This window comes from Bradyrhizobium sp. McL0616 (assembly GCF_049993385.1).
GTDB lineage: Bacteria > Pseudomonadota > Alphaproteobacteria > Rhizobiales > Xanthobacteraceae > Bradyrhizobium.
Genome location: NZ_CP188255.1, coordinates 1,355,637 through 1,412,008 on the forward strand (window position 1 = coordinate 1,355,637; position 56,372 = coordinate 1,412,008).

The 56,372-nt window shown below is 64.1% G+C and carries 55 protein-coding genes (2 of these 55 cut by a window edge); 35 read left to right on the plus strand and 20 right to left on the minus strand.

Annotated features, from left to right (window positions below):
• From urtC to ACPPVR_RS06585, 15 genes are all read left to right on the plus strand, one after another.
• On the plus strand, positions 1–1,132 hold the 3' portion of the coding sequence (gene urtC, locus ACPPVR_RS06515) for an urea ABC transporter permease subunit UrtC (protein ID WP_426613421.1). It extends 38 nt beyond the left edge of the window; the window shows 1,132 of its 1,170 coding nt (coding positions 39–1,170); the start codon falls outside the window, past its left edge; its stop codon occupies positions 1,130–1,132.
• A 5-nt stretch (positions 1,133–1,137) separates the two neighbouring features.
• A complete protein-coding gene (gene urtD, locus ACPPVR_RS06520) occupies positions 1,138–1,899 on the plus strand; it encodes an urea ABC transporter ATP-binding protein UrtD (RefSeq protein ID WP_426613422.1) in 762 nt (253 codons plus the stop codon).
• A gap of 3 nt (positions 1,900–1,902) precedes the next feature.
• Positions 1,903–2,598: an urea ABC transporter ATP-binding subunit UrtE gene (gene urtE / locus ACPPVR_RS06525; RefSeq protein ID WP_426613423.1), complete on the plus strand. Its 696-nt coding sequence runs from the start codon at positions 1,903–1,905 to the stop codon at positions 2,596–2,598.
• Between the two features lie 36 nt (positions 2,599–2,634).
• Entirely contained in the window at positions 2,635–3,465 is an 831-nt protein-coding gene (locus ACPPVR_RS06530; RefSeq protein ID WP_426613424.1) for an urease accessory protein UreD, read from the plus strand.
• Between the two features lie 39 nt (positions 3,466–3,504).
• Complete coding sequence (locus ACPPVR_RS06535) at positions 3,505–3,807, plus strand: urease subunit gamma (RefSeq protein WP_426613425.1); 303 nt, start codon at positions 3,505–3,507, stop codon at positions 3,805–3,807.
• A 10-nt stretch (positions 3,808–3,817) separates the two neighbouring features.
• Positions 3,818–4,123, plus strand: a complete 306-nt coding sequence (locus tag ACPPVR_RS06540; RefSeq protein WP_426613426.1) for an urease subunit beta — start codon at positions 3,818–3,820, stop codon at positions 4,121–4,123.
• Between the two features lie 93 nt (positions 4,124–4,216).
• Positions 4,217–4,657, plus strand: coding sequence for an endonuclease domain-containing protein (locus tag ACPPVR_RS06545; RefSeq protein ID WP_426613427.1), 441 nt, complete (start codon positions 4,217–4,219; stop codon positions 4,655–4,657).
• 3 nt (positions 4,658–4,660) lie between these two features.
• The gene (locus ACPPVR_RS06550) at positions 4,661–5,200 is read left to right on the plus strand and encodes an HD domain-containing protein (RefSeq protein ID WP_426613428.1); all 540 of its coding nucleotides are present in this window, start codon (positions 4,661–4,663) and stop codon (positions 5,198–5,200) included.
• 37 nt (positions 5,201–5,237) lie between these two features.
• A complete protein-coding gene (gene ureC, locus ACPPVR_RS06555; RefSeq protein ID WP_426613429.1) occupies positions 5,238–6,953 on the plus strand; it encodes an urease subunit alpha in 1,716 nt (571 codons plus the stop codon).
• A 140-nt stretch (positions 6,954–7,093) separates the two neighbouring features.
• Entirely contained in the window at positions 7,094–7,393 is a 300-nt protein-coding gene (locus tag ACPPVR_RS06560) for a putative quinol monooxygenase (protein WP_247507330.1), read from the plus strand.
• 24 nt (positions 7,394–7,417) lie between these two features.
• Positions 7,418–7,717, plus strand: a complete 300-nt coding sequence (locus ACPPVR_RS06565; protein ID WP_426613430.1) for a putative quinol monooxygenase — start codon at positions 7,418–7,420, stop codon at positions 7,715–7,717.
• Between the two features lie 11 nt (positions 7,718–7,728).
• The gene (locus tag ACPPVR_RS06570) at positions 7,729–8,352 is read left to right on the plus strand and encodes an urease accessory protein UreE (protein ID WP_426613431.1); all 624 of its coding nucleotides are present in this window, start codon (positions 7,729–7,731) and stop codon (positions 8,350–8,352) included.
• Positions 8,333–9,061, plus strand: a complete 729-nt coding sequence (locus ACPPVR_RS06575; RefSeq protein WP_426616041.1) for an urease accessory protein UreF — start codon at positions 8,333–8,335, stop codon at positions 9,059–9,061. The genes ACPPVR_RS06570 and ACPPVR_RS06575 overlap by 20 nt, the downstream gene beginning before the upstream one ends.
• 45 nt (positions 9,062–9,106) lie before the next feature.
• Complete coding sequence (ureG, locus tag ACPPVR_RS06580) at positions 9,107–9,730, plus strand: urease accessory protein UreG (RefSeq protein WP_426613432.1); 624 nt, start codon at positions 9,107–9,109, stop codon at positions 9,728–9,730.
• 299 nt (positions 9,731–10,029) lie between these two features.
• Positions 10,030–11,688, plus strand: coding sequence for a CHASE domain-containing protein (locus ACPPVR_RS06585; protein ID WP_426613433.1), 1,659 nt, complete (start codon positions 10,030–10,032; stop codon positions 11,686–11,688).
• Positions 11,689–11,757: 69 nt separating this feature from the next.
• On the opposite strand, the gene ACPPVR_RS06590 is transcribed toward ACPPVR_RS06585, so the two are convergent.
• From ACPPVR_RS06590 to ACPPVR_RS06615, 6 genes are all read right to left on the minus strand, one after another.
• Complete coding sequence (locus tag ACPPVR_RS06590) at positions 11,758–12,117, minus strand: RidA family protein (RefSeq protein WP_426613434.1); 360 nt, start codon at positions 12,115–12,117, stop codon at positions 11,758–11,760.
• A gap of 121 nt (positions 12,118–12,238) precedes the next feature.
• Positions 12,239–12,847 carry a TetR/AcrR family transcriptional regulator gene (locus tag ACPPVR_RS06595; protein ID WP_426613435.1) on the minus strand — a complete coding sequence of 203 codons (609 nt, stop codon included), beginning with the start codon at positions 12,845–12,847 and terminating at the stop codon, positions 12,239–12,241.
• A gap of 104 nt (positions 12,848–12,951) precedes the next feature.
• Positions 12,952–14,094: an OpgC domain-containing protein gene (locus ACPPVR_RS06600; protein WP_426613436.1), complete on the minus strand. Its 1,143-nt coding sequence runs from the start codon at positions 14,092–14,094 to the stop codon at positions 12,952–12,954.
• Between the two features lie 189 nt (positions 14,095–14,283).
• Positions 14,284–14,739: a hypothetical protein gene (locus ACPPVR_RS06605; RefSeq protein ID WP_426613437.1), complete on the minus strand. Its 456-nt coding sequence runs from the start codon at positions 14,737–14,739 to the stop codon at positions 14,284–14,286.
• 67 nt (positions 14,740–14,806) lie between these two features.
• Positions 14,807–15,178 carry a DUF883 family protein gene (locus ACPPVR_RS06610; RefSeq protein WP_426613438.1) on the minus strand — a complete coding sequence of 124 codons (372 nt, stop codon included), beginning with the start codon at positions 15,176–15,178 and terminating at the stop codon, positions 14,807–14,809.
• 76 nt (positions 15,179–15,254) lie between these two features.
• On the minus strand, positions 15,255–16,367 hold the full coding sequence (locus tag ACPPVR_RS06615; RefSeq protein WP_426613439.1) for an AI-2E family transporter: 1,113 nt from the start codon (positions 16,365–16,367) through the stop codon (positions 15,255–15,257).
• Positions 16,368–16,577: 210 nt separating this feature from the next.
• Between ACPPVR_RS06615 and ACPPVR_RS06620 the strand changes: the two genes are divergently transcribed.
• Both ACPPVR_RS06620 and ACPPVR_RS06625 read left to right on the plus strand, forming a co-directional pair.
• Complete coding sequence (locus tag ACPPVR_RS06620; RefSeq protein WP_426613440.1) at positions 16,578–17,348, plus strand: L,D-transpeptidase; 771 nt, start codon at positions 16,578–16,580, stop codon at positions 17,346–17,348.
• A gap of 17 nt (positions 17,349–17,365) precedes the next feature.
• The gene (locus tag ACPPVR_RS06625; protein ID WP_426613441.1) at positions 17,366–18,019 is read left to right on the plus strand and encodes a DUF2865 domain-containing protein; all 654 of its coding nucleotides are present in this window, start codon (positions 17,366–17,368) and stop codon (positions 18,017–18,019) included.
• Positions 18,020–18,076: 57 nt separating this feature from the next.
• Here ACPPVR_RS06625 and ACPPVR_RS06630 read toward each other — a convergent pair whose 3' ends face one another.
• The gene (locus ACPPVR_RS06630) at positions 18,077–20,170 is read right to left on the minus strand and encodes a methyl-accepting chemotaxis protein (protein WP_426613442.1); all 2,094 of its coding nucleotides are present in this window, start codon (positions 20,168–20,170) and stop codon (positions 18,077–18,079) included.
• A 299-nt stretch (positions 20,171–20,469) separates the two neighbouring features.
• A complete protein-coding gene (locus tag ACPPVR_RS06635) occupies positions 20,470–22,563 on the minus strand; it encodes a methyl-accepting chemotaxis protein (protein ID WP_426613443.1) in 2,094 nt (697 codons plus the stop codon).
• Positions 22,564–22,836: 273 nt separating this feature from the next.
• On the opposite strand from ACPPVR_RS06635, the gene ACPPVR_RS06640 reads away from it, so the two are divergent.
• On the plus strand, positions 22,837–22,992 hold the full coding sequence (locus ACPPVR_RS06640; protein ID WP_084292245.1) for a Thivi_2564 family membrane protein: 156 nt from the start codon (positions 22,837–22,839) through the stop codon (positions 22,990–22,992).
• Between the two features lie 101 nt (positions 22,993–23,093).
• Here ACPPVR_RS06640 and ACPPVR_RS06645 read toward each other — a convergent pair whose 3' ends face one another.
• The 3 genes from ACPPVR_RS06645 to cysD all read right to left on the minus strand — a co-directional run bounded on the left by ACPPVR_RS06645 (position 23,094) and on the right by cysD (position 28,324).
• On the minus strand, positions 23,094–25,259 hold the full coding sequence (locus ACPPVR_RS06645; protein WP_426613444.1) for a malate synthase G: 2,166 nt from the start codon (positions 25,257–25,259) through the stop codon (positions 23,094–23,096).
• Positions 25,260–25,592: 333 nt separating this feature from the next.
• Positions 25,593–27,509 (minus strand): adenylyl-sulfate kinase, encoded by a 1,917-nt coding sequence (gene cysC / locus ACPPVR_RS06650; protein WP_426613445.1) that lies wholly within the window; start codon positions 27,507–27,509, stop codon positions 25,593–25,595.
• 20 nt (positions 27,510–27,529) lie between these two features.
• On the minus strand, positions 27,530–28,324 hold the full coding sequence (gene cysD, locus ACPPVR_RS06655; protein ID WP_354228629.1) for a sulfate adenylyltransferase subunit CysD: 795 nt from the start codon (positions 28,322–28,324) through the stop codon (positions 27,530–27,532).
• 236 nt (positions 28,325–28,560) lie between these two features.
• On the opposite strand from cysD, the gene cysG reads away from it, so the two are divergent.
• The 12 genes from cysG to ACPPVR_RS06715 all read left to right on the plus strand — a co-directional run bounded on the left by cysG (position 28,561) and on the right by ACPPVR_RS06715 (position 39,782).
• Positions 28,561–29,985 carry a siroheme synthase CysG gene (cysG, locus tag ACPPVR_RS06660; protein WP_426613446.1) on the plus strand — a complete coding sequence of 475 codons (1,425 nt, stop codon included), beginning with the start codon at positions 28,561–28,563 and terminating at the stop codon, positions 29,983–29,985.
• Positions 29,982–30,290, plus strand: a complete 309-nt coding sequence (locus ACPPVR_RS06665) for a DUF2849 domain-containing protein (protein WP_071916679.1) — start codon at positions 29,982–29,984, stop codon at positions 30,288–30,290. The genes cysG and ACPPVR_RS06665 overlap by 4 nt, the downstream gene beginning before the upstream one ends.
• 30 nt (positions 30,291–30,320) lie before the next feature.
• Positions 30,321–31,976, plus strand: a complete 1,656-nt coding sequence (locus ACPPVR_RS06670) for a nitrite/sulfite reductase (protein WP_426613447.1) — start codon at positions 30,321–30,323, stop codon at positions 31,974–31,976.
• Positions 31,963–32,478 carry a DUF934 domain-containing protein gene (locus tag ACPPVR_RS06675; protein ID WP_426613448.1) on the plus strand — a complete coding sequence of 172 codons (516 nt, stop codon included), beginning with the start codon at positions 31,963–31,965 and terminating at the stop codon, positions 32,476–32,478. Before ACPPVR_RS06670 ends, ACPPVR_RS06675 begins: the two co-directional genes overlap by 14 nt.
• Positions 32,475–33,200, plus strand: a complete 726-nt coding sequence (locus tag ACPPVR_RS06680) for a phosphoadenylyl-sulfate reductase (protein ID WP_426613449.1) — start codon at positions 32,475–32,477, stop codon at positions 33,198–33,200. The genes ACPPVR_RS06675 and ACPPVR_RS06680 overlap by 4 nt, the downstream gene beginning before the upstream one ends.
• Positions 33,201–33,312: 112 nt before the next feature.
• Positions 33,313–34,326, plus strand: coding sequence for a sulfate ABC transporter substrate-binding protein (locus ACPPVR_RS06685; protein WP_426613450.1), 1,014 nt, complete (start codon positions 33,313–33,315; stop codon positions 34,324–34,326).
• A gap of 81 nt (positions 34,327–34,407) precedes the next feature.
• Positions 34,408–35,193 (plus strand): sulfate ABC transporter permease subunit CysT, encoded by a 786-nt coding sequence (gene cysT / locus ACPPVR_RS06690; RefSeq protein WP_426616042.1) that lies wholly within the window; start codon positions 34,408–34,410, stop codon positions 35,191–35,193.
• 10 nt (positions 35,194–35,203) lie between these two features.
• Positions 35,204–36,115 (plus strand): sulfate ABC transporter permease subunit CysW, encoded by a 912-nt coding sequence (gene cysW, locus ACPPVR_RS06695; RefSeq protein WP_426613451.1) that lies wholly within the window; start codon positions 35,204–35,206, stop codon positions 36,113–36,115.
• A complete protein-coding gene (locus ACPPVR_RS06700) occupies positions 36,105–37,142 on the plus strand; it encodes a sulfate/molybdate ABC transporter ATP-binding protein (RefSeq protein WP_426613452.1) in 1,038 nt (345 codons plus the stop codon). Before cysW ends, ACPPVR_RS06700 begins: the two co-directional genes overlap by 11 nt.
• A gap of 89 nt (positions 37,143–37,231) precedes the next feature.
• Entirely contained in the window at positions 37,232–37,735 is a 504-nt protein-coding gene (locus ACPPVR_RS06705) for a CAP domain-containing protein (protein ID WP_426613453.1), read from the plus strand.
• 78 nt (positions 37,736–37,813) lie between these two features.
• Complete coding sequence (locus tag ACPPVR_RS06710; RefSeq protein ID WP_426613454.1) at positions 37,814–38,992, plus strand: DUF3734 domain-containing protein; 1,179 nt, start codon at positions 37,814–37,816, stop codon at positions 38,990–38,992.
• 1 nt (position 38,993) lies between these two features.
• A complete protein-coding gene (locus ACPPVR_RS06715) occupies positions 38,994–39,782 on the plus strand; it encodes a 3-hydroxybutyrate dehydrogenase (RefSeq protein WP_426613455.1) in 789 nt (262 codons plus the stop codon).
• A gap of 126 nt (positions 39,783–39,908) precedes the next feature.
• Here the strand turns inward: ACPPVR_RS06715 and ACPPVR_RS06720 are convergent, their stop codons facing one another.
• The 3 genes from ACPPVR_RS06720 to ACPPVR_RS06730 form a co-directional block, all read right to left on the minus strand.
• Positions 39,909–40,733, minus strand: a complete 825-nt coding sequence (locus ACPPVR_RS06720) for a sulfite exporter TauE/SafE family protein (RefSeq protein WP_426613456.1) — start codon at positions 40,731–40,733, stop codon at positions 39,909–39,911.
• 186 nt (positions 40,734–40,919) lie between these two features.
• Complete coding sequence (locus ACPPVR_RS06725) at positions 40,920–42,287, minus strand: polysaccharide biosynthesis C-terminal domain-containing protein (RefSeq protein WP_426613457.1); 1,368 nt, start codon at positions 42,285–42,287, stop codon at positions 40,920–40,922.
• 292 nt (positions 42,288–42,579) lie between these two features.
• Positions 42,580–43,419, minus strand: a complete 840-nt coding sequence (locus ACPPVR_RS06730) for a protein-disulfide reductase DsbD domain-containing protein (RefSeq protein WP_426613458.1) — start codon at positions 43,417–43,419, stop codon at positions 42,580–42,582.
• A 142-nt stretch (positions 43,420–43,561) separates the two neighbouring features.
• Here ACPPVR_RS06730 and ACPPVR_RS06735 point away from each other — a divergent pair, with 142 nt between their 5' ends.
• Positions 43,562–44,206, plus strand: coding sequence for a YqgE/AlgH family protein (locus ACPPVR_RS06735; protein WP_426613459.1), 645 nt, complete (start codon positions 43,562–43,564; stop codon positions 44,204–44,206).
• Between the two features lie 131 nt (positions 44,207–44,337).
• On the opposite strand, the gene ACPPVR_RS06740 is transcribed toward ACPPVR_RS06735, so the two are convergent.
• Positions 44,338–45,225 (minus strand): TauD/TfdA dioxygenase family protein, encoded by an 888-nt coding sequence (locus ACPPVR_RS06740; protein ID WP_426613460.1) that lies wholly within the window; start codon positions 45,223–45,225, stop codon positions 44,338–44,340.
• A gap of 97 nt (positions 45,226–45,322) precedes the next feature.
• The gene (locus ACPPVR_RS06745) at positions 45,323–46,102 is read right to left on the minus strand and encodes an SDR family NAD(P)-dependent oxidoreductase (RefSeq protein WP_426613461.1); all 780 of its coding nucleotides are present in this window, start codon (positions 46,100–46,102) and stop codon (positions 45,323–45,325) included.
• Positions 46,103–46,202: 100 nt separating this feature from the next.
• Here ACPPVR_RS06745 and ACPPVR_RS06750 point away from each other — a divergent pair, with 100 nt between their 5' ends.
• Complete coding sequence (locus ACPPVR_RS06750) at positions 46,203–46,940, plus strand: SDR family NAD(P)-dependent oxidoreductase (protein WP_426613462.1); 738 nt, start codon at positions 46,203–46,205, stop codon at positions 46,938–46,940.
• 60 nt (positions 46,941–47,000) lie between these two features.
• Entirely contained in the window at positions 47,001–47,375 is a 375-nt protein-coding gene (locus ACPPVR_RS06755) for a CsbD family protein (RefSeq protein WP_426613463.1), read from the plus strand.
• A gap of 152 nt (positions 47,376–47,527) precedes the next feature.
• Here the strand turns inward: ACPPVR_RS06755 and ACPPVR_RS06760 are convergent, their stop codons facing one another.
• Together ACPPVR_RS06760 and ACPPVR_RS06765 are read right to left on the minus strand one after the other, a co-directional pair.
• On the minus strand, positions 47,528–49,228 hold the full coding sequence (locus tag ACPPVR_RS06760; RefSeq protein WP_426613464.1) for a DUF459 domain-containing protein: 1,701 nt from the start codon (positions 49,226–49,228) through the stop codon (positions 47,528–47,530).
• Positions 49,229–49,422: 194 nt separating this feature from the next.
• A complete protein-coding gene (locus ACPPVR_RS06765; RefSeq protein ID WP_426613465.1) occupies positions 49,423–50,799 on the minus strand; it encodes a lytic murein transglycosylase in 1,377 nt (458 codons plus the stop codon).
• A 204-nt stretch (positions 50,800–51,003) separates the two neighbouring features.
• Between ACPPVR_RS06765 and galU the strand changes: the two genes are divergently transcribed.
• A complete protein-coding gene (galU, locus tag ACPPVR_RS06770) occupies positions 51,004–51,879 on the plus strand; it encodes a UTP--glucose-1-phosphate uridylyltransferase GalU (RefSeq protein ID WP_426613466.1) in 876 nt (291 codons plus the stop codon).
• Between the two features lie 27 nt (positions 51,880–51,906).
• Here galU and ACPPVR_RS06775 read toward each other — a convergent pair whose 3' ends face one another.
• The gene (locus tag ACPPVR_RS06775) at positions 51,907–53,403 is read right to left on the minus strand and encodes a diguanylate cyclase (protein ID WP_426613467.1); all 1,497 of its coding nucleotides are present in this window, start codon (positions 53,401–53,403) and stop codon (positions 51,907–51,909) included.
• Between the two features lie 146 nt (positions 53,404–53,549).
• Here ACPPVR_RS06775 and ACPPVR_RS06780 point away from each other — a divergent pair, with 146 nt between their 5' ends.
• Positions 53,550–53,831, plus strand: a complete 282-nt coding sequence (locus tag ACPPVR_RS06780; RefSeq protein ID WP_426613468.1) for a DUF7662 domain-containing protein — start codon at positions 53,550–53,552, stop codon at positions 53,829–53,831.
• Here the strand turns inward: ACPPVR_RS06780 and ACPPVR_RS06785 are convergent.
• Positions 53,828–56,372: the 3' portion of an EAL domain-containing protein gene (locus tag ACPPVR_RS06785; protein WP_426613469.1), read on the minus strand. The gene runs 332 nt beyond the window's last position; 2,545 of the gene's 2,877 nt are visible here — the last part of the coding sequence; its start codon lies beyond the right edge, outside the window; its stop codon occupies positions 53,828–53,830. The genes ACPPVR_RS06780 and ACPPVR_RS06785 overlap by 4 nt on opposite strands.

The window sequence follows — 56,372 nt, forward strand, 5'->3', positions numbered from 1 at the left end:
CGCGACGATCTTCCTCGCCGTCGTCGCGGCCTGCGGGATTTTGATTCCGCTCTCCAACCTGCTGCTGCCGGCAGGTTCGTTCCTGCAAGTGCCGACCTATCTGGTCGCGCTTTGGGGCAAATATGTCTGCTACGCCATCCTGGCGCTCTCGATCGACCTGATCTGGGGCTATTGCGGCATTCTCTCGCTCGGCCATGGCGCGTTCTTCGCGCTCGGCGGCTACGCGATGGGAATGTATCTGATGCGGCAGATCGGCACCCGCGGTGTCTACGGCAATCCGGTCCTGCCCGACTTCATGGTGTTCCTGAATTATTCGAAGCTGCCGTGGTCCTGGTACGGCTTCGACATGTTCTGGTTCGCCGCGCTGATGGTGCTGTTCGTGCCCGGCCTGCTCGCGTTCTGCTTCGGCTGGCTCGCCTTCCGCTCCCGCGTCACCGGCGTCTATTTGTCGATCATCACGCAGGCGATGACTTATGCGCTGCTGCTCGCCTTCTTCCGCAACGATTTCGGCTTCGGCGGCAACAACGGCCTGACCGATTTCAAGGACATTCTCGGCTTCAATGTGCAGGCGGAGGGGACTCGCGCCGCGCTGTTCGCGCTGAGCTGCCTGGCACTGATCGCCGGCTTCCTGATCTGCCGAGCCATTGTCTCGTCCAAGCTCGGCAAGGTACTGATCGCGGTGCGAGACGCAGAATCGCGGACGCGCTTCCTCGGCTACCGCGTCGAATCCTACAAGCTGTTCGTGTTCACGGTGTCGGCCTGCATGGCCGGCGTCGCCGGAGCGCTCTACGTGCCGCAGGTCGGCATCATCAATCCATCCGAGTTCGCGCCGGGCAACTCGATCGAGGCGGTGATCTGGGTCGCGGTCGGCGGCCGCGGCACCTTGGTCGGTGCCGCGCTGGGGGCCGTCGTCGTCAATTACGCCAAGACGGTCTTCACCTCAGGCATGCTCGCGCCGTACTGGCTGTTCATGCTGGGCGCGATGTTCATCCTGGTGACGCTGCTGCTGCCGAAGGGCATCGTCGGCACCTTCAACGCCTGGTGGGAATCGTCGAAAGAAAAGCGCTCCGCTGAGACCACTGCGAGCGCAGCGGCCGAAGACGGCGTCACCGAACCAAAGATGGCGGAGTAGGCGCGATGAACGTCATGGATACCCGCGCAACCTCCGCAATGCTCTATCTCGACGGCGTGCACGTCTCGTTCGACGGCTTCCACGCCATCAACAATCTGTCGCTGACGCTCGCGCCCGGCGAGATGCGCGCCATCATCGGCCCGAACGGCGCCGGCAAGACTACGATGATGGACATCATCACCGGCAAGACCAAGCCCGACGAGGGCACGGTGCTGTTCGACGGTGTCACCGATCTGACGCGGCTGGATGAGACCCGTATCGCCGAGCTCGGCATCGGCCGAAAATTCCAGAAGCCGACCGTGTTCGAGAGCCAGACCGTGCAGGACAATCTCCTGCTCGCGCTCAATGTCGATCACAGTGTCAAGGGCACGCTGTTCTGGCGCGGCAGCAAGGCCGAATCCGAGCGCATCGACAAGGTGCTGGAGACGATCCGCCTGACTGACGCGCGCAATCGCCTCGCCGGCAGCCTCAGCCACGGCCAGAAGCAGTGGCTCGAGATCGGCATGCTTCTGGCGCAGGACCCGAAACTGCTCCTCGTCGATGAGCCCGTCGCCGGGATGACCGACGTCGAGACGCATCTGACCGCCGAGCTGCTCAAGGAAATCAACAAGACCCACACCGTCATGGTGGTCGAACACGACATGACGTTCGTGCGCGAGCTCGGCGTCAAGGTCACCTGTCTGCACGAGGGCACCGTGCTGGCCGAAGGAACCATCGACCAGGTCTCGTCCAACGAGCGGGTCATCGAAGTGTATCTGGGACGCTGAGCCATGCTTGAAGTCAAGGACATCAACCTGTTCTACGGCGCGGCGCAGGCGCTGCGCGGCGTCTCGATTGCGGCCGAGCCGGGCAAGGTGACCTGCGTGCTCGGGCGTAACGGCGTCGGCAAGACCTCGCTGCTCCGCGCCATGGTCGGGCAGTATCCGATTTCGTCGGGCGCGATCGTGTTCGACGGCAGCGATATCAGCGGCCTCAAGCCGTATGAGCGGGCGCGCAAGGGCATCGGCTTCGTACCGCAGGGCCGCGAGATCTTTCCGCTGCTGACGGTTGAGGAGAACCTCAAGACCGGCTTCGGCCCGCTCAAGCGCGAGGACAAGCACATTCCGGACGACGTGTTCTCGCTGTTTCCGGTGCTGCAAACCATGCTCGGCCGGCGCGGCGGCGATCTCTCCGGCGGCCAACAGCAGCAGCTCGCGATCGGACGCGCGCTGGTGATGCGGCCGAAACTGCTGCTGCTCGACGAGCCGACCGAGGGCATCCAGCCCTCGATCATCAAGGACATCGGCCGCGCGATCTCCTATCTGCGTAACCTCGGCAACATCGCCATCGTGCTGGTCGAACAATATCTCGACTTTGCCTGCGAACTCGGCGACAGTTTTGCGGTGATGGATCGCGGCGCGGTGAAGTTCACCTGCGACCGCACCAATCTCGATCCGAGCGAAATCAGCCGCCAGATGGCGCTGTAAGCCGGAAAATCCTGCCGCGACCGGCTGGGGAGACGGATGCGCAGCGAACTGACAACCGCATCGCCTGTGTTCGAGGCCAACCGCGCCCGCGGCGCGGTGCGCTTCGACGTGCACGCCCGCGACGGCGTGACACGGCGTGGCACCTTGCATGAATCCGGCTCCCTGCGCGTGCGCTTTCCCTCGCCGGAGGACGACGGCCTGTCCGGCGTGTTCGTCAACACGGCCGGCGGCGTCGCGGGCGGTGATCGCTTCGACATCGAGATCACCGCTGCGGACGCAGCGCGGCTGACGCTGACCACGGCGGCCGCGGAAAAGGTCTACCGCGCGCCGGGTCCGGCGGCGCAGCTCAACATCGCGCTCAAGGTCGCCGCAGGTTCGCATCTCGGCTGGCTGCCGCAGGAGACCATCCTGTTCGACCGCGCGCGCGTGCAGCGCCGCTTCGACATCGAGATCGACGAGGGAGCCTCGCTCCTGCTGTGCGAGATCGTGGTGTTCGGCCGCACCGCCATGGGCGAGCGGATGGAGCAGGGAGAATTCGTCGACCGCTGGCGGTTGCGTCGTGGCGGCAAGCTGGTCTTTGCCGAGACTGTCAGGCTCGACGGCAATATCGGCGCAAAACTTGCGCGATCGGCGGTCGCGAAAGGCGGCGCGGCGATCGGCACGGCCTTGATTGCTCCCGGCGACGAGGCGCTGGTCGAGCGCCTCCGCGAGGCGTCGGACTCTTTCTCCGGCGAGGTCGGGATATCGGCCTGGAATGGATTTGCAATGGCGCGGTTCTGTGCCCAAGATGCGGCCCGCTTGCGCGCCGACATGATGGCCGTACTGGCGCGCACCGGCGCGGCGCTGCCGCGGCTGTGGCTGAATTGACGATGGCTGAATTGACGTGTTGAACGGAAGAGATTTCGCATGAACCTGTCTCCCCGCGAAAAGGACAAGCTTCTGATCTCGATGGCGGCCATCGTGGCGCGCCGCAGGCTGGAGCGCGGCGTCAAGCTCAACCATCCCGAGGCGATTGCAATCATCTCCGACTTCATCCTCGAAGGCGCGCGCGACGGCCGCACCGTCGCCGAGTTGATGCAGTCCGGTGCGCAAGTCTTGACCCGCGACCAGGTGATGCCTGGCATCCCCGAGATGATCCACGACATCCAGGTCGAGGCGACGTTCCCGGACGGCACCAAGCTCGTCACCGTGCATGATCCGATCAGATAGGAGCGAGAGCATGATTCCCGGCGAACTCTTCATCAAGGACGGCGAGATCGAGCTCAATGCCGGCCGCAAGACCGTGACGCTCACGGTCGCCAACACCGGCGACCGCCCGATCCAGGTCGGCTCGCACTACCATTTCTTCGAGACCAACCCGGCTCTGAAGTTCGACCGCAAGAAGGCCCGCGGCATGCGCCTCAACATCGCCGCCGGCACCGCCGTCCGCTTCGAGCCCGGCCAGACCCGCGACGTCCAGCTCGTCGCGGTGGCCGGCAAGAAGACGATTTACGGCTTCCGCGGCGACGTGATGGGGAAGCTGTGAGCGTAAGTTGAGGCGAGTGCGGTGATCCACAGTGAGGTGAGCACAATGGTCGGGCTCCCTCCCCCCTTGCGGGGGAGGGTTGGGGAGAGGGGTATGCCACACGACGAGGTCTCTCCGTTACAAAGAGCTCGAGCCAGACAGCTGCGGCGCGCGATGACGCGTGCAGAGACGCTGTTGTGGCGCCATCTCAAGGCGCATCGCCTGGCTCGCCTCGGCTTTCGCCGGCAGGCGCCCATGGGCAATTACGTCGCCGATTTCGTCGCCCATTCAGGCAAGCTTATTGTCGAGGTCGATGGCGAAAGTCATGATTTCGAGGAAAGTCTCCGTAAGGACGCGCAGCGCGACAAGTGGTCCGCATCCCGCGGCTATCGCGTGTTGCGCTCCACCAATGAAGACGTGATGAAAGACCTGGAGGGTGTGGCTCTCGCCATCCTTCAGGCAGCGGAGCCCGGAGCACCCCCCTCCCTGACCCTCCCCCGCAAGGGGGGAGGGAACGGAGAGAGCGGTGCGTCCGATGGCGTCGAGGAGACGTAAGGCATGCTCGCCGCCGTCCGCCTCATCTCCGAAGCTGCTGAGCTGGCTGCGCGCCGGCACAACGGGATGGCGCGCAAGGGGCGGGGGGATGAACCTTATATCAACCACCTTGCCGAGGTCGCGAACTTGCTCGCCGCCGCGACCGATGGGGCCGACGCCGAGCTGGTGGCGGCCGGGTGGCTGCATGATGTGATTGAAGACTCCGACACGACGCGGGAAGAGCTCGCGCAGAAATTCTCCGATCGTGTGGCCGCTCTCGTCGTCGAGTGCACCGACGACATGAGCTTGCCGAAGGCCGAGCGGCGACGGCGGCAGGTGATCGACGCGCCGAAAAAATCGGCGAGCGCCAGGTTGATCAAGATCGCCGACAAGATCAGCAATATTGGCGCGCGTATCCATGCCGACCCGACCGGGGAGGAGCGCGACGACCTTCTCGATTACACCGGCTGGGCCGAGCAGGTGGTCGCCGGTTGCCGCGGCGGCAATTCGTGGCTCGACACAAAATTCGACGATGCAGTGCGTACGGCGAGGGCCTCGCTGTGAGCACTGACACAACATTCAAACGCAAACGGGGCTTGTGATGTCCGTCAAGATGAAGCGTTCCGTCTATGCCGACATGTTCGGCCCGACCACAGGCGACAAGGTGCGGCTCGCCGACACCGACCTCATCATCGAGGTCGAGAAGGATTTCACCACCTACGGCGAGGAGGTGAAGTTCGGCGGCGGCAAGGTGATCCGCGACGGCATGGGGCAGTCGCAGGTGACCAACAAGCAGGGTGCGGCCGACACCGTCATCACCAATGCGTTGATCGTCGATCACTGGGGCATCGTGAAGGCCGATGTCGCGATCAAGGACGGCATGATCGCTGGCATCGGCAAGGCCGGCAATCCCGACATCCAGCCGGGCGTGACCATTATCGTCGGCCCGGGCACCGACGTGATCGCGGGCGAAGGCAAGATCCTCACCGCCGGCGGCTTCGACAGCCACATCCATTTCATCTGCCCGCAGCAGATCGAGCATGCGCTGATGTCGGGCGTCACCTCGATGCTCGGCGGCGGCACCGGCCCATCGCACGGCACCTTCGCGACCACCTGTACGCCCGGCCCGTGGCACATGGGGCGGATGATCCAGTCGTTCGACGCGTTTCCGGTCAATCTCGGCATTTCAGGCAAGGGCAATGCGTCGCGCCCAGCCGCACTGGTCGAGATGATCAAGGCCGGCGCCTGTGCGCTGAAGCTGCACGAGGACTGGGGCACGACGCCGGCGGCGATCGACAACTGCCTGTCGGTTGCCGACGATTACGACATCCAGGTCATGATCCACACCGACACGCTGAACGAATCCGGCTTCGTCGAGGATACGATCAAGGCCTTCAAGGGCCGCACCATCCATGCCTTCCACACCGAGGGCGCGGGTGGCGGGCATGCGCCTGACATCATCAAGGTCGCGGGCCTGAAGAACGTGCTGCCGTCCTCGACCAATCCGACGCGGCCGTTCACGCGCAACACCATCGACGAGCATCTGGATATGCTGATGGTGTGCCACCATCTCGATCCCTCGATCGCGGAAGATTTGGCGTTCGCTGAGAGCCGTATCCGCAAGGAGACGATCGCGGCCGAAGACATCCTGCACGATCTCGGCGCGCTCTCGATGATGTCCTCGGACTCCCAGGCCATGGGCCGCCTCGGCGAGGTCATTATCCGGACCTGGCAGACCGCCGACAAGATGAAGAAGCAGCGCGGGTCGCTTCCGCAGGACAAGGGCACGGATAACGACAATTTTCGCGTCAAGCGCTACATCGCCAAATACACGATCAACCCCGCGATTGCGCATGGCGTGTCAAAATTGATCGGCTCGGTGGAGAAGGGCAAGCTCGCCGACCTCGTGCTGTGGTCGCCGGCCTTCTTCGGCGTCAAGCCGGACTGCATCGTCAAGGGCGGCATGATCGTCGCCGCGCCCATGGGCGATCCCAACGCCTCGATCCCGACGCCGCAGCCGGTGCACTACCAACCGATGTTCGGCGCCTTCGGCAAGGCGCGCACGGCAACTTCCGTGGTCTTCACCTCGAAGGCTGCGATCACGGGCGGGCTGGCGCGCAAGCTCGGCATCGACAAGAAGCTCTATGCCGTCCAGAACACCCGCGGAAAAATCTCGAAGAAAAGCATGATCCACAACGACGCCACGCCCAATATTGAGGTCGATCCGGAGACCTATGAGGTGCGCGCCGACGGCGAACTGCTCACCTGCGCGCCCGCCGAGGTGCTGCCGATGGCGCAGCGATATTTCATGTACTGAAATAGCGCCTCGACGCATGTTCCCGGCGCATGTCCCAGTTGCGTGTCTTGGGGCGGCTTTTCCGGTTTTGCGTTCGAACCCGCCTGGTTTAAGGTCCCGCCCGGTATCTTAACCCAGAAGAAAAGCCGGGAGGATTTCTCGTGATCTACGTCGTTGCCACCCTGACCATCAAGCCCGAGACGCGCGCCGAATTCATTGCAGCCGCCACCGCCTGCATCAAGGAGACGCGCAAGGAACCCGGCAATATCGCCTATGATTTGCATGAGAGCGTCACCGATCCCTCCAAGATGGTGTTCGTAGAGCAGTGGGAGAATGCCGAGGCGCTGGTGCCGCATCGCGGCCAGGAGCACATGAAGACGTTCGGCCGCGTCGCGGTTAAGTGTTTTACGGCGCCGCCGAAGATCGAAGTGATCACGCCCGAGAAGGTCGACGTTCGCTAACAAGAACAACAGGGAATAACCCTCATGATCTATGTCATCGCCACCACGCCCATGAAGCCGGAAAACAAGGATGACTTCATCAAGGGGCACAAGGCCTGCACCGTCGAGACGCTGAAGGAGAAGGGTTGCCTCTCCTATGACGGCAATGTCAGTGTCAACAACCCCAATCAGTACGTGGTGGTCGAGCGTTGGGAGACCCGCGAGGATCTCAACGCCCACGGCAGAGCACCGCACATGAAGGTGTGGCGTGAATATTCCGCGCAGATGAAGACGGCGCCGACGGTGATCGAGATCATCAGCGACGGCAAGGTCGAGAAGCTCTGAGGATATAGCGCATGATCCGGGCGACGCAGGTCAAGGGACAGCACCGCTTCACGGAAGCGCCGGCAGATACGATCGTGCTCGATTTCGACGATCGGCATCGGCGCCGCATGGCGATGACGGGGACGCGGGGTCTCGAATTCCTGCTCGACCTGGAGAATGCCGTCGCGCTGCGCGGCGGCGATGCGCTGGTGCTGGAGGACGGCCGGCTGGTCGAAGTGGTCGCGGCGCCCGAGCCGCTGCTCGAGATTCGCGGCCACGATCCGCACCACCTCATCCGCGTCGCCTGGCATCTCGGCAACCGTCATCTGCCGACGCAGCTCACGGCCAAGAGCCTGCGCATCCGCCGCGACCATGTCATTGAAGAGATGGTCAAGGGCCTTGGTGCACGTGTGGTCGAGATCGAGGCGCCGTTCGATCCCGAAGGCGGTGCTTACGCCGATGCCGGCCATCCGCACGGCCACGACGATCATGCGGATCACGATCACGATCATGGCCACCACGATCATCACGGCCATGACCACCATGCCCATGATCATGCAGCGCATGACCATGGGCACGACCATCATCACCACGACGAGCATTGTGACCACCCCGACCATCACCACGGCCACGGCCATGCTCATGACCACAAATGAGCCGGTCAGTGCCGGCGACCTCGCCAAGCGCGAGGCGGCGGCGCTGTATCGGCTCATGACCTGGCTGTCGCCGGCCTTTCCGGTCGGCGGCTTTTCCTTTTCCAGTGGCATCGAATGGGCGGTCGAGGCAGGCGACATCGTCGACACGGCAACGCTGGCCGATTGGCTCGATGCCATGCTCGGCGACGGCTCGGGCTTTTGCGATGCGACCTTCCTGGTCCATACCTATCGTGCCGCCGAGGCGGGCGAGGATGCCATATTGCGTGATATCGCCGAGCTCGCCGCGGCCTTCGTGCCATCGCGCGAGCGGCAGCTCGAGACGACCTCGCAGGGACGTGCCTTCATCGATATCTCCCGCGCGGCGTGGGATGCGGACGGGCTGGATGTCATGGTCGCGGCATGCAGCACGCCACTGGTCTATCCCGTCGCCGTCGGCGTGGTCGCCGCGATGCATGGCGTGCCGCTGGCGCCGACGCTGCACGCCTTCCTGCACGCCGTGGTCTCGAACTGGATTTCCGCGGCCAGCCGCCTCATTCCGCTTGGCCAGACCGATTGCCAGCGCGTGCTGGTGAGGCTGGAGGCCGCCGTCGCCGCGACCGCAAATCGTGCGCTCAGCGCGACGCTGGACGATCTCGGCAGCGCAACCTTCCGCGCCGATCTCGCCAGCCTGCGGCACGAGACGCAATATACGCGGCTGTTTCGGTCGTGATCACATCATGTTGGCTTTCGCCAGGACGACGATAGGAAAGAATCAATGGCGACTTCTCACGGCCCCTTGCGTGTCGGCATCGGCGGTCCGGTCGGATCGGGCAAGACCGCGCTGATGGACCTGCTCTGCAAGACCATGCGCGAGCGCTACGACATCGCCGCGATCACCAACGACATCTACACCAAATGGGATGCGGAATTTTTGGTGCGCTCGGGCTCGCTGACGCCGGACCGCATCGCCGGCGTCGAGACCGGCGGCTGCCCGCACACCGCGATACGCGAGGACGCTTCGATGAATTTGGCCGCGGTCGCCGACATGCGCGCCAAATTTCCCGGGCTTGACCTCGTGCTGATCGAGTCCGGCGGCGACAATCTGGCGGCGACTTTCTCGCCGGAGCTTGCCGATCTCACCATCTACGTGATCGACGTTGCCGCCGGCGACAAGATCCCATCAAAGGGCGGCCCCGGCATCACCCGGTCCGACCTTCTGGTCATCAACAAGATCGACCTCGCGCCCCATGTCGGGGCGTCGCTGGAGAAGATGGAGACGGATGCCAGGCGGATGCGGGGCGAGCGCCCCTTCGTCATGACCAACCTGAAGAAGAGCGACGGGCTCGACCGCATCGTCGGCTTCATTGAGGCCAAAGGCGGGCTGAAACGGGCGGGCTGACGGGCGCGGCGACATGGCGCAGGCGTTTTCCGCCGTTAACGTCTGGGGCAAAGCCGTAAGCTGCGGAACAAATTTCGGACACGGCGATTAACTATCTCCGGTGCCCGGAGCAAGGCCGTTCTGGCCGGTCGATCGGCCGGGCGTATTAAGCTTTTTGGGCGACCCACGTTGCGTATAGATGCCTCCTCCTTCATTATCCCGGCGACTGGGGTCCACCCTGTTTCGGCACATGGCCGTTCGAGCGGCGTTCATATGCTCCGTGTTAATTGCCGACCTCCTGCCTTCGCCTGAGTAGTCGCGTGGTCCGGCTGGGTTTCATCATCGGCTTTATCGCTCTGCTCGGAGCCTTGCTCTCCGGGCTTGCGGCTTATCGCGTCCACGACCAGGAGCTGGCGCTGGACCGGATCGCGCTGGCCCGCGCGATCGACGTTCATGCCAGCCTTGTCCAGGACAGGTCGACCGAACGTGAGCTGCTGGCGCGTGTCGCCTCAGGCCTGTTCCGCGCGCCGTCCGTGCTGAAGCCGAACATGCTGGAGCCGCTCCGCTCGGCGATCTACGCCTTCAAGACCGATTTCGTGGTGGCCGGCTGGGTGGCCCGGCTTCAGCCGAACGAGTTGGCCGCGGCGCAGGCCGCGATCGCAGCCGCCGGCTTCCCGAATCCGCAGATCCGCGACTACAACGACAAACCGATCGACCCGGCCGGCCTCACCCAGCCGATCGACGTGCTGATGGACCTCGAGCCGCGCAGCGACGAGACCAAGGCGCTGCCCGGCCGCAGCTATGACCAGGACCAGGTCCGCAGTGCGATGCTGGCGCGTGCCAGGATCGAGAAGCGGTCGGTCGCCTCCGACCCGGTTCCTCTGCTGCGCGGGGACGGGCCGATCGGTGTCATCGTCGCTGCCCCCGTCATTCCTGAGGGCGCGACCGAGCCGGCCGGCTTCATTACCTTTTCCTACGAGTTGGCTTCGCTGATGCTGACCAACGACGATATGTCGTTGTTCTCGGTCGCCTTGAAGGATCCGCGCAAGGAAGGCAGCGAGCTCATTTCCAACGACCAGGGCGTCGTCTCCACACGCGTGACGACGCCGGAGGGACCGGCACCATCGGCGACGCGCACCGTGAGCTTCGGCGGCCGCGACTGGCAGCTCGGCTATTACGCGAAGACCAACTCCGCGCGCCGCGCCGAGCAGACCGCCATCATCGTGGCGGCGATCGGCTTTGCCATCACGGCGATGGTGTGCGGCCTGTTCGGTTATGTCGCCTACAACAATCTGCGGCTCAGCCGCGAAATCCAGGTGCGGATCGGCTTCGAGCGGCGGCTGACGGCGGTGATCGACGAGCTCAATCATCGCGTGAAGAACATCCTCGCAGTGATCCAATCGATCGTGACGCGCACGCTGCGCCACGGTTCGGACATCGACGTCGCGCGCGAGCTCCTGATTGGCCGCATCCACGCCATGTCCAACGTGGTCTCGCTGCTCAGCGAAAGCCAGTGGCAGGGCGTCAAGCTGAAAGGCCTGTTCGAGGCGCGTGCCATCCCGCATGCCGATCGCATCGCCGTCAGCGGCCCGGACATCGCAGTCAGCGCGCGCGCCGCGCAGAGCCTGTCGCTGTTGTTCTTCGAGCTCGCCTCGCATTCCGACGAAGGCCTGTCGCTGGTCGGCAAGCATCCGCATATCACCGCAAACTGGACGGTGACGGGTGAGGAGGGCAGCGAGGTCTTCCAGTTTCGCTGGGAGGAGTTCAACACCAGCGAGGCGACGCGCCGCCCGGATTCCGATTTCGGCCTGATCCTGCTGGATCGCGTCGCGCCCGAAGCGCTTGGCGGTGCCGCCAAGCGCTATTTCACCGACGTTTCCTATGTCTACGAGCTGACCGCGCCGATGGAAACGGTCGTTGACATGTCCGAGCGCGACCGCACCGAAAAGCTTTCGCAGCCGGTGAAGCCGGCGCGGTGAGTCTCGCGGCCTTCCAATTGTGAGTCAGCTAGCGGCAGGCGTTTGACGAGCATGCTCCGCGCCTGGGCTTCAGGTCGAGGTCAGTCGAGCAGCGATTGCGGTCATCTCAAGCTTCACGCCTGCTCCGAGGTCGGCCACGCCGACGACGGCGCGCGCCGGCAGATGAGCTTCCGCAAAGTGCGCCTTCCAAGCCGCATTGAACGCAACCTTCTCGCCAAGATTCGTAACGAAGATGGTCACCTGCAAGACGTTGGCGAGGTCGGATCCGAGAGCCTTCAGCAGACGCGACAACTGGCCAAGCACATCGTTTGCCTGACCTGACATGTCAAGGCTCGTGTCCTCGGCGACGATTCCGCCGATGTAAAGCACGCCTCCATGCTCGACCACTTCGTGAAGCAACCCTTCGTATGGCAAGATGCGTTTGATCATGATGAGACTGATGCTCCTGTGGAATGAGGCGTGAGGTTTCCGCGCATTCTTATCACCAAAGCGTGGAACGTGAATCGGGGGCGGGCGTCGAGCATTTTCAGCGCTTGGTCTAGCCCTTGATCTAGGCCTTGGGCCGCAACACCAGGTCGACCAGACTCCGCGCGTAGGCGGACGTGATCGGTGCGATGCCGAAGACGTAGCGATAGAACAGGCTGCCATAGATCGCGTCGTAGAGATCCTCCGCCGGCGCCTCGGCGAGAATGCTGCCGTCATTCTGGCCGGCTGCGATCATGTCCACCAGGGCGTCGCGGCGGAATTGCAGATAGCGTGCGTAGAACAGCTCCGCCGAGCCGGTCTTGGAGATGGATTCGGAGATGACAGCAAGCTGCACCTTTCCGAATTCACCTTGCAAGGCTTCGGCATAGGCTGCGGCGTGGCGTCTTGCGCGGACCGCGGGGCTGCCCGCGCTCGCCGGCGGTAGCGGCAGCATTTGCGCGGCGTGATGAAGAAAGGCGTCGATCAATAGCGCCTCCCGCGACGGCCACCATTTGTAGATCGTCATCTTGGAGACGGCGGAGTGACGCGCGATGGCGTCGATGGTGGTGGCGGCGAGACCGGTCGTGGCCATCAGCGTATAGGCGCTTTCGAGGATGGCGTTGGTGGTCTCGATCGAGCGCGGTCGGCCGCGCCGGGGCGCGCTCTCGGCCACATCACTCGTGCCTTTCGCCATGACCAAGCCGGTCTCCTTGCGGGGAGCCGCCATTCCTGCGGCCGATCAGCCCCGCATAGCGCAGGCGCGGCGTCCAGCCTAGCGGATTCGCGCGATCTCCGCCGCTAGGCCCGCTGCCGCAAGGCCGCCGGCTCGTCCTGCCGCTTCGACCAGGAGATATAATAGGCGACCGCCATCATTACCGCGAAGCCGGCCAGGCTCACCCCGATCTGCATTAGGACCAAATTGGCCCCGGTGATCAGGATGAGATGGGCGGCGAAGGACAGGAATACGCCGACGCAGAATACGGCGAGCCATTCCTCGCCGCATCGGATCACCATCTGAAGCGGCTTCCATTGTAGCCCCGGATGGTCGGACGGAATGAGGTGAGTCGCGAGGAAGGCGAGCGCGAGGAAGTGGATCACGCGATAGGGCGCGAGGTTTTCCTTGTCGGTCGGCGAGATGCTGTTGATCACGATATCCGGCAGCCAGGCGGACAGCGCCGGTGAATGGCGCATCAGCGTGATAGCCAACGCGAATACGAGATAGGCGCCCGAGAGTATCCGTAGCCAGGCCATATTGTGCAGCGTGCGACCGGATGCGCCGGTCACAGCGAACCAGCCGCCCAGCACCATCAGCATCTGCCAGCAGAACGGATTGAAGGTCCATTCCTGGTCCGGATAGGCGCGAAAATTCCAGTCGAACCACCGCGCGGCAAAATAGAAGGCCACAGACAGCGCCAGCGTCAGGTTCGGCCGTCGCAACAGCCCCCACAGCGCAAGCGGAAAGAACGCCATCAGCGGAATCATCAGTTGCAGAAGATCAAGGTTCAGCGGCTCTTCCTGGAGCACGAGGCCACGAACCAGGATGCGCAGCGGATGTTCGAGGATCCCCGAGATGTTGTATTCCTGGATCAGCTCCGGCGCCATCGACTGCGAGGCGACGTAGGCGATGGTGTCGATATAGATGACGAACAGCACGACATAGGCGGCATAGAGCCGCCAGACGCGGCGGAAGATGCGCGTTGCCGCGACGACATAACCGCGCTCCAGCGCCATCCTGCCGTGGATGATGGCGACGCCGTAACCCACCACGAACACGAACAGATCAGCGGCGCCACTGAATCCGAAGTTTCGCAGTGTCAGCAGGTTGACGACATTGTTCGGGATGTGGTCGACGAAAACCGACCAGTTCGCGATGCCGAGCGTCAAATAGAGCCTGGCGTCGTGATGGAAGGCGGCGAGGTTCGCTTTAACGGACGGCTTCATCTTTGAAAATGGCTTTTGGAATCAGGGCGCTGCTTTTAGCGGCAACCGTCTGCCTCTCCGAGTAGCGTTTGCGTGAATGGGAGCGGTTTTTTTGCCGGCTGATGAAAAATTGCGCAAAAGACCGCCGTCGAATTCCGGCGAACCTGCTCGTCCAGTCGGCGGCGCAACTTTCTTAACGCGGTCTCATCGTTATTCGGCAGGCTCGGGCGAAGCCTCGTCGGTTGCGCCGGCGCGGCTTGCCATGATTCCGAGAGCGACCCCGCCGATCGCCAGGATCGGTATCAGCCTTTTGACCCCGATGGCCCGGACGATCTGCAAGCCGGTGGCGATCAGCATAGGGTCGGCGAGCATGCTCGAGGCGGCCGACTTCGCGGCGCGTTCGGCGGCGATGCGAGTGCGCTTCCGCATCTCCCGCTTGTAGCCCCAATAAGTCCCGGCTGCGACGAGGGTGAGCAGAAAGAAGATGCCGGCGCCCGCAAGACAGGCCTGCACGGGGCCGTACTTTTCCAGGACCGAGATGAAGGCCGCCGCGCAGAGGAAGCATGTGGTGATGAAGAGCGCGAATGCGGCACCTGCCGCGAGCGAGGTCAGCCGCATTGTCGTGCTCGTCGATGCGCTGATGCTGTCGATGATGCGCTGAAACACGGCCTTGCTCCTCAGATCCCCACAAGCCAACAGCGGCGGCGCTCAAGCGCCGCCGCAACCCCGCGCGTTACCGGCGCCAGACCGCGCCGATCAGGAAGCCGATGCCGAGCGCGATGCCGACGGTCGCGAGCGGCCGCTGCGTGATCGCATCTTCCAACGTCTCCTCGATCGAGCCGTAGGCGTCCTGCGCGGCGCCCATCATCGCGTTGCCGCGCTCCGACATGTCGTCGAGCGTGGAATCCATGTTTTCGCGCGCCTGCTTGTAACCACGCCGGGCCTGCTTGCCCGTGGCGTTGGCGAACGTGTTGAGGGCGTCGGTTATCTGGTCGGTGAGGGCGGCGATATCGTTTTTCACGGCTGCTACATCCTTCTCGAGGCGTTCTGCGGTGGCTTTTTCGGTCCAGTCTCTCATCTTGGCTTCGCCGTCGGTTATTGACATTACGGGCTCCGAACTGTTGGCGGGGCGATGGGCGGAAAACGTTTCGTCGTGATGGAAGTTCCGTCGTCGAAATCCGTCATCCCTGCGGAAGCTGCGGCGAATCCTCCGGGATAAGATGCTCCTTCAGGATGAGCCCCACGATCAGGAGGGGCGACGACAGGAATGCGCCCATCGGTCCCCACAGCCAGGTCCAGAAGGCGAGGGCGATGAAGACGGCGAGCGCGTTCAGCGCCAACCTGCGGCCGATGATTGTCGGTGTGACGAAGTGCCCCTCCAGGAAGGTGACACCGCCGAAGGCGAGCGCCGCGACCAGGCCGCCGCTGATGGTCGGGAAGGCGACGAGCCCGACGACGGCCAACACGACAAACATCGCGACCGGCCCGATGATCGGGATGAAGTTGAGCGTAGCCGCGAGCGCGCCGAGGCCAGCTGGATTGGGCATGCCGGTGACCGCGCAGACGATGCCGGCTGCAACGCCCACGCCGATATTGATGACGGTTACCGTCAGCAGATAGTTGCCGAGATGGACCTCAATTTCGTTGATTATCCGCAAAGTGCGGAGCCGCGCGTCGCGTTCGCCGAAATTCATAATCATCGCGCGCCGCAGGTCACGCCAGCTCGCGATGAACAGGATCAGGGTGGCGAAGAACAGCAGGAATTCGGCAAAGGTCGGCGACAGGAATTCCAGCGTTGGTTGCACCCATTCGATTTTCGGGAGCTGAACGCTCGGCAATCCCTCCGAGCCGCCAACCATGGTTTGCAACTCCTTCCACAGCGCCAGCGGCCGGTCGAAGACGTGGGCCTTGTCCTTTAACTGCGCGCCGAGCTCCGGGAGGCGTGAGCTCCAGTCCATCGCGGGTACGGCAATCAGCGCCACGACGAAAGCGACCACCGTCGTCACTGCGATCACGATCAGCACGGCGCCAAGTGCCCGCGGCACGCGCCGCCGTTCCAGAAAGCTTGCAGCCGGCGACAGCATGGTTCCGGCGACGATGGCCATCACGACCGGGAGGAAGAACGCCTTGGCGACATAGAGCACCGCAACTATGGAGATCAGGAGCAGCCCGGCGAGCGCAAAGGCGACGAACTCGCTGCGGCGGATGACCGGCGGGAGCTCGCTCGGGCTATCGGGAAGCGGTTCGCCTACGCTCTTGCTGGGCATCAGACGTTCAGAGGGAGCGACGCGCACAATATCTCTCTCCCCGCTCGGAAGGCTCCGCGCGCTCATTGGATGACGAGAAAACGCCCAAGCGGCGCCGCGGTTCCATCGCGGCTTCGTGAAGTTAAGCTCGCTTGACTGTGACGTCGCTGCCGCGACCGGCGATGGAACTTGAATCGGTTCTGCTGCGTTTGATGAAGAGCCGCATCACTCGGATGCACACATCCAACGGGGCAGCACATGACCAAGTTCTCTGCAGTCCATCGCCGGCTTTCGCCGCGCGCGCTCACCGCCATTGCCTTTGCGACAGCTTTGCTGACGGTGCCGTTCGCAGCACAGGCCCAGACGCTCGGCTACGCGCCGATGCAGCCGCAGAACCTTCCGCAGGGTCAGGGGTATTCGCAGGGCTACACAGGCCAGGCGCCGCAGGCCGCCGACGAGGATGCGGCGCTGCCGGATCGGCTGCGCCGGCAGGTCGTGAGCTTCGACCGCAACGAGCCGGCCGGCACCATCGTGATCGATACTGCCAATACGTACCTCTATTATGTGCTCGGCCAGGGCCGTGCGATGCGTTACGGCGTCGGCGTCGGCCGCGAAGGATTTACGTGGTCGGGCGTGCAGAGCATCACCCGCAAGGCGGAATGGCCGGATTGGCATCCGCCGGCCGAGATGATCGCGCGCCAGCCCTATCTGCCGCGTTTCGTGGCCGGCGGCCCCGGCAATCCGCTCGGTGCCCGTGCGATGTATCTCGGCTCCAGCGAATACCGCATCCACGGCACCAACGACCCCACCACGATCGGCAAGTTCGTCTCCTCCGGCTGCATCCGCCTGACCAATGAGGACGTCAGCGACCTCTTCAGCCGCGTCAATGTCGGCGCCAAGGTCGTGGTGCTGCCGAAGAACGCGCCGTTGATGGCGAGAGGCGGTGATCCCGTTCGCAAGCGCCCGGCTGTGACGACGCTGCCCTCCGGCCGCCAAGCGCTCAACGTCTCGACGTCGTCGGTGGACTGAAGAGTTAAGCGGGGCAAATGATGACACGTTCGATCAGCAAACTGGCCGGCGGTGCGGCCGCGTTCCTCACGATCGCTTCCCTGGGCCTCGCGCTGACGCCGCCGGCGCATGCGGAAGACTTCTTCTCGGCGCTGTTTGGCGGCTTCCGCGCCCGGCCGGCGCCGGAGACCCGCATGCCGTTCCCGAACGACGACATGCCGCGCTATGACGCCCCGCGCCAGCGCGCGGCCTATGGCGGCGGCACGGCCTATTGCGTGCGCGGCTGCGACGGCCGCTATTTTCCAGCGCAAGGCAGCGATGCCGAGAGCAAGGCGCAATCCTGCAAGAGCTTCTGCCCGACCTCGGAAACCTCCATGGTCTATGGCAGCAGTATCGACGAGGCTACGACGGAGACAGGCAAATCCTATTCCGACCTGCCGAACGCCTTCCGCTACCGCAACGAGACCGTCGCGGGTTGCACCTGCAATGGCAAGGACTCGGCCGGGCTCGCACCGGTCAAGGCCGAGGCCGATCCCACGTTGCGCAAGGGCGACATTGTCGCGAGCGCTGATGGCCTCGTCGTCGCCAACCGCAACGCCAACGACCGGCGCGGTATTGCGATGAACTTCTCGCCCTTGCCGGACTCGGTGCGGGCAAAGTTCCGCCAAGTGCCGGTGGTGGCGAAGGAGTAGGGCATTCTTGTCGTCCTGGCTTTCGCCAGGACGAGGCCACTGTAGCGCCAGCGTGCCTTACGCCGCGCGAATCTTGCCGAGGAAGTCGCTGACCTGATGGCCGAGCTGACGGCTCTGGGTCTCCAGGGTCTCGGAAGCCTGCTTGACGTTCTCCGCGGTACCCGCCGCGGTGTCGGCATCGGCCTTCACGCCCGTGATGTTGTCGGAGACGTTCTTGGTGCCCTGCGCGGCATATTGCGTGCTGCGGGTGATCTCCTGCGTCGCCGCACCCTGCTCCTGCACGGCGGCGGCAATTGCGGTGGCGACCTCGTTGACCTCGCCGATGATGCCGCCGATCGCCTGGATCGCGTTGATGGCATCGCCAGCGACTTTCTGGATGTCGGCGATCTGCTCCGAGATTTCCTCGGTCGCTTTCGCCGTCTGGCTTGCCAGCGACTTGACCTCGGAGGCGACAACGGCAAAACCACGCCCGGCCTCGCCGGCGCGTGCAGCCTCGATGGTGGCGTTAAGCGCGAGCAGGTTGGTCTGCGCCGCGATCGTATTGATCAGGCCGACGACCTCGCCGATACGGCCTGCCGATTGCGCCAGCCCCTGTACGGTGCCGTCGGTCTCGCGGGCCTGGTTGACAGCGCGGCTGGCGATGCCTGCGGCATGTGCGGCCTGCTGGCTGATATCGTTGATCGAGGCGCTGAGCTCCTCGGCGGCGGCCGCGACGCTCTCGACGCTGGTGGACGCATCGTTCGAGGCCTTGCCGGCGACCTCGACGCGTTCATTGGTCTTGCGCGACACCGCGGAAAGGTCGCCCGAGGTCTTGCGCATCTCGCCGGAGGCTTCGCTCAACTCGCCCAGCGACTTGCGCACCACGTCCTCGAACTCGCCCACATAGGCTTCCATTGCGCGCTGGCGCGCGGCGGCGCCGGCGTTGCGCTCGCGCTCCTGCTCCTCGATCTTGAGCTTGTCGATCGCCTGCTGCTTGAAAGTTTCCAGCGCACCGGCGAGCGAGCCGATCTCGTCGTGCCGGTCGAGGTAGCCACTGTCGACGCCGAGGTCGCCGCCGGCGACCTTGAGCATGGCATCGCGAATCCGGTGCAGCGGCGTGATCACGCGTCGGCTGACCGCCAGCATCGCGGCGCCGGTCAGGACGATTGCGGCGACCAGAAGCGCCAGCTGGACGAGCAGCGATTGCAGTGCGCCGGCGCGTTGGTTGGCAGCATGATCCTTGGCGGCTTGCAGAGCGGTGTCGGCGAGCTTGACCACGACCCCCATGCGGCCAACCGAGTAAGGGCTCCACTGATTGGCCGTCATCGTCGGCTTCTCGCCCTTGGTGATCGTCGCGATGATGCCGTCGCGCGTCGCGGTATATTGTGGGTCGAAATAGACCGATTTGGTCTCGCTCAAGGCGGCGGACAGCGCCGGGGGGAGCTGCATGCCGGTGGCGGCAAGCTCGATCGCGCTCCAGGCGGCGTCGGTGGCGCCGACAAACCTGGTAAAGGCCGACTGCGTCTCGGGCGTGACCTTGCCGCTGCTCAATGCATTGCCGACGATAAGGGAGGATTCGCCGGCGTTCTGGCGGAGCAGCCAGGCCATCTGCTTGATCATCAGGAGCTGGTCGATGGTGGCGTCCTGGTGATTGACGCTCGCAGCCAGCACGGGCGAGAGCTTTTCGAGGATCACCATCAGGCCATCCTCGCTCTCGAGATATTCCGTGGCGAGCGCCGTGCGGCGCGCGGCTCTGGGCTTGGCGACCTCGGTCCAGAACTCGGCCTGTTGCGCCAGCAGCGCCTTGTTGAGCCGGGTGAGATCGACCACGATCGAATCGCGCTGCGGGATGTCGATCGAGGGCAGGATGTCGATCGCGCGGGCCAGCGCTGGCATCAACTCGTCGCGAATGCCGCGAATGTATTTCTCGATGTCCGCATCGACCTTGATGTCGCTAGTCAATTGCCTGTTGGTGGTCGAGCGGTCGGCCCGGATGTTGGCCATCGCCTTGAACACATCGGCTGAAGCCGCCGAGACCGCGACGATCCGGTTGGCCTGCTCAAGCCGGCCCCAGGAGCTCCATGCGCTGATCGAGAAGCCGAAGACGACGACGAGCGCGGTGGAGAGGATCACCGCCTTCAGCAGCGTGGATACGGTCAAGCGATTAAGCATCGGACACCCCGGTACGCGTATCGAAGTTCGTGGCCCCGAACGGCAGCCCCCACGAACTTCGAAACCAAAGGGATGCACGCATCAACGCGCATGCCTCTGGCAGGCGCTTGATGCGCATTTGGCCTGAAAAGGGTAAAAACTTAGACAGCAGCGCTGCCGTAAAATTACCTAGGTATCAAGATTGGCGGGCGGGTGTCGCGCGTTGCCGTTGTGAGGCACGTTTTGCCCTCATCGTCGTCCTGGCTTTCGCCAGGACAACACCGGTGTATGTAGCGACTTTTGTATCTCCAACCCGCGCCTTACGCCGCGCGGATCTTGCCGAGGAAGTCGCTGACATCGTGGCCGAGCTGCCGGCTCTGGGTCTCCAGCAGCTCGGAGGCGTGCTTCACATTGTCGGCGGCGGCCGCCGCGGCATCGGCGTCGGCTTTGACGCCAGTGATGTTGTCCGAGACGTTCTTGGTGCCCTGCGCCGCGTATTGCGTGCTGCGCGTGATCTCTTGCGTTGCTGCGCCCTGCTCCTGCACGGCGGCGGCGATTGCAGTGGCGACCTCGTTGACCTCGCCGATGATGCCGCCGATGGTCTGGATCGCATTGATGGCATCGCCCGCGACCTTTTGGATGTCGGCGATCTGCTCGGAGATCTCCTCGGTCGCCTTCGCCGTCTGGCTTGCCAGCGATTTCACTTCGGAGGCGACCACGGCAAAGCCGCGGCCGGCTTCGCCAGCGCGTGCGGCCTCGATCGTGGCATTGAGCGCGAGCAGATTGGTCTGCTGCGCGATGGTGTTGATGAGGCCGACGACCTCGCCGATGCGGCCGGCCGACTTCGCCAGGCCCTGCACGGTGCCGTCAGTCTCGCGCGCCTGCGTGACGGCGCGGCCGGCGATGCCGGCGGCGTGTGCCGCCTGCTGGCTGATGTCGTTGATCGAGGCGCTGAGCTCTTCGGCAGCGGCGGCGACACTGTCGACGCTCATCGAGGCATCATTGGAGGCCTTGCCGGCGACCTGGACGCGGTCGTTGGTCTGGCGTGACACGGCGGACAGATCGCCCGAGGTCTTGCGCATCCCGCCCGAGGCTTCGCTCAATTCGCCGAGCGTCTTGCGGACCGCGCCCTCGAACTCCCCGACATAGGTCTCGACCGCGCGCTGGCGCGCGGCGGCACCCGTATTGCGCTCGCGCTCATGCTCTTCGATCTTGAGCTTGTCGCTGGCCTGCCGCTTGAAGGTCTCCAGCGCGCCAGCGAGCGCGCCGATCTCGTCGTTGCGATCGAGATAGCCGCTATCGACGGCAAGATCGCCGCCAGCGACCTTGAGCATGGCGTCGCGGATGGTGTTGAGCGGATTGATGACGCGGCGGCTGACCAGCATGATCGCACCGACGGCGAGCCCGATGGCGAGCGCCAGCAGCACCAGCTGGACGGTCAGCGCGCGCTGCGCGGCGCCGCGCTGCTCCAACGTGTGGGTTCTCGCGGCGTCGAGGGCGCCTTCGGCAACCGCGACTGCGCTCGCCATGCGGCCGACCGTGATCGGGCTCCACTGGTTTGCCGTCATCTCGCCCTTCTCGCCCTTGACCAGGGCATCGGCGAGGCGGTCACGCAAGGCCAGATATTGCGGATCGAAATAGGCGGTCTTTGCCGCGGCCATGGCGGAGGCGAGCGCCGGCGGCAACTGCATGCCCGAGGTCGCCAATTCCAGCGCTTTCCACACCGCGCTCGTGCCGCCGACATATTGGGTATAGTTGTAGCGCGCTTCCGGCGTGATCTTGCCGGCGGCAAGCCCCATCGAGACGATCAGAGAGCCTTCGCCCGCGGTGTTGCGCAGCAACCAGGCGTTCTGCTTGATCGATAGCAACTGGTCGATCTCGGCGTCCTGGTGATTGACGGTGGCGGCGAGCGTGTTCGACAGTCTGTCGAGCACGTCGAGCAGGCCTTGTGTTGTGTCCATGTATTCCTTGGAGAGAGCCGCGCGGCGCTGATCCTTCGGCTTGGCGACCTCCTCCCAGAACTGCTTCTGCTCCTCGATCAGCAATTTGTTGAGGCGCGCGAGCTCCGGAACCAGCGTGCCGGATTGCGGAAAGTCCATGGTCGGCAACAGCTCGAGCGCGCGAGCCATCGCCGGCATCTGCGCATCGCGCAGCGCACGCAGGTATTTGTCGATCTCGCTGTCCATCGGCTCTGCCGCGGCCAGGAGCCGCGTGGTGGTCGAGCGGTCCGTGCGAAGATTGTGTGCAGCCTTGAACAGATCGGCGGAAGCGTCTGCAATATGCGAGATGCGGTTGGCGGTCTTGAGGCGATCCCAGGACTCGTAGGCGGTGAGCGAGAGCGCAATCACCACGCAGATCGATGTGATCGCGATCACCGCTTTGAGCAGCGCGGACACGGTCAGACGATTCAACATCGAAGTCCCCCCAATTCCCATTTCAAAGTTCGTAAAAGGCGCCCCGGCAACATCAAAAAAACAGGGGGGCGCGAAGTATCGGCAATTGCATACCGTTCGCTGCTGGCGAGGTACGGTTTAGGCATCTGAAACGAAAAGGGTAAAGTTTTAGGCAGTCGTCATGGCGGTAGAAGTACGTATTTACTAGAAGTTGCAACGGGTTGCCGGAATGGAACCGAAGCGAGCAACAGGCGTTAGGATACCATTAGCAATTTGCCTGAAGGGGGCCGTGCGATGCTGGTCGGCGTACTCGTCACTTTTCTCGTCATCATCCTCGTTCTCTATCTCATCAACATGCTGCCGATGGACGGTCGCGCCAAGCAGATCGCGCGCGTGGTCGTCATCATCATCGGCATCGTGTCGCTGTTGAAATATCTCGCGGTGTTTTAGCGGGCGCGTGGTCGTAGCCCGGATGGACATCCAACAAAAAAAGCCCCGGCGTGAGCCGGGGCTTCTGGCGTTCGAATGACCGGGCTCAGCCCGCCGCCTTGTTAGCCGAGAGCTTTGGCCTCGCGCCGACGCGCGGTAAGAATGTATTCGGTGTAGCCGTTCGGCTGCTCGCGGCCCTTGAAGATGAGGTCGCTAGCCGCCTTGAAGGCGACGCCATCGAAGGACGGCGCCATCGGCTTGTAGATGACATCGCCCGCGTTCTGCTTGTCGACGACGATGGCCATGCGCTTGAGCGATTCCATCACCTGCGCTTCGGTGATGACGCCCTGGTGCAGCCAGTTGGCGAGATGCTGGCTGGAGATGCGCAAGGTGGCGCGATCCTCCATCAGGCCGACATCGTGGATGTCGGGCACCTTGGAGCAGCCGACGCCCTGGTCGATCCAGCGCACGACGTAACCCAGAATGCCCTGGCAGTTGTTGTCGATCTCCTGCTTGACGTCGTCGGGCGCCCAGTTCGACTTCGACACCGGAATGGTGAGGATGTCGGACAGCTTTGCGCGCGGCCCGCCCTTGGTCAGCTCCTGCTGACGCGCGGTGACGTTGACCTGGTGATAGTGCAAGGCGTGCAGCGTCGCGGCGGTGGGCGAGGGGACCCAGGCGGTGGTGGCACCGGCCTGCGGATGGGCGAGCTTCTGTTGCAGCATGTCCGCCATCTTGTCCGGGGCCGCCCACATGCCCTTGCCGATCTGGGCATGGCCGGGTAGGCCGTCGATCAGGCCCATATCGACGTTCCAGTCTTCATAGGCCTTGATCCAGGCCTGCGCCTTCATCTCGTTCTTGCGGATCATCGGACCCGCTTCCATCGAGGTGTGGATCTCGTCGCCGGTGCGGTCGAGGAAGCCGGTGTTGATGAACATGATGCGCTTGGAGGCACGCTGGATGCAGGCCTTGAGGTTGACGGTGGTGCGCCGCTCCTCGTCCATGATGCCGACCTTGAGTGTGTTCTCCGGCAGCGACAGCATCTTCTCGACGTGGTCGAAGATCTCGCAGGTCAGCGACACCTCGTCCGGGCCGTGCATCTTCGGCTTGACGATATAGGCCGAGCCGGTGCGGCTGTTCTTGGACTTGGAGTTACCCTTGAGGTCGTGGATCGCAAGCAAGCCCGAGACGGCAGCATCGAGCAGACCTTCGGGGATTTCCTCGCCGGTCTCGTCCAGTACCGCATCGGTGAACATGTGGTGGCCGCAATTGCGCATCAGCAGCAGACTGCGGCCATGCAGCTTCACTTCACCCTTGCCATCCGGCGTCTTGTAGCTGCGGTCAGCGTTGAGCGAACGGGTCAGCGTCTTGCCACCCTTCTCGAAATCGGCTGACAACGTGCCATTCATAAGGCCGAGCGTGTTGCGATAGACCAGCACCTTGTCCTCGGCATCGACGGCAGCGACCGAGTCCTCCATGTCGAGGATGGTCGACACGGCAGATTCCATGATCATGTCGGCGACGCCGGCCGGATCGTCCTTGCCGATCGTGCTGCTGCGGTCGATCTTGACCTCGACATGCAGGCCGTTGTTGGCGAGCAGCACCGCGGAAGGCGCAGCCGCATCGCCCTGGAAGCCGGCAAATTGTGCGGCGTTCTTCAGCGCGGTGGCGTTGCCGCTCTTGAGTTTGACCGCAAGCTGGCCCGCGACGACGCTGTAGCCAGTGACGTCGGTGTGGCTGCCGGTCGCGAGCGGCACGGCGGCATCGAGGAACGCCTTGGCCTTGGCGATCACCTTGTCGCCGCGCGCCTTGTTGTAACCCTTGCCGCCCTCGGAAGGATCGTGCGGGATCGCGTCGGTGCCGTAGAAGGCGTCGTAGAGCGAGCCCCAGCGCGCATTCGCGGCGTTCAGCGCGTAGCGGGCATTGGTCAGGGGCACGACGAGCTGCGGGCCGCAGATCTTGCCGATCTCATCGTCGACATTGGCGGTCTCGACCTTCTGCGTCGCGGGTTCAGGGACGAGATAGCCGATCTCCTTCAGGAAGGCGGTATAGGAATTGAGGTCGAACGCCTTGCCCTTGTTGGCGCGGTGCCAGTCGTCGATCTTGACCTGAAGCGCGTCGCGCAACGCGAGCAGCGCGCGGTTCTTCGGCCCCAGCTCCTTGATGATGGCGGCAAGCCCGGCCCAGAACGCGTCCGGCGCGATCCCCGTTTTCGGGGCCGCTTCCTTGGCGATGAAGTCAAACAGGACGGGAGCGATCTTCAGTCCGTGGGCGTCGACGCGTTTCATGATGGTCTTTCTTGTTGGAAATGGCTGTTTTTGGCTGCTTTTGACCCGACAGCAGCAAAATGCGCCCATAAAGGGCAACTTTCGGGGCTCTATTAGCCCCAAAATCGGGGCCGTGAGAAGGCCCACGACGTCTGTCAAAATGTCAAGAAGAGGTGGACGCGGAGGTCGGGCACAAATGTCGTCCTGGCGAAGGCCAGGACCCATTACCCCAGGGAGGGGTTTGGCGATGACTCGTCGTCCGGTACGGCTATCGAATTCTATGGATAGATCACGCGGTATGGGTCCTGGCTTTCGCCAGGACGACACTGGTGATGTGGCGCAGAAATCGGCAGCTCAAATATTCGCCGCGAGATCCACGACCTCGTCGAACAGCACACCGGTCGCCTTCAGCATCTGCTCGATGTCGTCGGCCGCGTCGGCAACCGTCCGCGTCGACGTGTCGATGATGAGCTCGGCGGCCTGCGGCGCCTCGTAGTCGTTGCCGATACCGGTGAACGACGCGAGCGCACCGGCGCGGGCCTTTTTGTAGTGGCCCTTCGGGTCGCGCTCCTCGCAGATGTCCGCAGGCGTTGCGACATGGATCTCGCGGAACGCGGTGTCGGCGATACGGCGCGCGGTTGCGCGATCCTCGCGGGCGGGCGAGACGGCGGCGACGATGGCGATATGGCCGTTCCGGGCAAGATGCGTTGCGACTTCCGCGAGGCGGCGGATGTTCTCGCTGCGATCATGCGCAGAGAAGCCGAGATCGCTGTTCAGCCCCGCACGTACGGTGTCGCCATCGAGCAGGATCGGCGAGCCGCCACTGGTGAACAGCCGCCGCTCCAGCGCCTTTGCCAGCGTCGACTTGCCGGAGGCCGGCAGGCCAGTGAGCCAGACCACCGCGCCATTGTGCTGGTAGCGCGCCGAGCGCTCGTCGGGCCGCAGCGCCGATTCCACCGGCACGATGTCGACCGGCACGGCGCGCTGGCCGGCATCGACCGACAGCACCAAACCGCCGCCGGCAATGCGGCCGGACACCTCGATCACGAGACGGCCGGTGCGCGGATTCTCGGTATAGGGATCGGTCGCGATCGGATTGGACAAGGAGATGTCGATCTCGCCGACATGGTTGCGGCCGATCGCCTTGTTCTCGCGGCTTTCGAGCTCGCCGGGGTCGACCGCCTTCTCGATTGCAACGACGGTGGCACGGCTTTCCTTCGGCCCGCACCGGACCAGGAGCTGCTCGCCTTTGACGAGCGGCTTGTCGTGCAGCCAGAAGATGCGCGCGCGCAGCCGCCGCGTCTCGCGCGGAGCAGCGTTGGCATGCGCAATGATGTCGCCGCGCTCGATGAACAGCTCGCGGTCGAGCGTGATGCCCACCGAGCGGCCCGCGCCATGGCGGCCCGCGACCGGCGTCACCGGCCAGCTTTCGACACTCTTGATTTTGGCGATCTTGCCGGCCGGCATGATCACGATCTCGTCGCCGGCAATGAGGCTGCCGGATTCGATGCGCCCGGCGACGATGCGGCGGTCGTCGAACTTGTAGATCGCCTGCACCGGCAGCCGCAGCGCCAGCGCTTCCAGCGGCCGCGCGGGCTCAAGCTGGTCCAGCGCCTCAACCACGGTCGGTCCCTTGTACCAGCCGATCCGGTCGGTGCGCTCGGCGACGCCATCGCCATCGCGGGCGGAAATCGGGATCACCGCCGTCGGCGTCACGCCGAGGCCTTGCAGATGCCCCGAAATCTCGTCGCTGATTTCCTTGAAGCGCTCGGCGGAGAAATCGACGCGGTCCATCTTGTTGACGACGATCGCGACCTGCTTCACGCCGAGCAGATGCAGGAGATAGCCGTGCCGCCGGGTCTGGTCGCGCACGCCTTCGAGCGCATCGATGATCAGCACCGCGCCGTCGGCTTGCGAGGCGCCGGTGATCATGTTGCGCAGAAATTCGGCATGGCCGGGCGCGTCGATCAGCACGATGTCGCGCGAATTGGTGCGGAAGCGGATCTGGGTGGTGTCGATGGTGATGCCCTGGTCGCGCTCGGTCTGGAGCGCATCGAGCAGGAACGACCACTCGAACGGCATGCCGCGCCGCGCGCTGACAGCTTTGAGCATTTCGAGCTTGCCGTCGGGCAGGCTGCCGGTCTCATGCAGGAGGCGGCCGACCAGCGTCGACTTGCCGTGGTCGACATGGCCGACGATGACGATGCGCACTTGCGGACGCGTGGTGCCGTTCGGTGTGGCCGGCGACGTGGAGGTGACGATCATGTTCATAGCCGCGGTGCGTCCTTGAATCACAGATAACCGGCGACGCGCAGGCGCTCGAAGGCGTCCTCGGTCTCGTGGTCGAGCGCGCGGCCGGCACGCTCCGGCACCTTGGTCTGCTCGAGCTCGATCAGGATCTCGTCGATATTCGAGGCGGTCGAGTTCACGGGGTTGGTGATGTCCTGATCGCCCAGCGAGCGGTAGCGCTTGCCGTCCTTCGCCAGATACAGCGGAATGATCGGGATGTTCTCGCGCTTGGTGTAGGCCCAGATGTCGGCCTCGGTCCAATGCAGGATCGGGTGGATGCGCAAATGTGCGCCCTGCGGCGGCGACGCATTGAAATGATCCCAGAACTCCGGCGGCTGGTCGCGCACGTCCCAATTGCCTTCGAGTCCGCGCGGCGAGAACACGCGCTCCTTGGCGCGGGTGGCCTCCTCGTCGCGGCGGATGCCGGCGATCAGGCCGTCAAAGCCGTATTTGCCGAGCGCCATCTTGAGGCCTTCGGTCTTGCGTGCGGCCGAACGGGCGGCCGGAGGCAGCGTTGGGTCGACAGCATCGATAGGCGGGCAGGGCTCGACGCGCAGGTCGAGTTCCCACTCCTTGCCGTAATGATCGCGGAAGCGATACATCTCTGGAAACTTCTTGCCGGTGTCGACATGGAGAGCCGGGAACGGCAGGCGGCCGAAGAACGCCTTGCGCGCCAGCCAGATCATGACGTTGGAGTCCTTGCCGAGCGACCACAGCAGGGCGATCTTCTTCAGGCGGGCGAAGGCCTCGCGAAAGATGTAGATGCTCTGCGCCTCGAGCTGGTCGAGATGGTCCATGCTGGGGGCGGTCGGCTCGACCGAAATTTGCTGGGAAATGGGAGTCGCGGAGCCCAGTCGATCTGCGCCGGATTCAGTGCTGAGGAGATGCATCTCTGCCACGTTGCGTTTGGAGGCGAAAATTCTATAGTTGCGGTGCAGAAGAGAAGAAGAAATTTTCTCTTTGCGCGCTCGAAACGACACATATATAGAAAATAATTCCAGTCAACCCCGTATGTGGGGGAAGCGAGTATCGCATGCGGTTCTTGCCGGTGTTCCTCGATCTCAAGGCCGGTCCGGTGGTTCTCATCGGCGCGGGTGAGCTTTTGCGCGCCAAGCTGCGCGTGCTCACTGCTGCCGGTGCGCGCATCCGCGTGCATGCGATCGACGGCAATCATGATCTGAGCCTCAACTCCGAGGACGCGGCCCGTATCGAAATCGCGGCCGGCGATCCTCTGACTGCTGATCTGGCTAGCGTCATCGCGGTCGTGTGCGCCGGTGCGGGCGATGTCGGCGTCGCGATGTCGGTGCGTGCCAAGATGCTCGGCCTGCCCGTCAACGTCATGGACGATCTCGAACATTCCAGCTTCATCTTCCCGGCGATCGTCGATCGCGGCGATGTCGTGGTTGCGGTCGGCACCGGCGGCACCTCTCCCGTCGTGGCGCGTCGTGTGCGGGAGAAGATCGAGGCGTTGCTGCCTGCGCGCATCGGGGAGCTCGCTGAGTTCATCGGCGGTTTCCGCAAATCCATCAACGAGCGTATCGCCGAGTTTCCGCTGCGCCGCCGCTTCTGGGAACGCGTCATCGATGGCCCGATCGGCGCCTCCGTGCTCGCGGGCCGCAAGGACGAGGCCGAAGCCGCCCTCAAGCAAATTTCCGATCTGTCCGACTTCGCGCGCGCCGACACGCCGGAGGGCTCCGTCGCGCTGGTCGGCGCCGGTCCCGGTGATCCCGATCTTCTCACCATCAAGGCGCTGCGCGCGTTGCAGGATGCCGATATCGTCTTCCATGATGAACTGGTTTCGCCAGAAATTCTCGATCGTATTCGTCGCGACACGACGCGCGTTCCGGTCGGACGCCGTGTCGGCAAGCCCGGCATCGGCCAGGACGCCATCAACAAGCGCATGATCGAGGCCGCGCAATCCGGCCAGCGCGTGGTGCGGCTCAAGGGCGGCGATCCCTTTGTGTTCGGACGCGGCGGCGAGGAGGTCGAAGCCCTGCGCACAGCCGGTGTCGCCTATTCCATCATTCCCGGCATCACCGCCGGCCTCGGCGGTGCCGCCGATTTCGAGGTGCCGCTCACTTACCGTCAAGAAGCGACCCGCATCACCTTCCTCACCGCGCACAGGGCGCGCGACACCGAGACGGTGGATTGGTCGACGCTGACCGACACCAGGATGACCGTCGTCGTCTATATGGGCATGACTGCAGCGCCTGCCGTGCGCGCCGGCCTGTTCGCCGCCGGCCGGTCGCCGGAAACGCCGGTCGGTGTGTTTGCCCGCGTGACGCGGCCCGACGCGCAAGGTGCGATCGGCACGCTGCGCGACCTGCCCGAGCTCGTGCGGCGGATCAGCGGCGGTCCTGCCATTCTCATTATCGGCGACGTGGTCCGGCATGCCGGTTCGCTTCGCCGTGAAACACCCAAACAAATCATCTCTGACCTGCTGGATGCTGCCGAATGACCTCTCCCCTGCAAAAGAAACTTAAAATCAGCGATTCCTCCGTGGTGACCGCCAACCGCACCTGGGATGGCGTTGTCGTCTACCGCACTGCTGCCAAGGGCTGGTCAGCTGACCTGGCGGACGCTGCGATCGTGCGAAACTCCGATGAGGCAAAAGCGTTGCTCGCCGAAGCCGTTGCCGATGACGTCGGCGCGATTGGTCCTTATATCGCTCCGGTCCAGATCGGCGAGGATGGCAAGATCGTGCCCGGAAACCTGCGCGAGCAGATTCGCCGCGATGGCGTTACCATCGACTTGCCGGTTTAATCGCAGGTCGGGCTGTAAGGCACTTTAATCATGTACGCTTACGACGAAATCGATCGCACGCTGGTCAACGAGCGCGTCTCGGAATTCCGCGACCAGGTGCAGCGCCGTCTCTCGGGCGAGTTGACCGAGGACGAATTCAAGATGCTGCGCTTGCAGAACGGCGTCTATCTTCAACTGCACGCCTACATGTTTCGCGTCGCGATTCCCTATGGAACGCTGGCGTCGAACCAGTTGCGGCAGCTCGCCCATGTCGCGCGCAAATATGACCGCGGCTATGGCCATTTCACCACGCGCCAGAACATCCAGTTCAATTGGATCAAGCTTTCGGACCTGCCGGATGCGCTCGCCGATCTCGCCGAGGTCGGCATCCATGCGATGCAGACCTCCGGCAACAACATGCGCAACGTCACCTCGGACCAGTGGGCCGGTGTCGCCCCCGGCGAGATCGAGGACCCGCGCATCTGGTCGGAGCTGATCCGCCAGCACACCACGCTGCATCCGGAATTCTCGTTCCTGCCGCGCAAATTCAAGATCGCGATCACCGCGTCGGACCACGACCGCGCCGCGATCAAGGTCCACGATATCGGCCTGCGCCTGATCAAGAACGAGAAGGGCGAGACCGGCTTCGAGGTTCTGGTCGGCGGCGGTCTCGGTCGCACCCCGTTCATCGGCAAGACCATCAAGCACTTCGTCCACGGCCGCGATCTCCTCAGCTATATCGAGGCGATCCTGCGCGTCTACAATCAGTACGGACGCCGCGACAACATCTACAAGGCGCGCATCAAGATCCTGGTGCACGAGCTCGGCATCGAGAAATTCTCCCGCGAGGTCGAGGAGGAGTGGCAGCATATCCGCAACTCCTCGCTCCAGATCGACGACGAGGTGATCGAGGACATCCGCTCGCGCTTCATCTACCCGGCGTATGAGAAGCTGCCGCACATGCCGGACGAGCTGCGGCAGGCCGCGGCCGATCCCGAGTTCGAGGCATGGCGCAAGAACTCGGTCGCCGCGCACAAGAACCAGGGCTACTCCATCGTCACGATCTCACTGAAGCCGATCGGCGCACCTCCGGGCGATGCCACCGCCGAGCAGATGGATGCGCTGGCCGATCTCGCCGACAAATACTCCTTCGGCGAGATCCGCGTCGGGCATGAGCAGAATTTGGCGTTGCCGCATGTTGCGAAGCGCGACCTGCCAGCGCTGTGGAAGGCGCTCGACAAGCTTGGCCTCGCCACGCCGAACGTCAATTTGATCACCGACATCATCGCTTGCCCGGGGCTCGACTATTGCTCGCTGGCGAATGCGCGCTCGATCCCGATCGCGCAGGAACTGACGCGGCGCTTCGCCAATCACGAGCTCGCCAATCTGATCGGCCGGCTGCACATCAACATCTCCGGCTGCATCAACGCCTGTGGTCATCACCACGTCGGCCATATCGGCATTCTCGGCGTCGAGAAGAACGGCGAGGAGGTCTACCAGATTACCATCGGCGGCCGCGCCGACGAGAGCGCCGCGCTCGGCAATCTGATCGGCCCCGGCGTCAAGTTCGACGAGGTCGCCGACGTCATCGAAGATATCGTGGAAGCCTATCTGGCGCTGCGCGAGCGGCCGGAAGAGCTGTTCGTCGACACGGTGAAACGTCTCGGCGTCGAACCCTTCAAGGAGCGCGTTTATGCCACTCGTTAATGGCGGAAAGATCGCCGACGACAGCTTCGTCAAGCTCGCCGTCGACACGCCGCTGCCCGAGGGCGGCGACATCCTGGTGCCGGCCGAGCGGTTCCTGAGCGAAGCGGACGCATTGCTCAAGCGCGGCGGCAAGGTCGGCGTGATCTGGCCGAACAACCGCGATATCGCCGAGCTCGTGCCTTATCTCGGCAAGATCGCCACCGTCGCTTTGGTATTCCCGAGCTTCCGCGACGGACGCGCCTATAGCCAGGCGCGCCTGCTGCGCGAGCGCTACGGTTATCGCGGCGATCTGCGTGCCACCGGCCAGGTGCTGCGCGACCAGTTCGTGTTCATGCTGCGCGCCGGCTTCGATTCCTTCGAGGTCAAGAAGCAGGCCGACGCCGAAGCCTTCATGCAGACGGCGAAACGCTACTCGGTGTTCTACCAGCCGACCGGCGATGGCCGGATCACGGCACTGCACCGGCGCATGCAGCTCCGCCACTCCGAAGGTGTCGGCACGTGAACGCACTTGTGCCCCAGGTATCGTCAGTCTCTGGGCTGCCTTCAGCGGAGGAGCTCGACCGCGGCTTGCGCAATGCCTCGCCCGCCGAGGTCATCGCCGCGGCCCTGAAGGCGGTTGGGCGCGAGAAGCTCGCGCTGGTGTCGTCGTTCGGAACGGAATCGGCGACGCTGCTCAAGGTGATGGCGGATGTCGACCCGTCGATCCCGGTGATCTTCCTCGATACCGGCTGGCTGTTCGAGGAGACGCTCACCTACCGCGACACGCTGATCGCGACGCTGGGGCTGAAGGACGTCCGCTCGATCAAGCCCGCGGAAGAGATACTGTCGCGCGAGGATGCCGACCGCGACTTGTGGTTCTCCGATCCCGACGCCTGCTGCCGCATCCGCAAGGTGGAACCGCTGGCACGCGCACTCAAGCCGTTCTCGGCCTGGCTCAACGGCCGCAAGCGCTTTCAGGGCAACGCACGCGCCGACATCCCCGTGGTCGAGGCCGACGGCGCGCTGTTGAAATTCAATCCCTTCGCCAATGTCTCGCGCGAGGAGCTCGAAGCGATTTTCGTCCGCGCCAAATTGCCGCGTCATCCACTCGCGGAGTCCGGTTTTCTCTCGGTTGGGTGTATGCCTTGCACGAGCAGAACGACTGAGGGCGAGGATGAGCGCGCGGGTCGTTGGCGCGGCCGAGCCAAGACAGAATGCGGCATCCACACGATGAAGACTTCGTAGCACAGTCGAGCTGCAACGCTGCGAACAAGAAAATCCGGTTCCGTTGACTTGAACGCGTTTCGCCCTGAGTTATGCCCGCGTGCCATCGATGACGCCGGTGTCGTCGAGGTGAATGGAGATGGACATGATGCGCCGTATCGTTCCGCTCGCGGCTGGCCTGCTCGTAGCAGGCGTCTGGGCAAGCTCGGCTCTCGCTGCTGACATCAATCTGCTGAACGTGTCGTACGATCCGACGCGCGAGCTCTATGTCGATTTCAACAAGGCGTTCGCGAATGCCTACCAGAAGGAGACCGGCAAGAGCGTCGAGATCAAGCAGTCGCATGGCGGCAGCGGATCGCAGGCGCGCGCCGTGATCGACGGATTGCAGGCCGACGTGGTCACGCTTGCGCTCGCCTATGACATCGATGCGATCGCGGGCAAAGGCCTTACCGCGGCGGATTGGCAGAAGCGCCTGCCGCAGAATTCATCGCCCTACACCTCGACCATCGTGTTCCTGGTGCGCAAGGGCAACCCGAAGGGTATCAAGGACTGGGACGATCTGCTCAAGCCGGGCGTCGCTGTGATCACGCCGAACCCGAAGACCTCGGGCGGCGCGCGCTGGAACTACCTCGCGGCCTGGGGCTATGCGCAGAAGAAGTACGGATCAGTCGACAAGGCCAAGGATTTCATCGGCAAGCTCTACCAGCAGGTGCCGGTGCTCGATACCGGTGCGCGCGGCGCGACCGTGACCTTCGTCGAGCGCGGCGTCGGCGACGTGCTGCTCGCCTGGGAGAACGAGGCCTATCTCGCGCTGAAGGAGTTCGGCCCGGAGAAGTTCGAGATCGTGGCACCGCCGCAATCGATCCTGGCCGAGCCGCCGGTCGCGATCGTCGACAAGGTTGCCGACAAGAAGGGCACTCGCAATGTCGCCGATGCCTATCTCCAGTACTGGTACACCAAGGAAGGGCAGGAGATTGCGGCGCGCAATTTCTACCGTCCGCGCGATCCCGAGATCGCCAAGAAGTATGAAAATTCCTTCGCAAAGGTCGAGCTATTCACGATCGACGAATTGTTTGGCGGCTGGACCAAGGCGCAGAAGGAACATTTTGCCGACGGCGGCGTCTTCGATCGGATCTACAAGAACTGATCGGGCGCTGTCGGATTAGCAGGGGGCCTGGTGAGCGCAATCACAGCACGACGACGGACATTGCCGGGCTTCGGTCTCACGATGGGACTGACGCTGACCTGGCTGTCCGTCCTCATCCTGATTCCGCTCGCCGGGCTGTTCCTGAAATCGTTTGAGCTAAGCTTCGAGCAGTTCTGGGCCATCCTCTCCAGCCGCCGTACGCTGAACGCACTGCGGGTCTCGTTCGGCCTCGCCTTTGCGGCAGCCTGCGTCAATCTGGTGATGGGCAGCATCATCGTCTGGGCGCTGGTGCGCTACCGCTTCCCCGGACGGCGCCTGTTCGATGCCATCGTCGACGTGCCCTTTGCACTGCCCACCGCGGTTGCCGGCGTCGCGCTGACCTCGCTGTTCGCCGAGAAGGGGTGGCTCGGCGCCCCGCTTGCGGCGCTCGGCATCAAGGTCGCCTTCACGCCGCTCGGCATCTTCGTGGCCATGATCTTCATCGGTATTCCCTTCGTGGTGCGGACGGTGCAGCCGGTGCTCCAAGATATCGATGCCGAGATCGAGGAAGCCGCGGGTAGCCTCGGCGCCAGCCGCTGGCAGACCATCATTCGCGTGATCCTGCCCTCGCTCGCACCGGCGCTGTTGACGGGCCTCGCGCTCGCCTTCGCCCGCGCGGTCGGCGAATACGGCTCGGTGATCTTCATCGCCGGCAATCTGCCCAACGTCTCCGAGATCGCGCCGCTCCTGATCGTGATCCGGCTCTCTGAATTCCGCTACGCCGATGCGACCGCGATCGCGGTCGTCATGCTCGTCGTGTCCTTCGTCATCATCTTCGCGGTCAACCGTTTGCAGCGCTGGGCGCAGAACCGAATTCCGGTGCATTGAGGGGGATGCGATGACGATGCAGCTCGCCGATTCAGTCCCGCTCTCCTCGCCCGACGCGAAAGCGCGCACCTATGCGGCCGCCGCGCGCAACAACCTTCGCACCGAGCCGAAAGCGGTACGGATCGCCATCATCACGCTGGCGATATCGTTCCTTACCGTATTCGTGATGCTGCCGCTCGTCTTGGTGTTCGCCGAGGCGTTCTCGAAGGGGATACTTGCCTATCTCTCGGCGCTCGCCGAGCCAGAGGCACTGTCCGCGATCAAGTTGACGCTGTTGGTGGCGGCAATTTCGGTGAGCCTCAATCTCGTCTTCGGCCTCGTCGCCGCCTGGGCGATTGCAAAATTCGAGTTCAGGGGGAAGACGTTCCTGATCACGCTGATCGACCTGCCGTTCTCGGTCAGCCCGGTGATCTCGGGTCTCGTCTTCGTGCTGCTGTTCGGCGCGCAGGGCTATTTCGGTGGCTGGCTAAGCGATCACGATATCCAGATCCTGTTCGCAGTGCCCGGCATTGCGCTCGCAACCACCTTCATCACCTTCCCCTTCGTCGCGCGCGCGCTGATCCCGCTGATGCAGGAGCAGGGCACGCAGGAAGAGGAAGCGGCGATCTCGCTCGGCGCCTCCGGTCTTCAGACCTTCTTCCGCGTCACGCTGCCGAACATCAAATGGGGCGTGCTCTACGGCGTCCTGCTCTGCAACGCGCGCGCGATGGGCGAATTCGGCGCGGTCTCCGTCGTCTCCGGCCACATCCGCGGCGAGACCAACACCATGCCGCTGCTGGTCGAGATCCTCTACAACGAATACCAGTTCGTCGCGGCCTTTGCGATCGCCTCGCTGCTGGCGATGCTGGCGCTGATCACGCTGATCGCGAAAACTGTTCTCGAACGTCATCTGGACGAAGGACAAGACGCCCGTGACCATTGAAGTCAGGAATCTCGTCAAGAAGTTCGGCAGCTTCGCAGCCCTCGACGGCGTCGACCTCAAGGTCAATGACGGCGAGCTGCTGGCGCTGCTCGGCCCATCCGGCTCCGGCAAGACCACGCTGCTGCGGATCATCGCCGGGCTCGACTGGCCCGATGCCGGCGAAGTCGCCTTCAACGGCGAGGACGCGCTGGCGCAGGGCGCGCGCGAGCGTCACGTCGGCTTCGTGTTCCAGCACTACGCGCTGTTCCGGCACATGACGGTGTTCGAGAACGTCGCCTTCGGCCTGCGCGTGCAGCCCCGCGCGATCCGCAAGGACGAAGCGACCATCCGTGCGCGCGTCAAGGAGCTGCTCGATCTCGTGCAGCTCGACTGGCTCGCCGACCGCTATCCGAGCCAGCTTTCCGGCGGCCAGCGCCAGCGTATTGCGCTCGCCCGCGCGCTCGCGATCGAGCCGCGCATCTTGCTGCTTGACGAGCCCTTCGGCGCGCTCGATGCCAAGGTGCGCAAGGAGCTGCGCAAATGGCTGCGCTCGCTGCATCACGAGATCAACGTCACCTCGATTTTCGTTACCCATGACCAGGAGGAGGCGCTGGAAGTCGCCAACCGCGTCGTGGTGATGGACAAGGGCAAGATCGAGCAGATCGGCTCGCCGGACGATGTCTACGAGAGCCCGGCGACCGCTTTCGTGCACGGCTTCATCGGCGAATCCATCGAGCTGCCGGTCCAGGTCGAAGGCGGCGTTATCAGGCTCGGCGACCGGCCGCTGGCCCTGGCCGCAGACGGCCTTGCGCCTGGCGCGTCAAAACTGTTCGTACGGCGACATGACATGCTGGTCGGTCCGCCCGGCAGCGGTGCCTTCGAGGGCGCCGTGCAGCATGTGCGGAATTTCGGTCCCGTGCAGCGCGCCGAAATCGCCTTGCTCGGCGGCGAAACCATCGAGATCGACGCTCCCCGCGACAAGGAACTGCGCGCCGGCGACACGATCGGGCTGAATCCCCGTCGCTACCGGATATTTGCGGGCGCCTGAGCCGCCACGACAGCGCAAATTTTCCTCAAAATTCACCTTTCAGCCACGGTTGGTATGCAACAACGGCCCCTCATTTGGGGGCCTGATTCATGCGCGCCGCGGCCGCAATTCTCATCCTATTGCTGCTCGCCGGCTGTGCAGGCAATGAAGCGCCGGTCCAGCAGCCGTCCATGTATGCCGATATGTCCGTGCCGGGCTCCAAGCTCGATGCGCAGGCGGCGGCGATCATGATCTCGCAGTATCGCCAAAACAACGGCCTCGGTACCGTCGTCATCGATCCCGACCTGATGCGGCTCGCGGAATCCCAGTCCCAGGCCATGGCGGCTGCCAACAAAATGGACCACGACGTCCGCGCGCCGCTGGCCAAGCGCTTGAGTGCCGGCGCCTATCCGGCCACCGTGGCGGTCGAGAACGTCTCGGCCGGCTATCATACGCTGGCGGAAGCATTTTCCGGCTGGCGCGACTCGCCTCCCCATCGCGCCAACATGCTCAAGGGCGGTGTCACAAAATTGGGCATAGCGGCGGGCTATGCTCCAGGCACCAAGTACAAGGTGTTCTGGACCATGATCCTGGCATCGACGGACCCCCGATAAGCCAGACTTGATCCCGGAATGCATTGACGCCGCGGCGAACTGTCGCCACGGGCGCTCGCCATCTGCTATTGTTCCTGCATGATTGATCATACCAGCCCGGAATCCACCAGCGTCCCCGCCAATGCGCAACGCGTCCTGGTTCTTCAGGGCGGCGGCGCGCTCGGCTCCTATCAGGCCGGCGGCTATCAGGCGCTGTGCCATGCCGGCTTTGAGCCGGAGTGGGTCGCCGGCATCTCGATCGGCGCGGTCAACGCCGCCATCATCGCCGGCAACGAAGGCCAAACCCGGGTCAAGCGGCTCAAGGAATTCTGGGAAATGGTCTCGGCTCCGGTGCCGTGGAAACCGATCGGCAAGAGCGATCACAGCCGCGAGCTGTTCAACTCCAGCAGCGCCGCGCTGATCGCGACCTTCGGCGTGCCCGGCTTCTTCGTGCCTCGCCTTCCTCCCGCGCCGCTCTGGCCCCCCGGCAGCCCGCAGGCGCAGAGTTATTACGACACCGCGCCGCTGAAGAAGACGCTGGAGCGACTGGTCGATTTCGACCGCATCAACGACCTCAAGACGCGCCTGTCGGTCGGTGCCGTCGGCGTCACCTCGGGCAATTTCAAATATTTCGACAATTACGAGTTCAAGAGACTCGGCAAGAAGATCGGCCCAGAGCACATCATGGCCTCCGGCGCGCTGCCGCCGGGCTTTCCGTCCATCGTCATCGACGGCGAGCACTATTGGGACGGCGGCATCGCCTCCAACACGCCGCTCGACTTCGTGCTCGATGCGGAGACCGATCGCGACCTCCTGATCTTCCAGGTCGACCTGTTCAGCGCCCGCGGCGATTTGCCGACGTCACTGCTCGAGGCCGCCGAGCGCGAGAAGGACATCCGCTTTTCCAGCCGTACGCGGATGAACACCGACAAGAACAAGCAGGTGCACAATGCCCGCAGGGCGGTGCGCGACCTGATCAGCAAATTGCCGGATTATCTGAAGAACGATCCGTCCGTCGAATACCTCGCGAAAGCGTCGCGCGAAAGCACCGTGACCGTGGTGCACCTGATCTACCGCAGCAAGAACTACGAATCCTCGTCCAAGGACTACGACTTCTCGCATGTTGCCATGGTCGAGCATTGGGAAAGCGGCGTGCGCGACGTGCATCTGTCGATGCGCCACAAGGACTGGCTCGAGCGGCCGCAGTCCGGCGAGACCATGGTGACCTACGATCTCACGGGGGACGTCACCGCGCCCCCGCCAAAAAGGAGCGAATAATATGGGTAGTCTGTCAGGCAAGAATGCGGTCGTGACCGGATCGACCAGCGGCATCGGGCTCGCTTATGCGCGCGCCTTTGCGGGGGCTGGCGCCAACGTCGTCATCAACGGCTTCGGCTCGCCCGAGGACATCGAGAAAGAGCGCGCGAAGATCGAGTCCGATTTTGGCGTCAAGGCGATCTATTCGCCCGCCGACATGACCAAGCCGGCCGAGATCGCCGGCATGATCGCGCTCGGCGAGAAGACCTTCGGGTCCGTCGACGTTCTCGTCAACAACGCCGGCATCCAGTTCGTCTCGCCGATCGAGGAATTCCCGGTCGAGAAGTGGGACCAGATCATCGCGATCAATTTGTCCTCGGCGTTCCACGGAATCCGCGCCGCGGTACCCGGCATGAAGAAGCGCGGCTGGGGCCGCATCATCAACACAGCGTCGGCGCACTCACTGGTCGCCTCGCCCTTCAAGTCGGCCTATGTGTCGGCCAAGCACGGCATCGCCGGCCTGACCAAGACCGTGGCGCTGGAAGTCGCGACCAACAAGATCACCTGCAACTGCATCAGCCCCGGCTATGTCTGGACACCGCTGGTGGAGAAGCAGATCCCCGACACGATGAAGGCCCGCAACCTCACGCGCGAGCAGGTCATCAACGACGTGCTGCTCGACGCGCAGCCGACCAAGGAGTTCGTCACCTCCGAGCAGGTCGCGGCACTCGCGCTGTTCCTGTGCAGCGACGATGCCGCGCAGATCACCGGCACCAATCTCTCGATCGACGGCGGCTGGACGGCGGAGTAGGGCGCTCTTCGTCATGCCCCGCGCAGGCGGGGCATCCGGTACGCCGCGGCGTCTCGGCCTAATTACAGCCGTCTCTGGAATACTGGATCGCCCGGTCAAGCCGGGCGATAACAGCGAGCTTTTCGTTCAATGGCTCCAGGCCAGAGCCGTCACGATCGCGGATGACAAGTTCAATTCCGCGAACATGATCCGGCCGGCGACCACGAAAAGGACGCAGGCGAGCGTCAGCCGCAGCACCGTCTCCGGCACGCGCGTCGCGCTGTAGCTGCCGAGGATGATGCCGGGCAGCGAACCCAGCAGCAGTACGCCCATCAGGTGCCAGTCGACCGAGCCGAGCATCCAGTGCCCGGTCCCGGCCACCAGCGTCAGCGGGACCGCATGCGCGATGTCGGAGCCGACGATGGTCGCCATCGGCAGGCGCGGGTAAAGCAGCAGCAGCACGGTTACGCCGACCGCACCGGCGCCGACCGACGAGATCGAGACCAGGACGCCGAGCACGATCCCGGTGACCACGGTCGCAATCGCCGTGGTGCGCTCGTCGACCTGCTCCAGGCGCCGGCGACAGCGCCCCATGATCGACTTGCGGAAGATCAGCGACGTCGCCGTCAGCAACAGCGCAAAGCACAGCACCACATTGACGAGGTTGCGCTCGGAATCGTTCCTGAGATCGAGCTTCCACAGCACGAACAGAGTAAGCGCACTTGCGGGGATGCTGCCGCAGGCGAGCCGCAGCACCGCCGGCCAATGCACGCTGCGCGACCATCCATGCACGACGCTGCCGCCGGTCTTGGTCGCGGCGGCATAGAGCAGATCGGTTCCAACGGCGGTGGCGGGGTGGATGCCGAACAGCAGGATCAGGAGCGGCGTCATCAACGAGCCACCTCCCACGCCGGTCAGCCCAACAAGGAGGCCGACGCCAAATCCCGAGGCGACGTAGAGAGGATCAATCATGGTCTGGGGAATCTTAAGTTTATCTCGTCAGCAGGGCAATACGACGTAGAATAAACTTTCCCTCGGAGGCAACAGCTTCCGTCGAATAAGAAAAATCGTGCCTATATCGGGCAATGGGCAGTCATTTTGCCCCATTCGCCGGCTTCCTGTGAAACAGCGTTTTCGGGGGAGCGAGAGGCGGCCTGACTATTTGCCAAACGCCAGCACGTGCAGGCCGAGGCGCTGCCGCACGATCCAGAACAGCAGCACGGTCTCGAAGGTCAGCGAGATCGAGGTCGCGGCCGCGGCGCCGTGGCCGCCGAAGCGCGGCACCAGCGCAATGCAGAGCACGAGGTTCATCACGAAGGCGAGCGCATAGGCCAGCGCGCAGATTTTCTGTTGGCCGAGCATGTTGAGCAGGCGCTCCACCGGCCCGATCGCGGCGCGCACCACCAGGCCAATCGCGGCGACGAACATGATGTCGTAGCCGATCACGAATTGCGGCCCGAACAGCCAAAGCAGGGGCTTGCCGAGTGCGAGCAGCACGGCGGTCGCCGCCAGCGATGGCCAGAACGTCCAGTTGATGGCATGCGCGACATAGGCCGACAGCCGCGCCTTGTCGCCGAGCGCGTTGTATTCGGCGAAGCGATGCGCCGTTGTCGCCGACATCGCGTAGTGAATGAACGACACCAGCGCCAGCGTCTTCACCACCGCGAAATAGACGCCGACTTCGTCGGACGGGCGGAACTGCTGAAGCACCAGCACGTCGGTGTAGGACAGCAGCAGGTAGAAGCTCTCGACCAGCAGGATCGGCAGCGACACGGCGAGCCAGCCGCCGATATCGTAGGCCTTGGGGCCGGGTTCGATATGATCGGCGAGCTTGCGGTTCAGAACCACCATCTGCCCGGTCATCGCGATCCACACCGCGCCGGCGCTCGCGACCATCGCGGCCACCGCGCCGAGATGGTAGCCGAGCAGGAAGGCGCAGGCCGTGATGCCGATGATCAGCGTCTGGCGGATGATGAATTGCGGCATCAATCCGAGCTGCACCCAGTCATGCGAGCGCGCGATGCCGTCCTGGGTATTGGCGACGACGAAGGCGGGCAGCGTCATGCAGCCGATATAGAGTGGCAGCTGCTCGGCCGAATCGATCCAGGGCGAGAGCAGCTTTACGATGCCGGCAAGCGCCAGCGACACCAGCGTGGACACGGCGAAAGTCAGCCAGCGGCTGCCGGACAGAAAGCCGCGCAGCAGCGCATGCTCGCCGCTGGTACGATATTCCGGAATGATTTTTTGCGCGGAGGCCGAGATGCCAAAGTCCATCATGCTGCCGAGCAGCAGCACCCAGGTCCAGACATAGACATAGATGCCGTAGTCGGAGGTGCCCATCCAGCGCGCCAGCAGCACTTGCGAGAAATAGGCAAGGCCCGCGCTGATCACGCGGATCATGAAGATGGTGCCGGCCAACCGCCGCGTCAGCGAGGCTTCGCTCGAGCCGCCCGCCAATTTGCCGCGCAGCCGTGCGATCAGGCCGGCCGGTCCGGTCGAGGCAGGTTCTGCATCCATCACGGCCAATTCGAAGCGTCCCCAGCGTCCCGCATGCAGCGGCAGCCTTGTGCGATAGCCTTGGGGATTAGCAACGATTCGTTAAGATTCGGTTGGGTCACCGGTGTCGTCCCGGCGAAGGCCGGGACCCATAATCCCAGGGAGAAGTTGTGGCGCGAAGCTGGTAACTCCGAATTTTCGCAAAACTATTGCTGCGGCGTATGGGTCCCGGATCTGCGCTGCGCTTGTCCGGGACGACAGCTGAACGTATGGCGCTAGCAGAGCAACTCTCTTGCTGTCGTCCTGACTACCGCTGGCACGACTACTCCAAATTCGTATTGAACTCGTACGACTTCTCCGGCCCGACCAAAGTGAACTTCAGCGCCGCGCCATCGGGCTTGGCGCCCGGCGGCAATCCGTCGAGCTCGAACGTGAAACGCTTCACGCCAGGCGGGCTGTGCTCGACCGGCGTAGGGATCGGTAGCGACCAGTCCGGTGTCGGTCCTTCCACGAACAGATTGACGCTGCTTTTATCCGGCGCAACCACATCGACCACCACGTTCTTAGGCCCGTCGCGTTTGACGTCACGGATGGTCAGCGGACTGGGATCGCCGATGGTCGCGGGCTTCGGCACGGTGTCGAGCGCGGCGAACAGCGCGCCGTCCTCGGTCGAGGCGACGCTGTTGAAGCCGAGCTCGGCATTGGCCTCGACGGGAATGCAGAGCTTTTCGCACACCGCGTAATTGATCTCGGCGCGCAGCGTCACCGGCTTGTCGGCCGTCTTGGGGACGATGCGCAGGGGCAGCACGATCTGGTCGTGATAGCCGATCGAATGTCCGCCGGCGCCGTCGTCGAATTTCAGCGGCGCCGGCCACATGATGGTCACGGCGTCGACATTTTCCGACTTGGAGAAGTCGAACCGTGGTGGAACGCCGGAATCGCCGGGGTTGCGCCAATAGGTCTTCCAACCCGGCTGGATCTGGAAGGCGATACCGCCAAGCAGGACCGCTCCGCTGCGCGATCCCGCGAGCAGCCGCACCGCCGAATGTCCGTCGCGCTGCCATGGCGAGGCGTCGTCCGCGCGCGCCGCAAACGCTAGGGACGACGCGAGCAAGATTGTCGCGACGCCAAACGCCGCACGCAGGGGAACTATGCTGAGCATGGTACGTCTTTACAGGGTCGTTCCGGGCCAAACCATTGAATTGCTTGTGATGGATGCACTTCAATCAAGTCTCTGCAAGCCTTGATTTGACAGCGGCCGAGCCCGACATCAGGATAGGAATTGAAACCGGAGTGCTTCAGCGATGGCTCCCGTAGGCAAAAGAACTGGCGGCAGCACCCGGAGCGCAGGCCCGGCGTTCCCGAATTCGGCCGGCTATCTCGACGGCCGGCTGCTGATTGCGATGCCGGTGATGGGTGACCCCCGTTTCGAGCGCTCGGTGATCTACCTCTGCGCCCATTCCGCCGAAGGCGCGATGGGTATCATCGTCAACCATCCGGCCGGCAGCATCGACTTTCCCGAGCTCCTGCAGCAACTCGGCATCGTCAAGAAGGGCGAGCACATCAAGTTGCCGGAGAATGCCGAGAGCATGAAGGTGCTCCGCGGCGGACCGGTCGACACAGGCCGCGGCTTCGTACTGCATTCCAGCGATTTCTACATCGAAAATGCGACGCTGCGGATCGACGACGGCGTCTGCCTCACCGCGACCGTCGACATCCTGCGGGCCATCGCCAACGGCTCCGGCCCCAAGCACGCCATCCTCGCGCTCGGCTACGCCGGCTGGGCGCCGGGCCAGCTCGAGACCGAGATCCAGAGCAATGGCTGGCTGCATTGCGACGCGGATGCGGACCTGATCTTCGGCGACGACGTCGACGAAAAATACGGCCGCGCGCTCCGCAAGATCGGCATCGATCCCGGCATGCTCTCGAACGAGGCAGGGCACGCGTAGCGCCATCCTCGCTGTCATGCCCCGCAAAGGCGGGGCATCCAGTACGCCGCGGCCCATCGGCTCTATCACTACCGTCTCGGAGTACTGGATCGCCCGCCTGCGCGGGCGATGACCACGTTCGTTGGCCGTAGCTACTCCGCCGCTTGCTGCTGCACCGTCGGCTCCGTTCCCGCCACCGTCGCACGCCGCATGTCGCGGGGCTGGGACTGGTCGTAGCGGCGGACGCGGTGCATGGTCTGGCGGTTGTCCCACATCACGAGATCATGCAGCTTCCATTTGTGGACATAGACGAACTCTGCGTTGGTCGCGTGCTCGTTGAGATCGCGCAGCAGCAGCCGACCCTCCGGCACGCTCATGCTCACGATCTTGCCGGCATGTGATGAGAGATACAGCGATTTGCGGCGATGGACGGGGTGCGTTCGCACCAGCCGCTGCAGCACCGGCTTGAACATCGCCTTCTCGTCGTCGGTGTATTCGGTGAAGCCGAGCGAGCCGCGCGAATACATCAGCGAATGTTCGCAGACGAGGTCCTTGATCTCCGCCTTGGTCTCGTCGTCGAGCGCGTCATAGGCCGCGCGCATGTCGGCGAATTCGGTGTTGCCGCCCTTCGGGTTCACCACGCGCGCCGACAGCAGCGAGAATTTTGCGGGGATCGGGCGGAACGAGCTGTCGGAATGCCACAGGCAGTTGCCGAGATTGAACAGATGCGTGCGGCTGTCTTTCGCCAGCGGCTTGCCGTCCTTGCCGAGATTGGAGACGTCGTTGAGGCCGGATTGTAGCCGGTAGTCCTGCGCCTTCGTGACAGTGCCGCCGCGGGCATCTTCGCGCTGGCCGAAATTCAGCGCGAATCCCATCTGCTGCTCGTCGTTGATGTCCTGGTCGTGGAAGACGAGCACCGCGTATTTATCCATCGCGGACTCAACCTCGCGCGCCTCGTCCTCAGTGAGAGGCTTGCGCAGGTCGAGGCCGGAAACCTCGCCGGCAAAATGCGTCTGAAGCTGCCGGATGGCGATCGTCATGGCGTTTCTCCCGCGGACCGCGAGCGGTTGGCCCCGCTCTATTGAAGAAAAAATTACTCCCGCTTCGGCAGATGTCAACGCTCGGCGCGCATGCCTCTTACGCGTTGCGCGCCATCAACCCGCCATCGACCGGGATCACCGCGCCGGTCAGGAACGACGCCGCCGGCAGGCACAGGCTCAGCGTCATGTGCGCGACCTCCTCGGGATCGCCGTAACGGCCGAGTGCGGTGCGGCGCTTGGCGTAGATGGTCTTGTGCTCCTCCGAAATGCGATCCGTGATCGCCGTGCGGATCGGGCCCGGGCAAATGCAGTTGACGGTGATGCCCTCGCGGCCGAGCTCCACCGCAAGCGAACGGGTCAGGCTCGCGACGCCACCCTTGGCCGCCGAATAGGGGCTGTGTAGCGCGGTGGCGCCGAGTGCCTCGGTCGAGGCGATGTTGACGATGCGCGGGCTTTTCGATTTGCGCAAGTGAGGCAACGCAGCGCGGATGATGCGCGGATGCGCGGTCAGCATCACCGCGATGCCCTTCGCCCAGGCGTCTTCGTAGGCCTCATCGTCGATCGCAACGCGAACGGAGATGCCGGCATTGTTGACGACGGCATCGAGCCCGCCGAAATATGCCGCTGCATCATTGACCACGCGCTTGATTTCGCCGCCGTCGGCAACGTCGAGCTTCCAGGCTTTCGTCGCTCCGCCGCTTGCTGCGATTTCTTTCGCAACGGCTTGAGCGCCTTGCTCGTCATAATCTGTGACGGCGACGTTCGCGCCTTCAGCGGCGAACACGCGCGCAGTCGCGCGTCCCATGCCGCTGGCCGCGCCCGTGACAAAAACGGTCAGGCCTTTCACGGAACGGCTGAGCTGTTTGAAGTCGGACATGCTGTTTCCTCGCGGCGTGCTTGTTTTTTGTTATGAGATTGACGAGGCTGGCATCGATCCGCAGACAGGTCAAACAGGCAAAACAAAAAGGGAGGCCGCGATGGCGAACGAGCTCGATTTCTCAGGCAAGCAGGTGCTGGTCGTCGGCGGCTCCAGCGGCATCGGTAACGGCATTGCGCAAGCGTTCCGCACCCGGGGCGCGCATGTCGCGGTGTGCGGCACGCGTGCTCGGCCTGCGGAATATTCGGCGGAGGAAGGCTCCGATCTGACCGGCCTCGACTATGCGCAACTCGATGTCGGCAATGCCGGCGCGATCGAGGCGTTCAAGCCGTCCTTCGACCGTCTCGATATCCTCGTGCTGGCGCAGGGCGCGGTGCTCTATCGCCGCGGCGAGTTCGAGATGACCGGCTTCCGCAAGGTCGTCGAGGTCAATCTGATGAGCCTGATGGCCTGCGCGACGCGCTTTCATTCCATGTTGCGGGATACCAAGGGCTCGCTGATCATGGTGTCGTCGACTGCGGCCTATCATTCCACCATGGGCAATCCCGCCTACAACGCGTCGAAGACCGGCGCGGTCGGATTGACACGGACGTTGGGCGAGGCGTGGGCGGAGGACGGCATTCGCGTCAACGGCATCGCGCCCGGTCTCGTCGACACCAAGATGACGAAGGTGACGACCGACAATCCCAAGCGGCTCGAAGGCGCGCTCGCGCGCATTCCGCTGCGCCGATTGGGCACGCCGGCTGACATGGCGGGCGCGGCGCTGTTCCTGGCGTCTCCGCTGTCGTCCTACATCATCGGCCAGACATTGGTTGTTGACGGCGGACTGATTCTTTAGGCGATTGGAACTGCACCGCGCCTGATCGGTTACCTCGGCTGACCCCCGAGGAGGACTGTCATGGACAAAGATCGAATTGTCGGATCTGCCAAGGAATTTGTCGGACGCGTCGAAGGCGCCGTCGGCGATGTCGCAGACGACTCAAAGACACAGGCGTCAGGCAAGGCGCGCGAAGCCGCCGGCACAGTGCAGAATCTCTATGGCCAGGCCAAGGATGCCGTGCGCGACGCCGGCGAGACTGCGGCCGGCTATGCCAAGGATGCTTACGACAAGCCGGGCGAAACCTTGCGCGATGGTTCGCAGGCGATCGCCCAGAAGGTGCAGGACAATCCGCTTGGGTCACTCCTGATCGCCGGAGGCATCGGCTTCGCGCTCGCGCTTCTGATGTCGCGCCCCGCGCGCCGCCCGCCGCCGCGCTGGCGTTATTACGGCTGAGGCAGTCGTCATTCCGGGGCGCGCCGCTCGGCGCGACCCGGAATCCATTCATCGACATCGATGGTGGCGCGATGGATTCTCAGATGCGCAATTGCGCATCATAGCTCGCGCGTCGCGCGCCCCGGAATCACATCTCAAATCAATTCAGCAAATTACCGGATCACTTCCGCCGACCGCCCGACGTTACCCGGCGGACGCGGGATCGCGGGATTGGGATTGCGCGGCCCAGGTGCCGGCGCAAATTGACGCGGCGGCGGCTGCGGAGCGCCGAAGCCAAAGAAATCACGAAATGACGGCGCCGCCTGCGCCGGCTGTTGCACCGTAGGTTTCTTGGGCGCGAGCTTTGGCGGCGCGATCGCAGCCGCAGCGCCCGGCGTGCCCGAAGCAGCAGCGCTACCGTCAGGCGTCGTCGCCGCCATCGGCGTGTCGCCCTTGGCCTGCTCGCGGCCGACTTCGCGGCGCGGCCAGGCATAATCGTCGGCACGGCCTGCGGGCGCCGCCAGCGGCTCGCCCTTCACCAGCGTCTTCGCAGCGAGTGCATCGACGGCGGCAGGACGCGTGCCCGGTCCGCCCAGCAATTGATCGGTCGAGATCGAGGCCGCAACCAGCGGCACGATCGGGCCCGCCAGCGGCCGCGGCGCAGGCTTGCCGGGCTCGGCGCTGGTGTCGGGGGTCGCGGGCTCGCTCGGCAGCGCAATCGGGCCGGAGCGGCCTGCGAGCAGGCGCGTGATCTCGCGCTCGACATAGTGCGCGAGCTTGCGCGCGCCGGGCTTGGTGAAATAGACGCCGTCATAGCTGCGGAGCTGGCGGATCTGGCCTTCGAAATCCGGGCCCTTCTGCAGGAAGCGGCCGGCTTCGTCGACAAAGCCGTCCCAGACGTCGACATAGGTGATGCCGGCCTTGGCCGCGCCTTCGCGATAAAGCGAATCCAGGAACAGCATGTCCGCGGTGCCCTTGGGTCCGCGGATCGCGGGCAGGCCGACCCAGAGCACCGGCACGCCCTTGCTCTTGAGCAAGGCGGTCAGTTCTTCGATCTTCTTGCTGTAGAGCTCGACCCAGCGGTCGTCGCGAAATTCGTAGAGGCCATTCGGATTGCGCGCCGCCTTTTCGGGCGTTGCCGCAGGCGTATCGGCGTTATCGGCGTCGTCCTGCGGCAGGTCGGTGTCCGCCGGCTTGTCCTCGGGCTTGGCAGCGGTGTCCGGCTTGGCATCGCCGGGCTTGGCGTCACCTGGCTTGCCCTGCGGCTTGGCGCGCGCGCCCTTGTCGTTCTTCTTGTCCTTGTCCGAAGCCTTGTCAGCTTTGTCTGCTGCGGGCTCGCGCATCGAGACGCGGTCGTTGAGGCCGAGCATGACGACGATGACGTCGGGCTTTTCGGTCTCGAGAATACCCTTCGCTGCAGCTGTCCAGTCCGACGGCTCGCCCTTCGGCTGGTACTTGATCAGGCCGGACGTGGTCTTGTGCTTGCGGATCACGCCCATGTCGGGCTGCTCGGTGTAGGCGTCTTCCAGACCGTAAGCGAGCCAGTCAGCCATGGCGTCGCCGATCACCAGCACGTTCTTGTCGGGGATCGTCTCGCGCTTGGCCGGCGAGGGCGCCCGCGAGAAATCCTGCCGCGGCGCCTGCTGCTGTTGCTGCTGGAATGGTGCAAAGAAATCGCCGCCGAACCATCCGCCGCCTCCGCCGTTTCGCGGCGGCGGAGCCGAGCGTTGCGGCGGGCCGCCGAAGCCGGGGAAGTTGAAGAACTGCGCCGAAGCGGGCCCCGCGATCAAGACCAGCATCGCAAGCGCCGTCCCCAGCGCGATCAACGGGCCGGTCTCGGTCAGCGCCTTGAAGAAAGACTTTGGCTTCGACATGCGATCTCGGGCACGCGCAATGGGGTCGGGAATAGGCTCGATATAATAACGGAATCGGGCCGCAAACGGGCAGATTCTATTGCAAATTCTGTTGCAGATTCTCTTGCAGATTCTTGCCCCATACACCGGGGATCAGCCACCCTCGTCAAGGCTATCGGGCAAAATCCCTGTTCAGGGTTACTTTCGGCGCGATTTTACCGACCGCGCAGCCGTTCCAGCACGTCGGAGGAGGCAAAACCGTCCGCCGGCACCCCGATCGAGGCCTGGAAGTTGCGCAGCGCGTCCCGGGTCTGGCCGCCGAACTGGCCGTCCGGGGTGCCCTTGTAGAAGCCGCGCTGGACCAGCAGCTGCTGGAGTTCCAGCCGCTCGGTGCGGGACAGTTCCCGTTCCTGCCGCGGCCAGGGCTGCACGAAGGGCTGGCCGCCCCGGAGACGGTCGGCGAAATGGCCGATCGCCATCGCATAGGCCTCGGCCGGATTATATTTCATGATGACCCGGAAATTCTGGAGCATCAGGAAACCGGGTCCCTGCGCGCCGGCCGGCGCCAGCAGGTAGGCTTTTTCCGCCGGATGCGGGAAGGGCTGATTGGTCGGACGCTTGAGCCCGAGCTTTTCCCACTGCGCGATCGTCATCGCCTTGGCGCGGTCGGCCAGCATGTAGTTGAAGCCCTGCGGCACCACGACCTCAAAACCCCAGGTCTGGCCGCTCTGCCAGCCGTCCTTCTTCAGATTGTTCGCGGTCGAGGCGATCAGGTCGGTCGGATTGTCGACGACGTCGCGCCTTCCGTCGCCATCGCCGTCCACGGCAAACCGCTTGAACGCGGTCGGCATGAACTGCGTCGGGCCGAAGGCGCCGGCCCAGGAGCCGCGCATCTGTTCTGGACGCAAATCGCCGCGGTTGACGATCTCCAGCGCGGAGAGGAACTCGTCCTTGAAATAGGCCTGGCGGCGGCCGACGCAGGCGAGCGTCGCGGTCGATTGCAGCACGCTGCGGTCACCCATCTGCGTCGAGTAATTGGACTCGATGCCCCAGATCGCGGCGATGATGTAGCGGTCGACGCCATAGGCTTTTTCCGTGGCGTCGAACTGCGCCTTGTATTTGGCGAGGACTTCCTTGCCCTTGGCGAGCCGGTTGTCGTTCACGAGGATGTCGAGATAATCCCAGATCGACTTGGTGAACTCGGGCTGCGAATCCATCAGGTCCATGATGCGCAGGTCGGGCGCGAGCCCTGCGGTGAAGCGCTGGAAATTTTCCTGCGTGATGTTTCGCCGTGCGGCATCAGGCCACATCCCGGCAACGCAATTGTTGAAATTGCCTGCCGCCTCGCGGATCGCGGCCGCGGTCATCAGCGGATGGCCGGAGGCGCCGTCCTCGCCGCTCCAGGGCTGGGCGCCGCCAGGGCCGGGTGCGGGTTGCGATGGCGCCGGGTTCGAGCCGGAGAAAATACCGCCGAACAGGTTCGACAGGCCGTTTTGCGCCTGGGCGTGTGCGGAGACAGGGAACAGCAACGCGGCCCCAAGTATTGTTGCGCCGGTCAAAGATAAAGCTACCGCTGTCACCAATTGCCTCATGTCCCACCTGTCCGGGCGAAAATCCGCCATCAGGAGGCCTCGTTACGGTTGCCAATATCTTAACAAAGGTGAATTTTTGCTGGTGACCTTTTTCTCAGATTCCCTGAGAGGGAGCCCTACATCCGCCTTTGTTGCCGGCTGCAAAACGGCTAGCAAGATGACATTGCTTCTTTCACATGTGCCCCAAGGTATTCGATCAATCACATGAAAATCCGCAAAGCCGTATTCCCCGTCGCCGGCCTCGGCACCCGTGTCCTGCCCGCCACCAAGGCGATGCCGAAGGAAATGCTGACCATCGTCGACAAGCCGCTGATCCAGTACGTCTATGACGAGGCCAGGGAAGCCGGCATCGAGCATTTCATCTTCGTCACCGGGCGCAACAAGAACGTCATCGAAGATCATTTCGACAAGATGTTCGAGCTCGACGCCACGCTGGCTGCGCGCGGCAAGAAGGCCGAGCAGGAGATCCTGGCGCAGAACCAGCCGGAAGCCGGCGCCGTCAGCTTCACCCGCCAGCAGGCGCCGCTCGGCCTCGGACACGCGGTCTGGTGCGCGCGCGACATCGTCGGCAACGAGCCGTTCGCGGTGGTGCTGCCCGATGAGCTCGTGCTCAATTCGCCCGGCTGCCTGAAGCAGATGATCGAGACCGCCGGCAAGCTCGGCGAAAAATCCAACGTCATCGCGGTCGAAGCGGTGCCCGACCATCTCACCCATCAATACGGCATCTGCGGCGTGGGCAAGCGCACCGGCAAGATGTTCGAGGTCGACGGCATGGTCGAGAAGCCGGCCAAGGGCACCGCTCCCTCGAATCTCTCGATCACCGGCCGCTACATTCTCCAGCCGGAAATCTTCAAGATCCTGGAGACCCAGGAGCGCGGCGCCGGCGGCGAGATCCAGCTCACCGACGCGATGATCGGACTGGCCAAATCGCAGAAATTCTACGGTGTCGAGTTCGAGGGCGAGCGCCATGATTGCGGCTCCAAGCCCGGTTTCCTCCGCGCCAACATCGCCTACGGCCTGAAGCGGCCGGAGCTGCGCGACGGGTTGATCGCGGAGATGAAGAAGTATCTGGGGCAGTAGCGCTCGCAATAACGGGGAGAGAGCCGCTCACGCCACCAGCGACAGCTTCTGCATGCTTGCGACCACGGACTGGTTGCGGCCGCCGGCTTTTGCGGCGTAGAGCGCCTTGTCGGCGGCGGCGACCAGAACGGCCCAATCCATGCCGGCGGTGGGCGTGAGGCTGGCGATGCCGCAGGAGACGGTCGATCCCGCCCCGCCGTCGGACCAGCCCTGGACCTTGCCGCGGATCGTCTCGGCGACCTCAAAGGCTTCGGTGACCGAAGTGTTCGGCAGCAGCACGGCGAATTCCTCGCCGCCATAGCGCGCGGGGCAATCACCGGCGCGGCGCACGGAATCGGAAATGCAGATGGCGATGCCGACCAGCACCTGGTCGCCGGCCTGGTGGCCGAAGGTGTCGTTATAGGCCTTGAAATGATCGGCATCGATCATCAGCAGCGCGACTTGCGTTTTCTGGCGCATGGCGCGCCGCCACTCGATGTCGATGACATTGTCGAACTTGCGGCGGTTGCGCAGGCCCGTCAGCGCGTCCGTCGTCGCCATCTCCTCGAGCCTGCCTTCGGCCTCGGCGCGCCGGCCGATCTCGCGGGCGAGCACGATCGCCGACCCCAGCACGAACAGGGCGAGCGCCAGGACCACGGCGCCGATGCGGAGCGCCTCCCTCTGCCACAGCGCGAACACGGAGCCGAGCGGCTTTCCGGCCACCACGAACAGCGGATTGGTCCCGCTGCTGCGGACATAGAGCCGCGGCGTGCCGTCGATCGGTCCCTGTCCGGCAAACGAGCCGCCCGCCTTCAGGTTGTCGGGCTTCCAGACCTCCTGGTCGCCGAGGTTCCTGCCGATCACGTCGAGATCGAATGGTCGCCGCATCATGATGGTGCGGTCGCGCTTGAGCACGGTGATGGTGTCCTCGGGATCGAGGCTCAGCCGTTCGAACAACTCGTGGAAATAGCTGAAGCGGATCGAGCCGGCGACCACGCCCATGAAGCCGCCGTCGGTATCGCTGATGCGACGGCTCAGCACGATCGAATAGGCGCCGCGGAACAGCATCGGGCGGCTGATGAACAGTCCGACGTCGGGGTTGTCACGATGAACCCTGAAATACTCCTCGTCGCCGCGGTTCTCAGGCTGGGGATCGAGCGTGGAGGCGTCGATGGTCAATCTGCCGTCGGCATCGAACACCTGGATGGCGCCGAAATGCCGGGCCGTGGTCGCATGATCGAACAGGATGAGGTGACGGATCGGCTTGGAGACCGCGGCGATCTCCGGCAGCAGCATATTGTTGACGACCGCCTTCAGGGACAGGTCGTAGATCTCGATATTGCGGCTGACGTCGGCCTCGATCGTCGTGGCCAGGTTTTCCAGCGTCTGGCGCGCCAGCGCCTCCTCGCCGCGACGCATGTCCAGCATGACGTTGACGCAAATGGCGGAAAAGCCGATCACCGTCACGACGGACGAGATGATCAGCAGTTTCGCCGAAATCCGCCAAGGCCGGCGGGCCCTGACTTCGCGCCATCCAGACAGCATCGCTTGCTCCCGACATTAGTGGATGCGCCTGAAATCTTGCGTAGTGTTTAAGCCGGGACGGCGCTGCCGCAATGAGTTAAGAATTGGTTTCCGCCAGCCTCGCTTTTGGGCAGATGAGGCTGCGGACAAATGGATAGAGGACGACGGTGACCGACTACGACGCGTTGCGCGATTACCTGCTGCGGCACAAGCAGGCGGAATTTGTGCTGAGCTTTGAAGAGATCGAGGAGATCATCGGCGCGGCCCTGCCGCGCGCGGCGAATCGTGCCTCCTGGTGGGACACCTCGCGCAGCCCGGATATCCAGATGCCGCAGCGCGAAGCCTGCCTCGCCGCGGGTTTCAAGGCCACGCGGATGCCGGACGGCCAGACCGTGCGGTTCACGAAGCAGAAGAGTGACCGGCGGCGCGTGGCGGCAAAGAGCGACTAGCTTGCCGCTTCCAGCCGCACTTCCGTGAGCAACCGCATCGCCGCGTCCGCGTCCATGGGCTCGCCGAAGGCAAAGCCCTGCGCGTATTCGCAGCCCAGCTGGTAGAGCTCGACCGCGTCGGAATCGGTCTCGGCGCCTTCCGCCACCACGTCCATACCGAGATCATGCGCGAGCGCGATGATCGACTTCAGGATCACGGGCCGCGTGCCGCGGTTGGTGGTGCGCACGAACGACTGGTCGATCTTGATGGTGTCGAACGGGAAGCGCTGCAGATAGGCCAGCGAGGAGTGGCCGGTGCCGAAATCGTCGAGCGACAGCCCTGTGCCGAGTTCGCGGATCCGCGTCAGCATCTGCGCTGCATGCTCCGGATTCTCCATCACCAGCGATTCCGTCAATTCCAGCTTCAGCGTGCCGCGCGCCACCGACGAGCGCGACAGCACGGTGCGGATGTCGTGGATCAGGTCATGGCGCAGCAACTGCCGCGAGGAGACGTTGACGGATGCGAAGATCGGCTCGCGCGAGCGCATCGCGCGCTGCCAGATCGAGAGCTGCTTTGCGGTCTGGTCGAGCACGAACATGCCGAGGTCGATGATCAGCCCGGTCTCTTCCGCAATGGTGATGAATTCCGACGGCGCCATGCGCCCGAGCTTCGGATGATCCCAGCGCACCAGCGCCTCGAAGCCGGCGACCGAACGATCCTCCAGCCGCACGATCGGCTGATACAGGATGGTGAGCTCCTGACGCTCGATGGCGCGGCGCAATTCGCTTTCCAGCGTCAGGCGGTCGGTCTTCCGGGCGCGCATCGCCGACTTGTAGACGTCGATGCGGTCGCCGCCGATGCGCTTGGAATGGTACATCGCAAGCTCGGCGTCCTTGATGATCTCATCAGTGAGCTGAACCTGCGGATCAGACAGGGCGAGGCCGATCGAGGCGGTCAGGAAGATCTCACGGTCGTTGAAGGCGATCGGCGCGCGGATGGTCTTGCGGATGGTCTCGGCAAACGCGGTGATGCGGGCGGGGTCCTGCTCCGAGAGCAGGATCAGGCCGAACTGGTCACCGGCGAGCCGCGCCAGCGTGTCCTGCGGCTTCAGGATGCGGGTAAGGCGGCGGGCGAGCGTCAGCAGGATGGAGTCGCCGACCGCGATGCCGACGGAATCGTTGACCTGCTTGAAGCGGTCGAGGTCGATCACCATCAGCGTCGGCCGTAGCGTCGGCATGGTCTTGGCGAAATGCGCGACAGCACCTAACCGGTCCATGAACAGCTTGCGGTTGGGCAGGCCGGTCAGATTGTCATGCACGGAATCGTGCAACAGGCGTTCCTCGGCGTTGCGCAGCTCAGTGACGTCGGTGAGCGTGCCGACCACGCGCGAGACCTCGCCGTCGGAGCCGACCACCGGGCGCGCCTTCAGCGCGAACCACATGAAATGGCCGTCCGGGGTACGCAGGCGGAAATCCTGCACCAGGCGCCCGCGGCGCTGGTCGAGGACGCTGTCGAGCGCTGCGCGGAAACGGTCCTGGTCGAGCGGATGCAGCACCTCGAGCCACGACGCGGCCGGGCCTTCCAGCGTGCCGCGCTTGAGGCCGAGCAGGGCTTCGGTCTCGGGGCTGGTGAAAACCTTGTCTGCGGAAACGTCCCAGTCCCAGATCAAATCGCCGGAGCCGGCCAGCGCCAGCGCCCGTCGCTCGATGTCCGAGACGACGCCCGTGGTGGCGCCGCCACCGGCAAAGGCGTGCTGCATGACCGTGAAGCCGATCAGCATCACGATCAGCACGAGGCCGCCGAGCAGCGCCGGGCCGACGATGTCGTTGGTGACGGAGCCCGCCACCGTCATGCCGGCCGCGATCACCCAGATAACCAGCAGGAACCATGTCGGGATCAAGAGCACCGCGCGGTCGAAGCCGTGGGTGGAGAGATAGACGATCAGCGCGAAGCCGGCGAAGGCGATCAGCACCAGCGATATGCGCGCGATGCCGGAGGCCACTGCCGGGTCGAACAGAGCCAGCGCCACCAGCGAGCCGAGGAAGGCCAGCCAGCCCACAGTGATGTGCGAATAGCGCACGTGCCATCGACTGAGGTTGAGATAGGCGAACAGGAACACCAGCAGCGTCGCCGCCAAAATCGCTTCACCCGCCGCGCGCCAGATGCGCTCGGCGTTGTTCGACATGTCGAGCACCTTGCCCCAGAAGCCGAAATCGACGCCGATATATACCAGCACCGCCCAGGCCAGCGCCGCGGCCGCCGGGAACATGATGCTGCCCTTGACCACGAACAGAATGGTCAGCACCAGCGCAAGCAGGCCCGAGATGCCGATCACGATGCCCTGGTAGAGCGTGAAGGAGTTGACCTTGTCCTTGTAGGCTTCCGGTTCCCACAGATAGAGCTGGGGCAGCTTGTCGGTACGCAGTTCCGCGACGAAGGTGATGACGGCGCCGGGGTCGAGCGTGATGCGGAACACGTCGGCGGTCGGGCTTTCCTGCCGCTCCGGCCGGTCGCCGGTCGACGGTGTGATGGTCGCGATGCGCGACAGTCCGAGGTCGGGC

Excerpts from the sequence above, each read along its gene's own strand:
- urtD (WP_426613422.1), top strand. The coding sequence starts at position 1,138 with ATGAACGTCATGGATACCCGCGCAACCTCCGCAATGCTCTATCTCGAC.
- cysC (WP_426613445.1), bottom strand. The coding sequence starts at position 27,509 with ATGAACATGATCGTCACCTCCACGTCGCCGGCCACACCGAACGGCACC.
- ACPPVR_RS06645 (WP_426613444.1), bottom strand. The coding sequence starts at position 25,259 with ATGAAACGCGTCGACGCCCACGGACTGAAGATCGCTCCCGTCCTGTTT.
- ACPPVR_RS06735 (WP_426613459.1), top strand. The coding sequence starts at position 43,562 with ATGGCTCCCGTAGGCAAAAGAACTGGCGGCAGCACCCGGAGCGCAGGC.
- ACPPVR_RS06760 (WP_426613464.1), bottom strand. The coding sequence starts at position 49,228 with ATGTCGAAGCCAAAGTCTTTCTTCAAGGCGCTGACCGAGACCGGCCCG.
- cysD (WP_354228629.1), bottom strand. The coding sequence starts at position 28,324 with ATGGACCATCTCGACCAGCTCGAGGCGCAGAGCATCTACATCTTTCGC.
- ACPPVR_RS06590 (WP_426613434.1), bottom strand. The coding sequence starts at position 12,117 with ATGATCAAACGCATCTTGCCATACGAAGGGTTGCTTCACGAAGTGGTC.
- ACPPVR_RS06710 (WP_426613454.1), top strand. The coding sequence starts at position 37,814 with ATGATTGATCATACCAGCCCGGAATCCACCAGCGTCCCCGCCAATGCG.
- ACPPVR_RS06755 (WP_426613463.1), top strand. The coding sequence starts at position 47,001 with ATGGACAAAGATCGAATTGTCGGATCTGCCAAGGAATTTGTCGGACGC.
- ACPPVR_RS06670 (WP_426613447.1), top strand. The coding sequence starts at position 30,321 with ATGTACGCTTACGACGAAATCGATCGCACGCTGGTCAACGAGCGCGTC.
- urtE (WP_426613423.1), top strand. The coding sequence starts at position 1,903 with ATGCTTGAAGTCAAGGACATCAACCTGTTCTACGGCGCGGCGCAGGCG.
- ACPPVR_RS06600 (WP_426613436.1), bottom strand. The coding sequence starts at position 14,094 with ATGAAGCCGTCCGTTAAAGCGAACCTCGCCGCCTTCCATCACGACGCC.
- ureC (WP_426613429.1), top strand. The coding sequence starts at position 5,238 with ATGTCCGTCAAGATGAAGCGTTCCGTCTATGCCGACATGTTCGGCCCG.
- ACPPVR_RS06625 (WP_426613441.1), top strand. The coding sequence starts at position 17,366 with ATGATGACACGTTCGATCAGCAAACTGGCCGGCGGTGCGGCCGCGTTC.
- ACPPVR_RS06550 (WP_426613428.1), top strand. The coding sequence starts at position 4,661 with ATGCTCGCCGCCGTCCGCCTCATCTCCGAAGCTGCTGAGCTGGCTGCG.
- ACPPVR_RS06765 (WP_426613465.1), bottom strand. The coding sequence starts at position 50,799 with ATGAGGCAATTGGTGACAGCGGTAGCTTTATCTTTGACCGGCGCAACA.
- ACPPVR_RS06685 (WP_426613450.1), top strand. The coding sequence starts at position 33,313 with ATGGAGATGGACATGATGCGCCGTATCGTTCCGCTCGCGGCTGGCCTG.
- ACPPVR_RS06665 (WP_071916679.1), top strand. The coding sequence starts at position 29,982 with ATGACCTCTCCCCTGCAAAAGAAACTTAAAATCAGCGATTCCTCCGTG.
- cysT (WP_426616042.1), top strand. The coding sequence starts at position 34,408 with ATGGGACTGACGCTGACCTGGCTGTCCGTCCTCATCCTGATTCCGCTC.
- ACPPVR_RS06620 (WP_426613440.1), top strand. The coding sequence starts at position 16,578 with ATGACCAAGTTCTCTGCAGTCCATCGCCGGCTTTCGCCGCGCGCGCTC.
- ACPPVR_RS06565 (WP_426613430.1), top strand. The coding sequence starts at position 7,418 with ATGATCTATGTCATCGCCACCACGCCCATGAAGCCGGAAAACAAGGAT.
- ACPPVR_RS06740 (WP_426613460.1), bottom strand. The coding sequence starts at position 45,225 with ATGACGATCGCCATCCGGCAGCTTCAGACGCATTTTGCCGGCGAGGTT.
- ACPPVR_RS06730 (WP_426613458.1), bottom strand. The coding sequence starts at position 43,419 with ATGCTCAGCATAGTTCCCCTGCGTGCGGCGTTTGGCGTCGCGACAATC.
- ACPPVR_RS06535 (WP_426613425.1), top strand. The coding sequence starts at position 3,505 with ATGAACCTGTCTCCCCGCGAAAAGGACAAGCTTCTGATCTCGATGGCG.
- ACPPVR_RS06750 (WP_426613462.1), top strand. The coding sequence starts at position 46,203 with ATGGCGAACGAGCTCGATTTCTCAGGCAAGCAGGTGCTGGTCGTCGGC.
- ureG (WP_426613432.1), top strand. The coding sequence starts at position 9,107 with ATGGCGACTTCTCACGGCCCCTTGCGTGTCGGCATCGGCGGTCCGGTC.
- ACPPVR_RS06570 (WP_426613431.1), top strand. The coding sequence starts at position 7,729 with ATGATCCGGGCGACGCAGGTCAAGGGACAGCACCGCTTCACGGAAGCG.
- ACPPVR_RS06530 (WP_426613424.1), top strand. The coding sequence starts at position 2,635 with ATGCGCAGCGAACTGACAACCGCATCGCCTGTGTTCGAGGCCAACCGC.
- ACPPVR_RS06595 (WP_426613435.1), bottom strand. The coding sequence starts at position 12,847 with ATGGCGAAAGGCACGAGTGATGTGGCCGAGAGCGCGCCCCGGCGCGGC.
- ACPPVR_RS06575 (WP_426616041.1), top strand. The coding sequence starts at position 8,333 with ATGCTCATGACCACAAATGAGCCGGTCAGTGCCGGCGACCTCGCCAAG.
- ACPPVR_RS06635 (WP_426613443.1), bottom strand. The coding sequence starts at position 22,563 with ATGTTGAATCGTCTGACCGTGTCCGCGCTGCTCAAAGCGGTGATCGCG.
- ACPPVR_RS06745 (WP_426613461.1), bottom strand. The coding sequence starts at position 46,102 with ATGTCCGACTTCAAACAGCTCAGCCGTTCCGTGAAAGGCCTGACCGTT.
- ACPPVR_RS06610 (WP_426613438.1), bottom strand. The coding sequence starts at position 15,178 with ATGTCAATAACCGACGGCGAAGCCAAGATGAGAGACTGGACCGAAAAA.
- ACPPVR_RS06705 (WP_426613453.1), top strand. The coding sequence starts at position 37,232 with ATGCGCGCCGCGGCCGCAATTCTCATCCTATTGCTGCTCGCCGGCTGT.
- ACPPVR_RS06720 (WP_426613456.1), bottom strand. The coding sequence starts at position 40,733 with ATGATTGATCCTCTCTACGTCGCCTCGGGATTTGGCGTCGGCCTCCTT.
- cysG (WP_426613446.1), top strand. The coding sequence starts at position 28,561 with ATGCGGTTCTTGCCGGTGTTCCTCGATCTCAAGGCCGGTCCGGTGGTT.
- ACPPVR_RS06675 (WP_426613448.1), top strand. The coding sequence starts at position 31,963 with ATGCCACTCGTTAATGGCGGAAAGATCGCCGACGACAGCTTCGTCAAG.
- ACPPVR_RS06545 (WP_426613427.1), top strand. The coding sequence starts at position 4,217 with ATGCCACACGACGAGGTCTCTCCGTTACAAAGAGCTCGAGCCAGACAG.
- ACPPVR_RS06715 (WP_426613455.1), top strand. The coding sequence starts at position 38,994 with ATGGGTAGTCTGTCAGGCAAGAATGCGGTCGTGACCGGATCGACCAGC.
- cysW (WP_426613451.1), top strand. The coding sequence starts at position 35,204 with ATGACGATGCAGCTCGCCGATTCAGTCCCGCTCTCCTCGCCCGACGCG.
- ACPPVR_RS06540 (WP_426613426.1), top strand. The coding sequence starts at position 3,818 with ATGATTCCCGGCGAACTCTTCATCAAGGACGGCGAGATCGAGCTCAAT.
- galU (WP_426613466.1), top strand. The coding sequence starts at position 51,004 with ATGAAAATCCGCAAAGCCGTATTCCCCGTCGCCGGCCTCGGCACCCGT.
- ACPPVR_RS06775 (WP_426613467.1), bottom strand. The coding sequence starts at position 53,403 with ATGCTGTCTGGATGGCGCGAAGTCAGGGCCCGCCGGCCTTGGCGGATT.
- ACPPVR_RS06630 (WP_426613442.1), bottom strand. The coding sequence starts at position 20,170 with ATGCTTAATCGCTTGACCGTATCCACGCTGCTGAAGGCGGTGATCCTC.
- ACPPVR_RS06640 (WP_084292245.1), top strand. The coding sequence starts at position 22,837 with ATGCTGGTCGGCGTACTCGTCACTTTTCTCGTCATCATCCTCGTTCTC.